The organism is Hydrogenophaga sp. T66, from assembly GCF_057219855.1.
The window spans coordinates 159,138-212,504 of sequence record NZ_JBXVVX010000001.1 but is presented as its reverse complement, the minus strand read 5'-3'; the positions used below and the strand labels follow the sequence as shown (position 1 = coordinate 212,504).

The following is a 53,367-nucleotide window of genomic DNA, read 5'->3' as shown; positions in this document are numbered from 1 at the left end:
TTGTGTTCCTCAAGGACGGCATCCACCGCATGCCCTCGCCCGCCGATTTCCGCGCCCAGCTCAACCTGGCGGAGTTGCCCAAGCCCAAGGCCGGCGCCGAGGTGCCGTCGCGCAAGCTCAGCGAGGCCGACCGCGACAGCGTGTTGAAGGACCTGGAAAGCCAGCTCTCCGGCTTTGACCACCTGTACAGCGGCAACACCGGTTTCCGCGACTCGGAGGTGATGGGCCTGTCCGGTCTGATGGACCTCGACCCGGACGCCGAGCGCCGCTCCACGCGCGGCGACTCGCGCCACGGCGTGCTGCGCTGAGTGGGGGCGCTCAGCCCTTCGGCGCCTTGGCCGGGCGCTGCCAGTTCGGGATCACCACCTGTTTGCCCCGAGCCACCGCCAGCGAGCCCGGCGGTGTGTCCTTGGTGATGGTGGAGCCACCACCCACCGTGCCACCCGCGCCGATCGTCACCGGCGCCACCAGCACGCAGTTGCTGCCCACATGGACGTCGGCCTCGATGACGGTGCGGTGCTTGTTGGCGCCGTCGTAGTTGGCCGTGATGCTGCCCGCGCCGTAATTGACCCGCTCCCCGACCGTGGCATCGCCAAGGTAGGCCAGGTGGTTGGCCTTGGCGCCGGCGGCCAGCGTGCTGTTCTTCACCTCGACGAAATTGCCGATGTGCACCTGCGCGCCCAGCTGCGCGCCGGGGCGCAGCCGCGCAAACGGCCCGACCAGCGCGCCCGGTCCCACCTGCACCCCGGCGCGCTCGCCGTCGATGTGGGTGAACGGGTGGATGACCGCGCCCGACTCGATGCGGGCGTTGGCGATCACGCAGTTCGCGCCGATGCGCACGCCGTCGCCCAGCGAGACGGCGCCTTCGAACACGCAGTTCACATCGATTTCCACATCCGCACCGCAGGTCAGCGTGCCGCGCACGTCGAGCCGCGCCGGGTCGGCCAGCCGCACGCCGTCGGCCATCAGATCCTCGGCCAGCCGGCGCTGGTGCGCCCGCTCCAGCTCGGCGAGCTGCGCCGGGCTGTTCACGCCGGCCACCTGCACCGCATCCGCGATGCGGTGGGCGACCACCGCGGCGCCATCGGCGACCGCGAACTTCACCACGTCGGTCAGGTAGTACTCGCCCTGGGCGTTGCGGTTGTCCAGCCGCGCCAGCCAGCCGCGCAGCAGGCGCGTGGGCACCGCCATGATGCCGCTGTAGATCTCGGTGATGGCGCGCTGGGCTTCGGTGGCGTCTTTGTGTTCCACGATGGCCTGCACCCCCCCGTCGGCGCCACGCACGATGCGGCCGTAGCCGGTGGGGTCGGGCAATTCCAGCGTGAGCAGCGCCAGGCGCTCACCGCCGCAGGCGTCGAGCAGGGCCTGCAGCGTGTCGGCGCGGGTCAGCGGCACATCGCCGGACAGCACGAGGGTCACGCCGTCGTCCGGCAACACCGGCACGGCCTGCTGCACGGCGTGGCCGGTGCCGAGTTGCGGTGACTGGCGCACAAAACGCAGCTCACCACCGGCTGGCGCGCTCAGGCCCGCCTCCACCGCCTCGGCGCCGTGGCCGGTGATCACCACCACCTGCCGGGCGGATAACCGCGCGGCGCAGTCGATCACGTGCTGGGCCAGTGCACGACCGGCCAGCCGGTGCAACACTTTGGGCAGGCTGCTCTTCATCCGCGTGCCTTTGCCGGCCGCCATGACCACCACGTCCAACGCCATGTCCCCTCCTCCGGTGAATGCCCGGCGCCGCGCCGGGTGGCGCCGGATTATCGCCCGCACCCTGCTGGCGATCGGCGTGTCCGCCGCGCTGGCGGCCTGCACCGTCGCGCGCCTGGCCTACCCCCAGGCGCCGCACCTGGCGGTGTGGTGGATCGACGGCTACGCCGACCTCGACGACGCGCAGGGTGCGGCCCTGCACACCGAACTGGATGCGCTGTGGCGCTGGCACCGCCAGCAGGAATTGCCGCGCTGGGCCGCGCTGCTGCGCGAGTGGCAGGCGCTGGCGCCCGGGGCCTTGAGTGGCGAGCAGGTCTGCCGCCAGTTCGACGGCGTGCGGGAGCGGCTGGACGCGCTGGGTGAACGCGCCGTGCCGTCGCTGGCCCGCCTGGCCACGCAACTCACGGCCGAGCAGCAGCAGCACCTCGCGCGCCGCCAGTCGCGCAGCAACCGCGACTTTGCCCGCGACTTCCTGCGGGGCGACGAGACCGCGCGGCTGGAGCGGCGCACCGAACAGGCGGTGGAGCGCTACGAGCGCCTCTACGGGCGCCTGAGCGCCGCGCAGCGCGCGCTGGTGCGCGAGCAACTCCGGGCCAGCCCGTTCGATCCCGCCCGCACCCAGGCCGAACGCGAACGGCGCCAGGCCGACCTGCGCGACACCGTCGCCCGCGCGCAGGCCGACCCCGCGCAGGCCGAGGCACTCGTGCGGGCGCACCTCGCCCGCTTCACCGATTCACCCACGCCGGGCTACAACGAGCACCTGCAGGCCCTGTTGCGCCACGGCTGCGCAATGGCCGCGGCCGTGCACAACAGCGCCTCGCCGGCGCAGCGGGCACACGCGCTCGGCGTGCTCAAGGGCTACGAGGACGACGCGCGGCAACTGGCCCAGGGGCGGTGACCGCGGTCAGCCTCAGGCCACCCACCACGCCACCCCCGCCAGCGACAGCAGCGTGACCGGCACGCCGGTGCGGGCGTGGGTCCGCCAGTCGATCACGACACCCTGCGCGCGCGCCAGGTCGGCCACGATCAGGTTGGCGATGGAGCCGACCAGCAGCAGGTTGCCCGCAAAGGTGGTCACCAGCGCCAGCGTCACCCCGGCCTGCTCCCCCGCCAGGTGCGGCAACAGCAGCATCACCGCCGGCACGTTCGACACCAGGTTGGAGAGCACCGTGCCCACCACCAGCAGCGTGGACGGTTCGCCCAGCACGACGCCGCGCGCGCCCAGCCAGGCCACCGCCTCGTGGGCCACGCCGGTGGCCGCGAACGCGTGGTTGACGACGAACAGGCCCATGAACAACACGAGCAGTGGCCAGTCCACCAGCCGCATGAACGCCGGGCTCGCCAGCCGCCGGCTCAACAGCAGCACCGCCGCCCCCACCAGCGCAGCCACCTCGTGCGGGCCGTCGGTGAACAGGAACACCCCCATCAGCGCGCCCGCCACCCCCAGGCCCTTGGCGGTCTGCCAGGCGTCAAAGGGCGGCTCATCGGGCAAGTTTCCCGGCGTGTGTTCCGGCGATCCCCCCGGAAAGCCCACGGCCGGATCGCCGGTCCCACCCGCAGTCGCTGGCCGGTCCGCCACCACCGGCTGGCCCGGCGCAAAGGCCACCCAGGCCCACAAGACGATCAGCCCCACCAGCACCGGCACCGCCGCCGCGCGGGCGTAGGCCGCGAACGGCAGCTGCATCACCGAGCCGATCAGCATGTTCTGCGGGTTGCCGATCAGCGTGGCGGCCGAGCCGATGTTGGCGCTGCAAGCGAGTGCCAGGAGAAACGGCACCGGGTGCCAGCCCCGGCGCAGGCACAGGCGCACCACCACCGGCGTCATCGCCAGACACACCACGTCGTTGGAAAACACCGCCGACAAGCCCGCCGACACCGCGATCAGCGCGGCCAGCAAGGCAGCCCGCCCGACCGGCAAGACGCCCACGCGGCGCGTGACCGCGGCGTAGAAGCCGCCCAGGCGCATCTGGGCCGAGATCACCATGAAGGCAAACAGCAGCAGGATGGTCGGCAGGTCGATCGCGCGCGCCGCCTCGGCCACCGGCATGCCGGTGATGGCAATCACCGCGATCGCGCCCAGCAAGGCCACGCCCGAGCGGTCCAGCTTCAGCCGCGGCAGCCCGCCGAGGAACATGCCGAGGTAGACAACGCCAAAGACGGCGATCACCGCCCAGTCGGTCAGGGCGTGCTGCAAGGGGTTGGGGGACATGGGACGCGCATGGTAGAGGCTGCGGCCCCAGACGCCAAAAAACCGCCCGAAGGCGGCTGGCGGCGGGCAAGGCGACCGGCGCTCAGGCCTGCAGCGCGTCCCACATGGCCTTGTCGCGCTCGGCGGTCCAGATGCGCGGGTGCTTGATGCCGCTGGCCTCGTCGTAGGCGCGGCTCACGTCGAAGGGCAGGCAATGCTCGTAGATGAACACATGGCCGAACAGCGGGTCCATGCGCTGGCGGGTGTGGGCCATGGCCGCCTTGAGGTCCATGCCGGCGGCCGCCGCCTCGCGGGCGGACTCGAACAGCGTGGTGACCCAGCGCTGCGTGTAGTCGAGGGCCTTGTTGACGTTGTCGTGCCCAACCATGGCCTCGCCCCGACCGGGCACGATGGCGCGGGCGTTGAGCGCGCGCAGGGCTTCCAGCGTGGCCGGCCATTCGGCGAGCTGGGCGTCGCCGGTGTAGACGCCGGCCTCGTACTCCACGAGGTCGCCGCTGAACAACACGCCCTCTTCCTCCACCCAGGCAATGGTGTCGCCCTTGGTGTGGCCCTGGCCGGGGTGCCAGATCTGCACCTTCACGCCGCCCAGGTCGAGCTCGATCGATCCCTGGCGGCCCGGGGTGCCGTCGCCCACGACCAGCGTCGGCCAGGTCAGGCCCGGCACGGTGTCGGCGCCGCGGAACAGGCGCGGAAAACGCTCCATTTCGCTTTTCATGTCCTGCGCGCCGCGCTCCACGATCAGCTCGTGGGTGCCGCGGCTGGCGATGATTTCGGTGGCGCCTTCCGGGATGAAGGCGCTGGCGCCCAGCACCCGCACGGCGTGGTAGTGGGTGAGCAGCACGTACTTGATCGGCTTGTCGCTGATGGCGCGGATGCGCCGGATCAGGTCCTGCGCCATGGCCGGCGTGGCGGTGGTGTCGCTGACCAGGATGTAGCGCTCACCGATGATGACGCCGGAGTTCGGATCGCCTTCGGCCGTGTAGGCCCAGCAGTGGGCGCTGAGTTGCTCGAAGCTGATCTTTTTGTCCTGCAGGTCGGCCTGCGAGGCGAAGGCTTTGCTCATGGCGGTCTCCGGTGATGGGTCGGCGATTTTACCTAACCGAAATGAATTTCACATGGGTAAATCACGTCAACCGCCGGCCAGCCCACCCTCCAGCACCCGGATCACCTCGTCGGCGAAGCCGGCGTAGCTCATCGGCCCGCCGGGGCGCAGCCAGGTGAAGGTCCAGTTGATCATGCCGAACAGCATCATCGTGATCGCGGTCTGGTTGACCGGCGTGATGCGGTCCGGGTAGGCGCGGCGCAGAAAGCGGGTGAAGGCGGAGACCACGTCGCGCTGGCGGTTGAGGATCAGCTCGCGCTGTGCCTCGCCGAGGAACTTGGTGTCGGAGACCAGCGCCACGTGGCGGGTGGCCGAGGTTTCGTATTCGGCCAGGAAACTGCGCACCAGCCCGTGCAGCGCGGCGCGCTCGCTGAGGTTGTGGCGCTGGGCGTGCGCCTCGGACTCGCCGATCAGGGCCAGCAGCCGCTGCGTGTAGCGATCCAGCAGGTCGAACAGGATCGCTTCCTTGCTCTCGTAGTAGTGATAGAGCCGGGCTTTGCTGGTGCCGCAGGCGGCGGCGATGTCGTTCATGCTGGCGGCCGGAAAACTCTGGCGCGCGAAGCATTGCGCCGCCACGTCGAGGATCTGGTCGCGCTTGAGATCGTGAGAGGCGGACTTGGGGCGGGCCATTCGGCGATTCTGCCAGCGGGCCCGCCCGCAGGGGCCCCGCGCGGCGGGCGTGGGCTGGGTTCAGCCGGCGCAGGGCGTGGGCTGGGTTTAGCCGGCGCAGGGCGCCGGGGCCGCCGTACCCAGCCAGGCCGGGCGCCGCCGCCACAGGCGGGTCCAGGCGTCGGCGCAGGGCGTGGCGGCGGTCCAGACGAAGCGCACGGCCCGCGGCGCGGCGCGCGAGGCCGGCTCGATCACAAGGTGGGCCCCCGCCGGCACCGCCAGCCATTCGCCGGGGCCCACGAACACGTCGCCGGCGGCGGTGCCGGTGATCCAGGCCTGGCCACCCAGCACGGTGAGTCGACCCGCGCAGGCCGGGCGCAGGCTGCGCGCCGTGCCGGGCGCGACCACGGCGCCCTGGCGGGCGCTGGTTGATGCGGATGCGGAATCGATGAACATGTTGATCTCCGGTGCGGGAGACGGCGTCTCCGGGGGGCCATATTCCGCCTGCAGGGGCTGGTCCGTCCAATGAAAGCGGGTTAGCCTACTGATTCGTTGCCCGCATCAATGCTTCCGTGCACCCGCCGCCATGAACCTGCCCGCCCGCCACCCCCGCACCCGGCCCATCGGCATGGGCCACCTGCGCGCCTTCGAGGCCGTGGCCCGCCACCTGAACTTCCGCGCCGCGGCCGAGGAGCTGTCGCTCACGCAAAGCGCGGTGAGCCGGCAGATCCAGTCGCTGGAAGACGAAGTCGGCACCGCGCTGTTCCTGCGCCACACCCGGGCGGTCGAACTCACCACCGCCGGCACGCAGCTGCTGAGGGCCACCGGCGTGGCGCTGGACCGGGTGGATGGCGCGGTGCGACACATCCGCCAGTCGATCGGCCGCCGCGGCGTGGCCATCACCACCTGGGCGTCGTTCGCCTCGATGTGGCTGATCCCCCGGATGGAGGATTTCCAGCGCGAACACCCCGACATCGACATCCGGATCGACGCCAGCGACGCGGCGGTGGACCTGGCCACCGCCGACGTGGACCTCGCGCTGCGCTATGCCGTGCCGGGTGCGGTGGGCGCGGGCGCGCAACGCCTGTTCGGCGAGCAGCTCACGCCGGTGGCCAGCCCCTGGCTGCTGCAGGGCACGCCGATCACCCGCGTGGAAGACCTGGCGCGCTGCGCGCTCATCGAGGCCGGCGACGCCCACCGCACGCGGCACCTGGAATGGCTCACCTGGCAACGCTGGTTCGACACCTTCGCGCCCGGCGACGCGCCGGCCCCGGGGGCGCGCAGCGCACGGCCCGCGCGCGCGCGCACGCGCCTGGCGCCGCAGCGCTGGCTGTACTTCAACTACGCGCACCAGATCGTGCAGGCAGCGCTCACCGGGCAGGGCGTGGCGCTGGCGCGGCTGCCGCTGGTGGCCGAGAGCCTGGCCAGCGGCGCCCTGGTGGAGCCGCTGCCGCGCCACCGGCTGGACTCACCGCTGGCGTACTGGCTGATGGTCGCCCCCCGCAGCGCCGCGCGACCGGAGGTGCGCGCCTTCTGCGACTGGCTGCTGCGCCAGGCGGCCATCACGCGCGACGCCATCGGCGACGTGCCCGACCCCGACACGGTGGACCAGCTGGACTGATCGCCGGTGGTCCCGCCCGCGGCCCGCCGCGCTGGCAGACTGGCGCCCTTTTTTCCCGGCTCCCCATGAACACCGCGTCCTCCCACGGCAACCTGCGCAGCATCGTCGCGATGCTGATCGCGGTGGGTTTCTTCGCCCTGATGGACGCGATCCTGAAAACGCTGTCGGCCCATTACCCGGCGCTGCAGATCGCCGCCCTGCGCGGCCTCACCGCCATGCCGCTCGTGCTGATCTACCTCGCGTGGCGCGGCGCGTGGGGACGCGTGTGGCGGGTGCGCTGGCCGCTGCACCTGCTGCGCGGGGCGCTGAGCGTGGCCATGCTGGCGCTGTTCACCCGCGGGGTGAGCGAGCTGCCGCTGTCGGCCGCCTACACGCTGTTCTTCATCGCGCCGCTGCTGATCACGGCGCTGTCGGTGCCCGTGCTGGGCGAGCGCGTGCCGCGCGCGCACTGGGTGGCCATCGGCGTGGGCTTCGTCGGCGTGTTGATCGCGCTGCGCCCCGACCCAAGCGCGCTGGGCAGCGGGCTGGTGAGCGTGGGTGGACTGGCGGTGCTGGGGGCGGCCCTGTGCTACGCGGTGTCGGCCGTGACCGGCCGGCTGGCCAGCCGCACCGACAGCCCGGAGAGCCTGATCCTGTGGGTGATGGTCTTGCTCACCGTGGGCGCGGGCGCGCTGGCCGCGCCGGGCTGGGTGGCGGTGCGGCCGGACCACGCGGCGCTGCTGCTGGGGCTGGCCCTGACCGGCTTCGGCGGGCAGGTCGCGATCACGGAGGCCTTCCGCCATGGACAGGCCTCGGCCGTGGCACCGTTTGAGTACAGCGCGCTGGCCTGGGGCGTGGGGCTGGACTGGCTCATCTGGCAGACGCTGCCGGCGGCCCACACCTGGGCGGGCGCCGCGCTGCTGATCGGCGTGGGCCTTTACCTGATCCGCCGCGAGCAGCGCATCACCGAAGCCCACGCCACCGCCGAACACCCCTGAGCCGGTGGCACCGCGCCGCAGGAGCGCAAGGCGCGCATCAGCCGCGCAGGCGCAGCGCTTCGTCGAGGAAGCGGTACACCTCGTCGGGCACCACCGGGCGCGCGTCCTGCGGCCGGGGCTTGCGGTACTGGCCCAGCCGCACCACGATCAGCCGCTCGGTCGGCGCGACGATCACGTACTGCCCGAGGTGACCCTGCAGGAAATAGAAGGGTGTGCGGTGCTTCGGGTCCATCCACAGGCCCATGCCGTAGTGGTCGACGAAGCCGTTGGGCCGCGTCATGCGGGCCACCGCGTCGGCCGGCAGCAGGGCCTGGCCGTTCCAGCGCCCGCCGTCGAGCAGCAGCTGGCCGAGCCGCGCGAAGTTGCGCGCCGAGCTGTGCAGGCAGCAATAACCCATCTCGATCCCGCCCTGCTCGCGCGAGCGGTCCAGACTCCAGCTGGCGTCGGCCTCCATGCCCAGCGGCTGCCAGAGCCGGCGGGACAGGTACTGCGACACCGTCAGCCCCGGCTCGCGGGCCTGCAGCGCGCGCGCCAGCGCCAGCGTGAGCACCTGCGTGGACGCGCTGCTGTATTCAAACGCGCTGCCCGGCTCGGCCTCAAAACCCTGCCCCAGCACGGTGGCCGCGGTGTCGCCGCCGAAGTACAGCTCGGTGGTCTTGTTCAGGGGCAGGTAGTAGTTTTCGGTCCAGTCGTGGCCAGAGGTCATGGCGGCGAACTGCGCCAGCGTGGCCTTCTGCCCGCGCGGGTCGGCGGCGTACTCGGGCAGCCAGCGCGCCAGCGGCTCGTCCAGGCCGCCGACGATCCCGTCGGCCGCGGCGGCGGCCAGCAGCATCGTCACCACCGTCTTGGCCATCGAGAAGGAATTGGTCCGGCTGTCGGCACCGTAGGGCGCCCAGTAGGTTTCATGCAGCAGGCGCCCGTCGTGGATCACCAGGAAAGCCGCGGAGCGGTATTCCTCCAGGAACGCGCGGGTGTCGGGCGACAGGGCGGTCTGCCCCAGGCGCGGATGGGCCGGCCAGGGCTGCGGCGCGCCGGCCGCGACCGGGGCCTGGGCGAAGTTGCGCGCGTCGTCGATGTGGGCGGTGTTGTGGCCCTGCAGGTAGGTGTAGCGCAGGGCGGTCCAGATGTAGCCGTGCCCACCGAGCTGAATCGCCAGCGCCGCCAGGGCCAGCACGACCACCAGCCCCAGGACCCAGCGGCGCAGCGCCTTCACCGCCCGCTCCAGGCCACGCCGGTGTCGCACAGGATGGCGTCCAGCGGCACGTCGTGCGGCTCCGGCTGCATGTCCGGCAGAAAGCCGAACTCGTAGCCCAGCCCGACGGTGAACGGCCGTGGCTGCAGGCTGGCGAGCGTGCGGTCGTAGAAACCGCCACCGTAGCCCAGGCGGTAACCGCCCGGCCCGTAACCCACGCAGGGCACAAAGATCAGCGTGGGCTGCACGATCTCGGTGTCCTTGGGCTTGGGGATGCCGTAGGCGTCTTCCTCCATCGGGCAGCCGGGGTACCAGGTGTAGAAGGTCAGCGTCTTGTCGACCTTGTTCACCACCGGCAGGCCGATGCGGCGCTGGCGGGCCGCGCTCTGCGCGTCCTCTTCCCGGCCGGCTTCCTGCCAGCGGAACAGCGCCGGCAGCGGATCGAACTCGCCTTTGATGGGCCAGTAGGCGCCGATCACCGTGTCGGGCCGGTCGATCAGCCACACGCGCATCACGCGCTGCAGCAAATCGTTGCGCCACGCCCGGTCGGCCAGCGCCTGGCGCTTGGCGATCAGGGCCTGCCGCCACGCCTTTTTCGGGTTCATATCCAGGGAACTTGGGTCGTTCTTGTTGTCCATAATCGAACCATGACACCGTTGCATCGACGACCAGCGCGCCGCTGGGGCCTGCGGGCCATTATGGCGGCGCTCGTGCTGCCCGCCGCGGCGCTGGCGCAGACCACCGCGGGCGACCGCGCGTTGCTGGACATGCGCGAGGCCGCCCGCCGCGGTGACCTGCCGCGCCTGCAGGCCTTGCTGCCCGCGACCCGCGGCCACGTGCTGGAGCCGCTGGCGGTGTACTGGGACGCCCGGGCCCGGCTCGCCAGCGCGCCGGCCACCGACACACGCGCCGCGCTCGACCGCCTGGCCGGCACCTACTGGGAAGACCGCCTGCGGGCCGACTGGCTGGCGCAACTCGGCCTGGCCCGCGACTGGACCACGTTCGCCGACCAATGGCCGCGCTACCGCATGGGCGATGAACGCGCGCTGCGGTGCTACGCCGCCCTGGCCGACACCGCGGCCGGGCGTCTGGCGCCCGAGGCCGCCGCCGAACGCGTGGCGGCCGACTGGCTCGCGCAGCGCGAGGCCGACGACGGTTGCAGCACCGCGGCGCGCAGCCTGCTGGAGCAGGGCGCGCTCAAGCCCGCCACGGCCTGGCTGCGCGCCCGCCTCGCCATCGAATCGGGCCGCACCCCGGTGGCCGCCCAGGCGGTGGGCCTGCTCAACCCCGACTGGGCCCCGATGGTCGAGACCATCGCCGCCAACCCCGCGCGCTACCTCGACGAGAAAGTCACTGCCATCCGCCCGCGCACCAAGGAACTGGTCACGCTGGCCATCATCCGCCTGGCCGCCAGCGACCCGGCCGCCGCCGCTGCCGAGCTCGATCACCTGCGCTGGCGCACCCAGCTCACCGCCGAGGAGCGCTCATGGGCCTGGGGCGCCATCGGCAAACGCGCGGCCCAGCGCCTGATGCCCGAGGCGGGCGAGTGGTTCGCCCGCGCCGACCCGCGCCACCTGGGCGATGACCACCTCGCGTGGAAGGTGCGCGCGGCGCTGCGCGCGCAGGACTGGGCCACCGTGCGCGACACCATCGCGGCCATGCGCCCGGCCCAGGCCGCCGACCCGACCTGGGTGTACTGGCGCGCCCGCGCCGTGGCCAGCCTGCAGCAGCCCGACGCCGCGACCGCGGTCGCCCAAGCCCGCGCGCTGTACGAATCCATCGCCTCGCCGCACGGCTTCTACGAACAACTCGCGCTGGAAGCCCTGGGCCAGCCGGTGACCACGCCGCCCGCCCCGGCACCGCTCACGCGTGAGGAAATCGCCGCCGCCGAGCGCGACCCTGGCCTGCAACGTGCGCTGGCCGCGATCCGGCTGGGCCTGCGCTCCGAAGGGGTTCGCGAGTGGAACTACACCGTCGCGCTGCACACCCCCGGCGGGCTCGGCGAACGCGAACTGCTGGCCGCCGCCGACCTGGCCTGCCGGCAGCAGCTGTGGGACCGCTGCATCAACACCAGCCTGCGCACGCGGCAGCAGATCGACGTGGCGCAGCGTTTCCCGCTGCCCTACCGCGACGCGGTGCTCGAGCGCACCCGCGCCATCGGGCTCGATCCGGCCTACGTGTACGGCCTGATCCGGCAGGAAAGCCGCTTCATCGCCGACGCGCGCTCCGGCGTCGGCGCGGCCGGGCTGATGCAGGTGATGCCCGCCACCGCGCGCTGGACGGCGCGCAAGATCGGGCTGAGCGACTTCCGCCCGCAGCAGATCACCGAGCGCGACACCAACATCCAGATCGGCACCGCCTACCTCAAGTTTGCACTCGACGACTTCGAAGGCTCCCTGCCGCTGGCCGCCGCCGCCTACAACGCTGGGCCCAGCCGCGCCCGCCAGTGGCGCCAGGGCGCCACCCTGCCCGGCGAGATCTGGGCCGAAACCATCCCCTTTGAAGAAACCCGCGATTACGTCAAGCGCGTGCTCGCCAACACCACGCAGTACGCCGCGCTCATCACCGGCCGCCCGCAATCGCTGCGCGAGCGGCTGGGCACCGTCGGCCCACGCGCCGACAGCGCGCCCTCGATCGATCGCGACCTGCCCTGACCTCCGACCCCTCCCCACGCCTCCATGACTTCCCGCAACATCCTCGTGCTGGGCGGCACCGGCTTCGTCGGCCGCCACGTCTGCGAAAAACTCCACCGCGAAGGCTGGCGCGTCACCGTGCCCACCCGCCGCGCCAGCAACGCCGCGTCCGTGCAACACCTGCCGCGGGTCACCGTGCTGGAAGCCAACGTTCACGACCCGGCGGCCCTGGCGCGCCTGCTGCCCGGGCACGACGCGGTGATCAACCTCGTGGCGATCCTGCAAGGCGATGAGGCCGCGTTCGATCGGGTGCACGTCGCGCTGCCCCAGACCCTCGCCGCCGCCTGCGCGGCGACCGGCGTGCGCCGCGTGGTCCACATCAGCGCGCTCGGCGCGGCCGAGGACGGCCCGTCGCGCTACCAGCGCAGCAAGGCGCGCGGCGAGGCGGTGCTGCGCGGCGCGGGGCTGGACCTCACCATCCTGCGGCCCAGCGTCATCTTTGGCGCCGGCGACCGCTTCCTCAACCTGTTCGCCGACCTGCAGGCGATCGCCCCGCTCGTGCCCCTGGCCGGCGCGGGCGCGCGGCTGCAGCCTGTGTGGGTCGAAGACGTGGCCGCGGCGGTGGTGGCGGCGCTGGTCGACCGCGATCAGCCCATGAGCGCCATCGGCCAGACCTTCGAATGCGCTGGCCCCGAGGTGTTCACGCTCGCCGAGCTGGTGCGGCTCGCGGGTCACCACGGCAGCCGGGCCCGCCCCGTGCTGCCGCTGCCGGGACCGCTGGCCTATGCCCAGGCCGTGCTGATGGAGCTGGCGCCGGGCGAGCCGCTGATGAGCCGCGACAACCTGGCCTCCCTGTCGGTGGACAACGTGGCCAGCGGCCAATGGCCGGGCCTGGCGGCCCTGGGCGTCGAGCCGGCCAGCCTGCACGCCGTCGCTCCCACCTACCTTGGCCGGCGCAACGGCCGCAGCGGTCTGCTCGATTTCCGGCGCCAGGCCCGACGCTGATCCGGCCGCCAGCCACCGCTGGTCCGCCCGCGTGCCCAACCCTCCCCGGTTGGGCATTTTTTTGGCACACTCGCGGCTCCCGGGAAATGAATACCTTTCGTTTACAGGTTTAACCATGGAAATGAATACCGCGAAAACCGCCGCCCCCCGCCGCACCGCTGTCGTGCACCTCACCGAAAACCAGCGCGACGTCATCAACCGCCTCAAGCGCATCGAAGGCCAGGTGCGCGGCCTGATTGACATGGTCGAAACCGATCGCCCCTGTGAAGACGTGGCCCAGCAGATGTCGGCCGCCCGCAAGGCCATGGACAAAGCCTTCTACCGCATGATGGCCTGCTTCGTGGTCGACGCCGTGGCCTGCACCGCGGTGGACAGCTCGGCGATGCGCGACGTCGAGCGCTCGGCCCGCATTCTCGAAAAGTACGCTTAAGTACTCATTCCGTCGTTTCATCGGTGGCGCGTCGAACGCGCATCAACCGCCACCGCGCTGCCGCCTACGATGGGAACCCCAACGGAGATTCCCATGGCACTGCAGCTCTACATCGGCAACAAGAACTACTCCTCCTGGTCCATGCGGCCGTGGGTGATGCTCACGCAAGCGGGCATCCCTTTTGAGGAGATCCTCGTCCGCTTCGACTCGTTCGACGCCGGCTCCGCCTTCAAGCGGCGGCTGCAGGCGGTGTCCCCGGTCGGCAAGGTGCCGGTGCTGGTGGACGACGGCTTTGCGGTGTGGGACACGCTGGCGATCGCGGAATACGTCGCCGAGCGCTTCCCCGACCGGGCCCTGTGGCCGCGCGACGCGCGCCAGCGCGCCCGGGCCCGCAGCGTCTGCGCCGAGATGCACAGCGGCTTCGGCGCGCTGCGCAGCGCCTGCCCGATGAACATCGAAGCCTCGCTGCCGGACATCGGCCGCCTTGTCTGGCGCGATCAGCCCGCGGTGCGGGCCGATGTGGCGCGGCTGTGCGGCATGTGGGGTGAACTCCTGGCTGCGCAGCCGCCAGGCAGCCTGCTGTTTGGCGCGTTCAGCATCGCCGACGCCTACTACGCGCCGGTGTGCATGCGGCTGCGAACCTACGGCCTGCCCCTGCCGGCCGACATCGCGGCCTATGTCGAGCGGGTGGCGGCGCTGCCGGGTGTGCGGGCGTGGATCGATGCCGCGCTCGCCGAACACGATTTTCTGGACTTCGAAGAGCCCTACCGGCTCGGTCCGGGCTGAGGCGCACACCGCGCGGCAGCCGCGCGCGCCCTACACTGCCGCCCATGGAGATGTACCTCGTGGGCGGAGCGGTGCGCGACGCGTGGCTGGCGCGCGAACGCGGCGTGGCGGCGCCGGCGCGGGCGGACCGCGACTGGGTGGTGGTCGGGGCCACGCCGGACGCCCTCGTGGCCCGGGGCTTTCAGCCGGTGGGCCGCGACTTCCCGGTGTTCCTGCACCCCGACACCCGCGAGGAATACGCGCTGGCGCGCACCGAACGCAAGACCGCGCCGGGCTACCACGGCTTCCACTTCCACGCCGATCCGGGCGTGACGCTGCAGGACGACCTCGCGCGGCGCGACCTGACGATCAACGCGCTGGCCGTGCCGGCGGCGGCGGCCGACGACCCGACGTCGGTCGAGCCCATCGACCCGCACGGCGGGCTGGCCGACCTGCGCGCGCGGGTGCTGCGTCACGTGACCCCGGCGTTCGCCGAAGACCCGGTGCGCATTCTGCGGCTGGCGCGCTTCGCGGCCCGCTGGCCGGACTTTCGCGTGGCGCCGGAGACCGAGGCGCTGATGGCGGCGATGGTGGCCGACGGTGAGGTGGACCACCTGGTGCCCGAGCGGGTGTGGCAGGAGCTCTCTCGCGGCCTCATGGAACGCCAGCCCAGCCGGCTGTTTGCGGTGCTGCGCGGCTGCGGCGCGCTGGCGCGCCTGCTGCCGGAGGTGGACCGCCTGTGGGGCGTGCCGCAGCGCCCGGAACACCACCCCGAGGTGGACACCGGCGTGCATCTGATGATGGTGCTGGACATGGCCGCGCGGCTGCAGGCGCCGCTGAGCGTGCGTTACGCCTGCCTCGGCCACGACCTGGGCAAGGGCACCACCCCGCGCGAGGTGCTGCCGCGCCACATCGGCCACGAGGCGCGCAGCGTGGCGCTGCTGCGCGCGGTCGGGGAGCGGCTGCGGGTGCCGGTGGCGTGCCGCGAGCTGGCGGAGGTGGTGGCGCGGGAACACGGCCACGTGCACGGCAGCGCCGCGCTGTCGCCGGCGGCCACGCTGCGCCTGCTGGAACGCTGCGACGCCCTGCGCCAACCGGCGCGGTTTGCCGAGCTGCTGCTGGCCTGCGAGTGCGATGCGCGCGGGCGCCTGGGATTCGAGGAACGGCCGTACCCGGTGGCGGCGCGGCTGGCCCGGGCGCTGGACGCGGCGCTGGGCGTGGCCACGGCGCCGGTCGCCGCGCAGGCCGCGGCCGACGGCTTGCGCGGCCCGGCCGTGGGCGAGCGCGTGCGCGCCGCGCGCGAGCGGGCGGTGGCCGCGGCCTTGTCCGAGAACAACGCCGGCGTTTGACCGTCCCACTGGCGCACCGGCCGCGGCCATGCCACGATGTGTGGCCGCTTTGGAGGTCGCCATGCCCAACCGCAACCCGCTCAACCGTTCCCTGCCCGACGGCATCCGGCGTCTGGGATTTCGCAAGTGGTACGAGCGCGAGTTGCTGTCCAGCCATGCCCACATGGCGCTGGCGCTGGTGGCGGCGGTGGCCATGATCGCCAGCTTCGAGGCGTTCCAGGGCGGGACGATGGAAGAGAAGCTGCTCGACGCCTTGTTCGTGCTGGTCTGCGGCGCGATCACGCTGTGGGCGATGCGGCGCTACCTCTACCTGCTGATGCACGCGGAAGAGATGGCCAACCAGGCCAACTGCGCCCGCTGCAAGTCCTATGGGTTGCTTGCGCTGGATGAAGCGGCTCCGCCAGCGCGGCACGAGGCGATGGTGCCGGTGTGCTGCAAGCGCTGTGGCTTCCGCTGGAACCTCGAAGACGAGTGAGCCGGGCGCCGGGCCCTGGCGCCTCAGACCAGGTAGCCGATCAGGCTGGCGACAAAGCTCAGCAGCACGGTGCTGCTGACCGGCAGGAACCACTCGCGGCCGAAGGCGCGGAAGCGGAAATCGCCCGGCAGGCGGCCCAAGCCCAGGCGCTGCAGCAGCGGGGTGGCCCAGCTGATCAGCAGCAGGGCCAGGAAGATCACCAGCATCCAGCGCAGCACGGTGGTTCTCCGTCAGAGTCGGTGCGTGCGGTCGCCGGCGCGGAAGCCCAGCGGCGTCCAGGCGGGCCCGCCACCCGGGGCCAGCGCGATCACCTTGAACAGCTCACCCATTTCGTGCTCATTGACCAGCCGCAGCAGCTGGGCGTTGTCGCGTATGCCCGCGTCGCGCGCCAGCTCGGTGATGCCGGCGTTGAGGAGGAAGCGCCCCTGGCTGGTGTAGCCGAGCACGTCCATGCCCGCGTCCTGCGCGGCCAGCGCGATGCCGGTGAAGTTGACGTGGGCCGTCAGGTCCTTCTGGCCCAGGTCGGCCAGCACGTCGCTGTCCACCCGGTGGGCGCGGTGGGCCACCAGCGTGCCCATGTGGCGCTGCGGGTGGTAGTACTCGGCCTCCGGAAAGCCGTAGTCGATGAACAAGGCGGCGCCGCGGCGCAGCGTGGCGCCCAGCGTGCGCACGAAGGCCTCGGCCTGCGGGTGGACCTCGGTGAGGTAATCGTGGTCGCCGGGCACCGCCACCGGCGGCCGGCGGTCGGTGGGGCGGTCGGCCCAGGCCAGCCGGCCGGCGTCGTCCAGGGCCACGCCGCGCTCGTGCCAGCCGCCGGCCGAACGCACCAGCAGACCGACCGGCATCGCATCCAGCACCTCGTTGCCCACGATCACGCCGTCGATGGCGTCGGGCAGCCGGTCGGCCCAGACCACGCGGTCGGCGCGCGCGCCCAGCGCGGCGCGCTGTCGTTCGCGCAAGGTGCCGGACACCTCGACGATGGTGTAGCGGCGCAGCGGCGCACCGGCCTCGGTCAACGCGTCGATCAGGGTGGCCGCGAGTGCGCCGCTGCCGGCGCCAAACTCCCAGACCTCGTCGGTGCCGGTGGCCTGCAGCGCCTGCGCCAGCTGGCGGGCCAGCGTGCGGCCAAACAGCGGGGTCAGCTCGGGCGCGGTGACGAAATCGCTGCCGTCGGCCGGGCTGTGGCCAAAGGTGCGGGCGCCGTGGGCGTAGTAGCCCAGGCCGGGCTCGTAGAGCGCCATGGCCATCACGCGGTCAAACGGCAGCCAGCCGCCGGCCTCGCCGATGGCCCGGCGCAGGCGCGCCAGCAGGGCCGTCGTTACACTGGCGGGTTGTTTTGAGGCGGCGGTGTCCACCCGCCGATTGTCGTCCATGACCCCCACCCCGTCCCCTTCGTCACCCGCGCCGGGCAGCGTGCTCGTCACCGGCGGTGCCCATCGCCTGGGCGCCGCGATTGCGCGCGCCTTCGCGGCGGCGGGCTGGCGCGTGTGGATCCATTTTTCGCGCTCCGGCGAGGCCGCCGCGGCGCTGGCCGGTGAACTGCGTGCGGGCGGCGCCAACGCCCGCACGGCGCAGGCCGACCTCGCCGAGCCGGCGCAGATCGAGGCCATGATGGCCCAGATCGAGGCCGAGGACGGCCCGCTGCGTTGCGTGGTGAACAACGCGTCCACCTTCGAGCCGGACACCGGGCGCGACTTCACGCCGGCGCTCGCGCAGGCGCAACTCGCGGTCAACCTGATCGCGCCGCTGCTGCTGGGCCGCGAACTGGCGGCGCAGCGCGAGCGCGCGGGGGGTGCGGCCGGATCGGGCGACGCGAGCGTGGTGCACATCCTGGACCAGAAAGTGCACAACCTCAACCCGGACTATTTTTCCTACACGGTGAGCAAACTCGGGCTGGCCGGCAGCGTGCGCCTGCAGGCGCAGGCGCTGGCCCCGGCGGTGCGGGTCAACGCGGTGTCGCCCGGCCTGATGTTTCTGAGCGGGCCGCAAGCCCCCGACAACTTCGCGCGGGCCAGCCGGGTCAACCTGCTGCAGCGGCCGATCGACCCGGCCGAGGTGGCGCGCGCCTGTGTGATGCTGGCGTCATCGACCGGCATCACCGGCACCACGCTCAACGTCGACAACGGGCAACACCTCGTGCCGCTCGGGCGAGACGTGATGTTTGCCGTGGATCAGGCGCCGGGTGGCGCGGGAGAGCCGTCATGACCTGGGACCCGACCGCGCTGATGCGCCACTGCCGCAAGCTGTTCCTGCGCCGCCACGAGGCGCTGGTGCCGATCGGCATCCACGACTTCGAAAAGACCGCGCCGCAGCGGCTGTGGATCGACGTGGAGCTGTGGGTGCCGTTGGCGCAGACCACGCCGGCGAACGACGACATTGCCGAGGTGGTCGATTACGACTACGTGCGCCACGCGGTGGCCGAGCGGATCGCGCAGGGCCACATCGGCTTGCAGGAAACCCTGGTTGACGACCTCGTGGCGCGGCTGCTCGCTCACCCGGGCGTGGTCGCGGTGCGGCTGTCGACCTGCAAACCCGACGTCTATCCCGACACCGAGGCGGTGGGCGTGGAGGTGTTCCGCATGAAGGAAGGGGTGTTGCCATGAACATCCCCACCGTGGCCGGCACGCAGATCCTCACGCTCACCGGCTTGCGCTTCAACGCCAACCTCGGCATCCTCGACCACGAGAAGGCCGCGCCGCAGCCGATCCAGGTGGACGCCGAGCTCAACCAGGGCACCCAGCCGCTGCTGCCGCACGACGACGACATCACCCACGTGCTCGACTACCGCAAGGTGCGGCAGATCATCATCGACGAGTGCACAGCCGAACACGTGAACCTGCTGGAGAGCCTCATCGGCAAGCTCACGCGCCGGCTGATGCAGCTGCCCGGCGTGATCGGCGTGCGCGTGCGCATCGCCAAACTGGAAATCTTTGACGACTGCGAGGTCGCGATCCGCATGGAAAGCGGCCAGTGGTGAACGGGCGAGGTCACCCAGAATCAAGTGAAGTTTTATAAGTTATCAAAAACATATAACTTTATTAACTTCACTATAATTCACCCATGAACCCTGTCGCGAACCCCTTTGCACCGGGCGCTGGATCACCCCCGCCTGAGTTGGCTGGTCGCGACCCGTTGCGCGAATCCCTGCGCATCGCTCTGGAGAGAGCTCGGCTGGGCCGGCCAGCGAAGAGCGCCATCCTGATTGGACTGCGGGGTGTCGGGAAAACCGTGCTGTTGGACCGGGTGAGAAACGACGCCGAAGCACAAGGCATCCAAACGATCCGACTCGAATCGCCTGAAGACCGATCCCTGCCCGCCATGCTGGCGCCGCAGTTGCGTCAAGCCTTGCTGCGCCTGAGCCAAATTGAAGCCGCCAAGGCGTTGGCCGTCCGCGGACTTCGGGCACTCGCCGGGTTTGCCGGGAAGCTCAAGCTCACCTACAAAGACATTGAAGTCGGGATTGACTACGAGCCAGAAGCCGGCCTGGCCGACAACGGCGACCTTGAACATGACTTGCAGGCGTTGATGGAGCAAGCCGGCCTCGCTGCAAAAGCGGGCGATACGGCTTTGGCCCTGTTCATCGATGAACTGCAGTACGTCAGGGAGCCGGAACTGGCGGCACTCATCACAGCGTTGCACCGGGTTTCCCAGCGGCAACTGCCCGTCGTTCTCGTGGGGGCGGGTTTGCCGCAACTGCGTGGCCAAATGGGCAACGCGAAGTCGTACGCGGAGCGGCTTTTTGAGTTTCCCGAGGTCGGCCCACTGCCGCCTGAGGCCGCGCGACAAGCGATCGAAAAGCCGCTGCACCACGAAAAGGCATCCATCACCGAAGACGCCCTGGCGGAGATCCTTCGCCTGAGCGAGGGATACCCTTACTTCCTCCAGACGTGGGGCAGCGAATCATGGCTGGCGGCCGCGGCCAGCCCGATTTCCCTCAAGGACGTCGAGACCGCCAGCGCCAGCGCCATCGCTTTGTTGGATCACAGTTTCTTCCGGGTTCGGTTCGAGCGCTGCACACCTAAGGAGCGCCGCTACTTGCGGGCGATGGCTGAGCTCGGTGCGGGCCCCCACCGATCGGGCGACATCGCCGCCTGCATCGGCGAAAAGGTGTCGTCCCTGGCCCCGACCCGGGCCACCTTGATCGCCAAGGGCATGGTCTGGAGCCCGACACACGGCGACACCGCCTTCACGGTGCCCATGTTCGATGGCTTCATGAAGCGCATCATTCCCGGTGACGACTGGCGTCGCCCTTGAGTCGTCCTTGCCAACCCGGAGTCCCGGCCATGAACGAAGCCCTGGAAAACCACAAACTGGAAAAGCGCCTGTGCCGCGAGGTGGGCCGCGCCATCACCGACTACGCCATGATCGAAGAGGGCGATCGGGTGATGGTGTGCCTGTCCGGCGGCAAGGACAGCTACGGCATGCTGGACATCCTGCTCAAGCTGCAGGCACGCGCGCCGGTGAACTTCGAGCTGATCGCGGTCAACCTCGACCAGAAGCAGCCGGGTTTCCCGGAAGAGGTGCTGCCGGCCTACCTGAGCGCCCTGGGGGTGAAGTTCCATATCGAGAACCAGGACACCTACTCGATCGTCAAGCGCGTGATTCCGGAAGGCAAGACGATGTGCAGCCTGTGCTCGCGGCTGCGCCGCGGCATTCTGTACCGCGTGGCGGACGAGCTGGGCGCGACCAAGATCGCGCTGGGCCACCACCGCGACGACATCCTGCAGACGCTGCTGCTCAATATGTTCTTTGGTGCCAAGCTCAAGGGCATGCCGCCCAAGCTGGTGAGTGACGATGGTCGACACGTGGTGATCCGGCCGATGGCTTATGTGGCCGAAAAGGACCTGGCGCGCTGGGCCGAGGTGAAGCAATTTCCCATCATCCCCTGCACGCTGTGCGGCAGCCAGGAAAACCTGCAGCGCAAACAGGTGGGCAACCTGCTGCGCGAGTGGGAGCAGAAATTCCCCGGCCGCATCGAGAACATGTTCAACGCGCTGCAGAACGTCGTGCCCAGCCACCTGATGGACCGCGGCCTGCACCCGTTCGCCACGCTCAAGCCCACCGGCGTGCCCGATGCCGACGGGGACAAGGCGTTTGACCCCGAGCCGCTGCCGCCCGCCGCGCCGTCGTCCGCCCTGTCGTCCGCGACAGACGCCGGCGGGAACCCGGCGCCCGCGCGGGCCGTCATACCGCTGGCGCCTGTGGACTGAGCCACGGCGGCCCATCCGCCCGGAGGAAAACCCATGAAACGCTGTCGCCCTGCCTGGTGGTTGATGATGGCCATCGCGCTGCTGCTTGGTGGCTGCGCCAGCGTGATGCGGGTGGACAACCAGGTCCAGAGCTTCGCGCGCTGGACCGAACGCGGCGCGGGCGCGGCCGTGCCGCAGGCGCCACAGGTGTTCCGGTTCGAGCGGCTGCCCTCCCAGGACGGCGCGGGGCAAGCGGAGCTGGAAAACGTGGCGGCGCAGGCGCTGGCCGGCGTCGGCTGGACGCCGGCAGCCCCGGGGGTGGCAGCGCCGTGGACGGTGCAGGTGAGCGCGGCGACGCAACGGCTGCCCCGCGCGCCGTGGGAAAGCCCGTACGACGGGTTTGGCCCCTACGCGCCCGGGGGCTTCGGCGGGCAGTTTGTGCTGGCCAACAACGGCGCACTGATCTACGTGCCCCTGTTTCCGCGGCTGGAATCGCCGTATTTCCTGCGCCGCGTGTCGCTGGTGATCCGCCACGCCGGCAGCGCCCAGGTGGTGTACGAGACCCGCGCGGCCCACGACGGCCGCTGGAATGCGTCGCCCGCCCTGTGGCGCGCCATGTTCGACGCCGCACTGCAGGGCTTCCCGGCCCCGCCGGCGGGGGAGCGTCAGGTCAACATCGACCTGCCCCGCTGACGCCGCATCCGCCGGCGTTCACCGGGGCGTTCCCGGAAGCGTTCAGGCAGACGCCGTGCCATTGAGCAGGCCGCGGATCTGCTCGCCCAGCGCGTCCATGCTGTCCTGCTTGCCGAGCACCTCGCTCACGCCCGCGGCCCGCGCCTCGGCGATCAGGGTGTCGTTGACGTGGCCCGACACCACCGCCACCCGCAGCCCGGGGCGCAGCGCGCGCAGCGCCGATGCCACCTCCACGCCCGACAACCCGGGCATGTTGTGGTCGGTGACCACCAGGTCCACCACCTCGGCCGGATGCGCACCGAACCAGGCCAGCGCCGCCTCACCCGACTCGAAGGTCGTGACACGCAGCCCCTGCTTGCGCAGCAGCCGCCCGACGAGAAAGACCAGTGCCTCGTAGTCGTCGATGTAGACGATGTGGCGCCCGGCCAAGGCGGCGGCGGTGGCCGAAGGCGACTCGGCGGACACGGTCGCGGCGGCGCCGGCCTCGCCGGGCGCCAGCGGCCAGCACACCTCGAAACGCGTGCCCTCGCCCGGGGCGCTGTGCACCGCGATGCCCGCGTGGTGGGCCTTGACGATGCCGTGCACGACCGACAGCCCCAGCCCCGTGCCGGTGCCGGGCGCCTTGGTGGTGAAGAATGGCTCGAAGATGCGGCGGCGGGTTTCCGCGTCCATGCCGCGGCCGTTGTCGCTCACGCTCAGACGCAGGTACGCACCCGGCGACAGCCCTTCAAACCCCACCGCGGCAGCGGCGTCCAGCGCGACACGCTCCAGCGCCACGCGAATCTCGCCCCCGGCGCCATCGAACGCCTGCCAGGCGTTGGTGCACAGGTTGATCACCACCTGCTGCACCTGGGTGGCGTCGGCCAGCACCGGCAGGTCGGGCGCCCGCAGGTCGGCGTGCAACTTCACGCCGGCCGGCAGCAGCGAGCGCAGCAGTCGCAGCGCCTCCTCCACGGCCGGCTGCAGGGGCTGACACTCCATGGCCTGTGACTGGCGGCGGCTGAAGGTGAGGATCTGTTGCACCAGCTGCCGCGCCCGCAGGGCCGCGCGGTGGATTTCCTGCAGGCTTTCCTGCGCGGGATGGTCGGTGCCCACGTCTTCGCGCGCGATCGTGAGGTTGCCCAGGATGGCCGCCAGCAGGTTGTTGAAGTCGTGCGCCACGCCCCCGGCCAGCGTGCCGATGGCCTCCATCTTCTGCGACTCGCGCAGCTGAGCTTCCAGCGTCCGCCGGTCGGCCTCGGCCTGTTTGAAGGCCGTGATGTCGGTGTGGGTGCCCACCATGCGCTGCGGCTGCCCTGCGGCGTCGCGCGCGATCACCACCCCGCGCGAGAGCACCCACTTCCATTGCCCATCGCGGCAGCGCACACGGTGCTCGTTGCGGTACTGCGGCACGCGGCCGCAGAAATGCGCCTGGCGGTCGGCCTCCATCTGGGGGATGTCGTCGGGGTGGGTGCGGGCATCCATCTCGCGCGCCAGATCGGGCAGTTCGTCCTGCGCGTAACCCAGCATGGCCCGCAGCCCCGCCGAGAAGAACTCCTCGCCGGTCTGCAGGTTCCAGTCCCACACGCCATCGCCTGCACCCTCCAGCGCCAGCTTCCACAGCGCCTCGCTGGCCTTCAGCGCCGCCTCGGCCGCCTTGCGCTCGGTCACGTCGATCAGCACACCCGCCCGCAACACCCCCTGCGCGTCCGCCATCACGCGCGTCGAGCGGCGCAGCACCCACCGGGTGCGTCCGTCGGGCAGCACGATGCGGAACTCGCCGGCGAGATCGGTGCGGTCGCCCAGCACGGCGACGTGGTCGCGCTCCAGCCGGTCGCGGTCGTCGGGGTGACGAAACCGCGCGATCAACCACGGATCGGCCAACAACTCGTCGGGGCCGAACCCGTAGATGTCCCGGATGCCTTCGCTCACAAAGCGGTAGCGCCGCTGCCCGTCGCGGCCGATATGCAGCAGGTACACCGCCCCGGGCACCTGCTCGGTCACCAGACGCAGCAGCTCGGCGTGATCGGCCACGGCGCGTTCGGCCGCCATGCGCGCGGTCACGTCCTCGACCGTGCCCTCGTAGTACAACACCTCGCCAGCCGCGTCCCGCACCACATGGGCGTTCTCGCTGACCCACAGCCGGCCGGCCCCGCGGTGGGGTCGCACCTCGGACACGAAGCCGGTGACCTTGCCGTCGCGCAGCAGCCGGTCCAGAAACTCAGCCCGCCGCGCGGGCTGCAGATACCAGCCCTGGGGCGAGGCGTTCAGGTCGGCCAGCAGCTCGGCCTCGCTGGACAGCCCGGTGAGCGCCACCAGCGCGGGGTTGGCCCGCACCATGCCGCGTCCCACCACCGAGCGGTAGGCGCCGATGGGCAGGAACTGGAACAGGGTGGAAAAATCGTCGCCGGGCGCGCTGGGTTCGCTGACCATGTGGTCGATTGTGGCGGCAAAGCCCGCGCCACGGGGGGTCATTGGGGGGTATTCGCCGCTACAGTTGCCGCTGGCCCCGCGCCCCGCTCCGGAGAACCGATTGCACGCCACCCGCCTTCTCGTTGTACGCCACGGCGAAACCGCCTGGAACCGCGCCACGCGCATCCAGGGCCACACCGACATCGACCTCAACGACCACGGTCGCTGGCAGGCCGGGCGCCTCGCCGCGGCCCTGCGGGATGAACCGATCGCCGCCGTTTACGCCAGCGACCTCAAGCGCGCGCGGGAGACGGCCGAGGCGGTGGCCCACCCGGCCGGCCTGCCGGTGCACACGCACACCGGCCTGCGCGAGCGCGGCTTTGGCCGCTTCGAGGGCCACACCTGGGACGAGCTGGAGCTGAAATGGCCCACCGAAACCCTGGCCTGGCGCAAGCGCATGCCCGACTTCGCGCCGCCCGGCGGCGAGACGCTGCTGACCCTGCGCGAGCGGGTCGTCGCCGCGGTGCATGACATCGCCGCGCGCCACGCCGGCGAGCAGATCCTGCTCGTGGCCCACGGCGGTGTGCTCGACATCCTCTACCGCGCCGCCACGCGCCTGGAACTGCAGGCGCCGCGCACCTGGGAACTGGCCAACACCGCCGTCAACCGCCTGCTGTGGTCGCCGGAAGGCCTGAGCCTGGTGGGATGGGCCGACGTGCGGCACCTGCAGGCCGACCCCGACGGCGCCGCCCTCGACGAACGCAGCGCCTGAACCCGCCATGGCCACCGTCCCGGAACGATTCACCGGCCTCATCGGCCAGTCGGTGCGCGCCATCGACACGCCCGCGCTCGTGGTCGATCTCGACGCCATGGAGCAAAACCTGCAGCGCATGGCGCGCTTCGTGCGCGAGCGCGGCCTGCGCCTGCGGCCGCACGCCAAGATGCACAAGAGCGCGGAACTGGCGCGGCTGCAGATCGCGCATGGCGCGGTCGGCGTGTGCGTGCAGAAGGTCGGCGAGGCCCTGGCGCTGGCGCGCGCCGGCATCGGCGACATCCTGATCACGAACGAAGTGATCGCGCCGGCCAAGCTGCGCCGTCTCGTCGAGGCAGCGCGGGAGCTGCCCACGCACTTCGGCCTGGCGGTGGACAGCGCCGAGGGCCTGGACGCGGTGATCGCGGCGGTCGAGCGCGCCGGGCTGCCAGGCCACGGCACGCTGGACGTGCTGGTGGAAATCGACGTGGGTCAAGGGCGCTGCGGCGTGGCGCCCGGGTCGGCCGCGGTGCCGCTGGCGCAGCGCATCGCCGCCACACCGGGCCTGCGCTGGGCCGGCCTGCAGGCCTACCACGGCGGCGCGCAGCACCGGCGAAGCCCGGATGAACGCCGCGAGGCCATCGCCGCGGCAGCCGCCGCGGTGCGCCAGACCCGCGACACCCTGACGGCGGCGGGCCTGCCACCGCCGTCGATCACCGGCGCGGGCACCGGCAGCTACCTGCACGAAGCCGTCAGCGGCCTGTGGACCGAGCTGCAGGCCGGCTCCTACCTGTTCATGGACGCGGACTACGCCCGCAACGCGCCGGACGACCCCAGCGCCCTGGGTCTGACCCACGGCTTCGACCTGACGTTCGACCACGCGCTGTACCTGCAGGCCCAGGTCATCAGCCGCAGCCCGGACCGCGCGGTGATCGACGCCGGCCACAAGAGCCACGCCCTGGACAGCGGCCCGCCGCTGGTGGCCCACCCCGCCGGCCTGCGCTGGAGCAACGGCGGTGACGAACACGGCGTGCTGCACCGTGACGCCGACCCGGGATCGCTGCCCGCGCTGGGCGAGCCGGTCTGGCTGATCCCCGGCCACTGCGACCCCACGGTCAACCTGCACGATTGGCTGATCGGCGTGCGCGGTGGCGTGCCCGACGGGCACGTGGAGCGGCTGATCCACGTCGATGCGCGCGGCGCGGTGGACTGAGCCTCCGCGGCCGCCCGGACAGCGGCCCGAGGCTGGGTTGAGGGAGCGGGTCAGGGACTGTAGGGCCGCGCGTCGAGACCCAGCGCGCGGATGCGCCGCGCGGCGTCGTCGGCCTGCTCGCGCGACTCGAAAGGCCCCACGCGCACGCGGGTGAGCGTGCCGCGCGCGGACTCCACCGGGTCCATCAGCACCGGCAGGCCCGCCGCGGCCAGCCGCTGCCGCGCGCGCTCCGCGTTCGCCGGATCGCCGAACAAGCCCACCGCCACGCCGTGCCCCTTGATGCGCGGGCGCACAGCGGCCTCCGGCGCGGGCACAGCCGGCACGGGAGACGCCGCCTTCACCGCCGGTGGCTCAGCATCGGCGGTGGGCGGCGCGGGTGCCGCGGGTGCCGCCGGCGGGGCGGCCGCAGCGACGGACGCCGGCGCGGCGGCGGGTGCCGAAGAACCCGGCGAGCCGGACGCCGCGGGCGTGGCGCCCTCGGTGGCCCCGGAGGACGGGTTGGACGCCGTCGGCGGCGTAGCCTCGGGCGCGGGCGCGGGCGCGGGCGCGGGCGCGGGTGTGGCGACCGGTGCAGGGGGGCTGTCCGTGGCGGTGGGCGCGGCGACGACCGCCGGCACGGTGGTGAAGCGGTCGGACAGCGACACAGCCACCACCGCGACCAGGCCCAGCGCCACCGCGGCTTGCACCAGACCGGCCACCACGAGCCATCCCCGGCCTGGCGCCGCGTCGGCCAGCCGTTCACACGCCTGCTGCACCGTCTGCGAGGCCCGCACCGCCGCCGTCATGCGCTGACGCACCCGGTCGTGCAACAGCGCGACGGCAAACCAGCCGGGCAGGACAAACGCCGCCAGCGCCAGACCCCCGAGCAACACGCCCTGCGCCACCGGCGGCCACGCGCGCCAGGTATCGATCGACGCCAGCAGCCCGGCGGTCCCCAGCGCCAGCAGAGCCGCCCACGCCAGGGCCGCGGTCCACAGCCGGTGGAACACCAGCCACCCGGTCGTGCCCAGCGCGGCCCAGCAGTTGAAGGCGGGTCCGGGCAGACCGGCTTCATCAAAGCGCACAAACACCGGCAGGTGGGTGCCGGCCGACAGTGGCCCCAGCGCGGCGCGGTACATGGCGGCGGTGGCGTTCTCGGGAGGGCGGGTCGTGGCCATGGCGGCGGAGATCTGGCTAAGGTGCGTCGCGGAACAGGCCGCCCTCGGTGGCCGGCGGCGCCACGCCCAGGTGGCGGTACGCCGCCAGCGTGGCGGTGCGCCCGCGCGGTGTGCGCTGCAGGTAGCCCTGCTGGATCAGGTAGGGCTCGATCACGTCCTCGATGGTGTCGCGCTCTTCCCCGATGCTGGCGGCGATGTTGTCCAGCCCCACCGGGCCGCCATCGAAGCGGTGGATCACCGCCTCCAGCAGCTTGCGGTCCATCAGGTCAAAACCCTGCGGATCGACATCCAGCATGGCCAGCGCGCGGGCGGCGATGTCCTGGGTGATGTGGCCGCCGCCCTTGACATCGGCGTAGTCGCGCACGCGGCGCAGCAGCCGGTTGGCGATGCGCGGCGTGCCGCGCGAGCGGCGCGCGATCTCGAAGGCGCCGTCGGCGTCGATCGGCGCGTTGAGCAGGCCGGCGCTGCGCGTGACGATGCGCGCCAGCTCCTCGGCGGTGTAGAACTCCAGCCGCGCGACGATGCCAAAGCGGTCGCGCAGCGGGTTGGTGAGCATGCCCGCGCGCGTGGTGGCGCCCACCAGGGTGAAGGGCTGCAGGTCGAGCTTGATGCTGCGCGCCGCCGGCCCCTCGCCGATCATGATGTCGATCTGGTAGTCCTCCAGCGCGGGGTAAAGGATCTCCTCCACCACCGGGCTGAGGCGGTGGATCTCGTCGATGAACAGCACGTCGTTGGGCTCAAGGTTGGTCAGCAGCGCCGCCAGGTCCTTGGGCTTTTCGAGCACCGGCCCGCTGGTCTGGCGCAGGTTCACGCCGAGTTCCTGCGCAATGATGTGCGACAGCGTGGTCTTGCCCAGGCCGGGCGGGCCGAACAGCAACACGTGATCCAGCGCCTCGGCGCGCTTCTTCGCAGCGCCGATGAAGATCTCAAGCTGCTCGCGCACCTTCATCTGGCCCACGTACTCGTCAAGCAGCTTGGGCCGCAGCGCGCGCTCGATCGCCTCTTCCTTGGGCGACACGGCCGCGGCCGAGACCACGCGCGGCGCCGGGGCGAAATCGTCGGTCTGGATGGTCATGGGTGGGTCCGTGGGTGCAGGGCCGCGGGGGCAACGCTCGCTGCCTTCATTTCGCCAGCGCCTTCAACGCCAGCTTGATGCCTTCGGTCACGCCCACGCCCGCGGGCAGCGCTTTCAGGGCGGCCGCGGCGTCCTTGTCGCTGTAGCCCAGCGCGATCAGCGCCTGCTGGATGTCGCCGGCGGCATCGCCCACGGCCGCGGCCGCCGCGGGGGCCCCCAGGTCGGCACCGAGCTTGCCCTTGAGCTCCAGCAGCAATCGCTCGGCCGTCTTTTTGCCGATCCCCGGCACCTTGACCAGCCGGCCGGCTTCCTGCGCGGTGACCGCCTGCCCCAGCTCGGCCACGCTCAGGCCCGACAGCACCGACAGCGCCGTGCGCGGGCCGACGCCGCTGATCTTGATGAGCTGGCGGAAGGCCTCGCGCTCGGGGGCGGTGGCAAAGCCGTACAGGATCTGGGCGTCCTCGCGCACCACGAAGTGCGTGAGCAGCGACACCCGCTCGCCGCTGGCGGGCAGGTGGTAGAAGGTGCTCATCGGCACATCCACCTCGTATCCCACGCCCTGGCAGTCCACCAGGATCTGCGGCGGGTTCTTCTCCAGCAGCGTGCCGGTCAACTTGCCTATCATCGGGGCTCCTTCAGCGCTGCGGAATTATCGGCTTGATTCTTCGTCACACCTTCTCCCCGCCCGACAACGACCGCATGGCGCACCTGTGCGGCCCGCTGGACGCCCACCTGCGCACCATCGAGGCGGCCCTGGCGGTCAAGGTGGCGCACCGCTTCGAGCAATTCCGCGTGGAGGGCCCGAAAGCCGCGGCCACGCGGGCGATGGAAGTCCTGCAGGCGCTGTACGAGATGGCGCGCCGCCCCATCCCCGCCGAACAGGTGCAACTCATGCTCAGCGGCGACACCGCCCTGGAGGAGCCCGCCGCGGGGGATGCGGTGATGCAGACCCGCCGCGGCGAGGTGCGCGGGCGCACGCCCAACCAGGCCCGCTACCTGCAGCAGATGGCCACCCACGACATCACCTTCGGCATCGGTCCGGCCGGCACGGGCAAGACCTACCTCGCCGTGGCCTGCGCGGTCGATGCCCTGGAGCGCAGCGCGGTGCAGCGCATCGTGCTGACCCGCCCGGCGGTGGAGGCCGGCGAGAAGCTGGGTTTCCTGCCGGGCGATCTCGGTCAGAAGGTCGATCCCTACCTGCGCCCGCTGTACGACGCGCTGTACGACCTGATGGGCTTCGACAAGGTGCAAAAGGCCTTCGAGCGCCAGCAGATCGAGATCGCGCCGCTGGCCTTCATGCGCGGGCGCACGCTCAACCACGCCTTCGTCATCCTCGACGAAGCGCAAAACACCACGCCCGAGCAGATGAAGATGTTCCTCACCCGGATCGGCTTCGGCGCCAAGGCGGTGGTCACCGGCGACGTGAGCCAGATCGATCTGCCGCGCACCCAGCTCAGCGGCCTGATCGACGCCGAGCGAGTGCTGCGCCGGGTGGCTGGCGTGGCGTTCTCGCGGCTGACCAGCGCCGACGTCGTGCGCCACCCGCTGGTCGCCCGCATCGTCGACGCCTACGACGCCCGCACCCCCGGTGCCGACGAGGCCCCGCCGGTGCGCCGTCCCCGCCGTGCGACCAGCGCCGGTTGACAAGGCCACCATGACCCGCCCGGCACTCACGCTGTCCCTGCAGTTCGCCCGCTTCGACGGCGTGGCCGAGCACCGCGACGCCCTGCCCCGCCACCGCGTGTCGCGCGCCATCCGCGCCGCCCTCGACAGCGAAGCCGAAATCACGGTGCGCATCGTCGACGCGGCCGAAGGCCAGGCGCTCAACCGCGACTACCGCGGCAAGGACTACGCCACCAACGTCCTGACCTTTGACTACGCGAGCGAGCCGGTCGTGATGGCCGATCTCGTGCTGTGTGCGCCGGTGGTCGCGGCCGAGGCCAAGCGGCTGCGCAAGCCGCTGGCCGCGCACTACACCCATCTGCTGGTGCACGGCACCCTGCACGCGCAGGGCTGGGACCACGAAACCAGCGACGCCGACGCCGAGGCGATGGAGGCCCAGGAAACCGCCATCCTGCGCGGCCTCGGCGAGCCAGACCCTTACGCCTGAACCGCGCCCGGCGCCATCCGGGCCACGCCGTGCCGCCAACACCGCAGCCGGGTGTATCGGGCCTCGCTGGCCCCTAGCATGGCCGCTCCTTTCAACCCCCAGGAGCGACTCATGTCAGGCTGGTACGAACTCTCGAAAAACGCCCAAGGTCTTCACCACTTCGTGCTGAAAGCGGCCAACGGGCTGGTCATTCTGCGCAGCGAGACCTACGCCACCGCAGCCGGCGCGCGCGGCGGCATCGCGTCGGTGCAGGTGAACGCGCCGCACGACGAGCGTTACACGCTGCAGACCAGCCAGGACGGCAAGCCCTACTTCAACCTCAAGGCCGCCAACGGCGAAATCATCGGCACCAGCCAGATGTACGTCTCCACCGGCGCGCGGCAGACGGGCATCGACTCGGTGAAGACCAACGGCCCGAGCCGCGACGTGCGCGAGGTCTGAGTCAGGCCGCCCGGGGACCGCGGCGCTCAGGCGCCCAGGCGCATGGGGATGGTCACCGGGCCATCGTTGACCAGATGAACCGCCATGTCGGCCCCGAAGCGCCCGGTGGCCACCACCGGGTGCGCGGCATGGGCGGCCGCCACGAAGGCGTCATAGAGCGCCCGGCCCTGCTGTGGCGGCGCGGCGCCGGTGAAGCCCGGCCGGTTGCCGCCACGGGTGTCCGCCGCCAGGGTGAACTGGCTGACGATCAGCAGGCCGCCGCCCACCTCCTGCAGGCTGCGGTTCATCTTGCCGGCCTCGTCATTGAAGATGCGCAGCTTCAGGATCTTGGCCAGCAGGCGCTCGCCGACCGCGGGCGTGTCGTCCGGCTCGGCGCAGACCAGCACGAACAGCCCCGGACCGATGGCGCCCACCGTCTCGCCGGCGATGTCCACGCGGGCCTCGGTCACCCGTTGAAGAAGCGCGATCATGGTGGTGTGGTCCGGCCTATTTCAGGTCCCGCGGGTCGTCGAAGTGCGCCTCGACGTCGGTGGGCAACAGCTGGATCGTCGCCCGCAGCCCCGGCACCGCACTCATCAGCGCCTGCTCGACACTCAGCCGCAGCGCCGCCGCGCGGCCCAGCGACCAGCCCGCGGGCATGTGCATGTGCACATCGACAAAGCGACGCTGACCCGCCTTGCGCGTGTTGAGGTGATCGAAGCGGATGATGTCGGCGTCGCCCCGGCGGTGCGCGAAGCCGTTCAGCGTGGCCTCGATCGTGGCGCGCACCTCTGGCTCGACCGCCTCGTCCATCAGGCCCTGCGACGAGCGCCACATGAGGTGAAAGCCTTCGCGCAGGATGTTGAGCGCCACGCCGATCGCCACCACCGCGTCCAGCCACAGCCAGCCGGTCAGCGCCACCGCGCCGATGCCCACCACCACGCCGGCCGAGGTCCACACATCGGTGACCAGGTGGCGCGCGTCGGCCTCCAGCGCGATCGAACGGTGCTGGCGGGCCGCCCGGAACATCACCCAGGCCAGCAGGCCGTTGAGCGCCGAGCTGGCCACCGACAGCGCCAGGCCCCAGCCCACCTGCTCCAGCGGCTGCGGATCGAACAGGCGATGGCCGGCCGCCCACACGATGCCCAGCGCCGCCGCGATGATCAACACGCCCTCGAACCCCGACGAGAAGTACTCCGCCTTGTGGTGGCCGTAGGGGTGGTCGTCGTCCGGCGGACGGGCGGCCACGGTGACCATCACCAGGCCGAACACGGCGCTGGCCAGGTTGACCAGCGATTCCATGGCGTCCGACAGCAGACCAACGGACCCGGTCACGGCCCAGGCCGCTGTCTTCAGGCCGATGGTGACCAGCGCGACCGCGATAGAGACCTGCAGCAGCCGCTGCGGAGTCAGGCGGGCCAGAACGCCGGCGGGCACGGATCGCTGTCCTCAGGCCAGCGTGACGCGCGCGAACTTGCGCTTGCCGACCTGCACCACGAAGGTGCCGGCGGGCAGTTTCAGGCCCTTGTCGCTGATGACGGCGCCGTCCACCCGCACGCCCCCGCCTTCAATGAGGCGGTTCGCCTCGCTGCTGGACGGCGCCAGACCGGCCGCCTTCAGCAGGGCTGCGATGCCCAGCGGCGCACCCGCCAGGGACACCGCCGGGATCTCGTCCGGGATCCCGCCCTTGGCGCGGTTGATGAAGTCCTGCTCGGCGGCCTCGGCCGCGGCGGCGCTGTGGAACCGGGTGGTGATTTCCTTGGCCAGCATCACCTTCGCGTCCTTCGGGTTGCGCCCGTTGGCCACCTCGCGCTGCAGGGCCTCGATCTCGGCCATCGACCGGAACGACAGCAGCGTGTACCAGCGCCACATCAGCGTGTCGCTGATCGACAGCACCTTGGCAAACATCGCGTTGGCGTCTTCCGTGATGCCGATGTAGTTGCCCTTGGACTTGGACATCTTGTCCACGCCGTCCAGGCCTTCGAGCAGCGGCATCGTCAGGATGCATTGCGGCTCCTGGCCGTATTCGGCCTGGAGGTGGCGGCCCATCAGCAGGTTGAACTTCTGGTCGGTGCCGCCGAGCTCGAGGTCAGCCTTCAGGGCCACCGAGTCGTAGCCCTGCATCAGCGGGTACAGGAACTCGTGCACGCTGATCGGCGTGCCCGCGGTGAATCGCTGGTGGAAGTCGTTGCGCTCCATCATGCGGGCCACGGTGTACTTGGCGGCCAGCTGGATCAGGCCCATCGAGCCCAGCGGCAGGCTCCACTCGCTGTTGTAGCGAATCTCCGTTTTCGACGGGTCCAGCACCAGGCTGGCCTGCTGGTAGTAGGTCTCGGCGTTGGCCTTGATTTGCTCGGGGGTGAGCGGGGGCCGGGTGCTGTTGCGTCCCGAGGGGTCACCGATCAGGCTGGTGAAGTCGCCGATCAGAAAAATCACCGTGTGCCCCAGATTCTGCAGCTGGCGCATCTTGTTGAGCACCACCGTGTGGCCCAGGTGGATGTCGGGCGCCGTCGGGTCGAGCCCCAATTTGATGCGCAGCGGCACGCCGGTGCGCTCGGCACGCGCCAGTTTGCGCACCCAATCGGCCTGCGGGATCAGTTCTTCCACGCCACGCAGCGTCACCGCCAAGGCCTCGCGCACGCCGTCTGTCATCGGCTCGACCGCGTCGGGCGGGTTTTGCGTACTTTGGGGTTCGTTCGTCGGCAGACTCATGCGCGTTGTTCCGGATGTCAGACGGCGAGCGATGGCTATACTGCCCGGCGCCGATACAGGGATTCTAGTTGGCGTGGTTTTTGCACCCACGCTCCCCGACATCCCGAACGGCGACGCCTGAACTCTCAGGCTCCCCATGCATCCATTCCACGGGCCGCCCGCCGGGCGGCGCGTTTTTGTGTGAATCCCATGCCCAGCTTCTTCGCTTCGCTGGCGGTCACCGCCGCCGCCGCCCGGGACAGCCTGGCCCGCCACCCCCGCCGCGTGGTCGGCGGCATTGGCGCCCTGCTGCTGGGCACCGGCGTGACCGCCTTCGGCATCGCCCCGCTGGCGCCCGATGCCGCGCAGCTGCCGGTGCAGCAGGTCACGGAATCCCTGAGCACCGCCCCGGTGGTGGTGCCGGCCGACCTGCTCGGCGAGGGCGCCGTGCCCTTCACGCTGTACCGCAGCGACACGACCCGCGCCGACGACACCGTGCAAAGCCTGCTGCAGCGTCTCGGTGTCGCCGACCCCGCGGCCCAGGCCTTTCTGCGCCAGGACCCGAACGGCCGCGCCCTGCTGGGCCGCAACGGCCGGCTGGTTCACGTCCAGGCCGACGACGACCAGCGACTGCTGCGCCTGACCGCCCGCTGGCTCACCAGCGACGGCAAGGCGTTTCACCGCCTCGTTGTGGAGGCCAAGCCCGAGGGCGGCCTCACGTCGCGGGTGGAGCGCGGCGAACTGGTCGCGTCGGCCCGCCTGGCCAGCGGCACCATCCGCAGCTCCCTGTTCGCCGCCACCGACGCGGCCAACATTCCCGACGCCATCGCCGTGCAGCTGGCGGAAATGTTCTCCAGTGACATCGACTTCCGGCGCGACCTCCGCCAGGGCGACCGCTTCACGCTGGTGTACGAAACGCTCGAAGCCGACGGCGAGCCGCTGACCACGGGCCGCGTGCTGAGCGCCGAGTTCGTGAACGATGGCAAGGCCCACCAGGCGGTGTGGTTCGAGGCCCCGGGCCACAAAGGCGGCTATTTCAACTTCGCCGGCGAGAGCTCACGGCGCTACTTCCTCTCCTCGCCCCTGGCCTTCTCCCGCGTGAGCAGCGGCTACGGCATGCGCTTCCACCCGATCTCCGGCGAGCGCAAGGCCCACCTGGGCGTGGACTACGCCGCCCCGACCGGCACGCCGGTGCGCACCGTCGGCGACGGCGTCGTCGAGTTCGCCGGCGTCCAGCGCGGCTACGGCAACGTCATCATCATCCGCCACCGCAACAACCAGTCCACGCTCTACGCCCACCTCAGCCGCATCGGCGTGCGCCAGGGCCAGCGCGTGGCGCAGGGCGACTTCATCGGCAATGTCGGCTCGACCGGCGCCTCCACCGGGCCGCACCTGCATTTCGAGTTCCGCGACAACGGACAACACCGTGACCCGCTGGTGATTGCCCGCCAGAGCGAGGCCGTGAAGCTGCCCGACCAGCTGCGCGCCTCCTTTGAGGCGGTCGCCCGGGCCCAGCGCGTGGCCCTCGACGCCGCCGGCTCGATGCAGCAAGCCAGCGCGCAATGACCGGAGGCGGCGCGGTGCCGCCACACCGACCCAACAAAAAGGGAGCCCGATGGCTCCCTTTTTTTGTGGGTCTCGCCGCCCTCGGCGACGAGAACGACCGCCGCTGAAATCAGACGCTGAAGCTCGACCCGCAGCCGCAGGTGGTGGTGGCGTTGGGGTTCTTGATCACGAACTGCGCGCCTTCCAAGTCTTCCTTGTAGTCGATCTCAGCGCCGACGAGGTACTGGTAGCTCATCGCGTCGATCAGCAGCGTGACGCCGTTCTTGTTCATGGCGGTGTCGTCTTCGTTCACCACCTCGTCGAAGGTGAAGCCGTACTGGAAACCGCTGCAGCCGCCGCCTTGCACGAACACCCGCAGCTTCAGGTCCGGGTTGCCCTCTTCAGCCACCAGTTCGGCCACCTTGGCGGCGGCACTGTCGGTGAAGATCAGCGGGGCGGGCATCTCGGTGGTCTGGGCTTCGGCGGCAGCGGCGCTCATGGCAATTCCTTCGGGGGCAGGGTCGGACGACAGGTCCGGATGTCAAAAATGGTAAACCAAACCACTCGGAAAATGGGGTCAGGCGTTGATTGCCGCCAATTTCAGTGTGGGCTTTTCAGCGTCTTCACCCAACAGGGGTTGCAAGCGCCCGGCGATGGTGGCGCCCTGATGCATCTCCAGCGCCTTGTACGTCACGTCGCCCTCGATCCGGGCCTTGGGTTGCAATTCGAGCAGTTCACGGGCGAGCACCGGGCCGCGCACAGTGCCATTGATGATGACGTGATCGGCCTCGACGCGGCCGCAGACCTGCGCCTGTTCGCTGATCACCAGGATGCTGGGCTCGCCGGTGGGGGCCTTCAAGTCACCCGCGACCTCGCCATCCACCCGCAAGCCGTCGCGGAACTGCACATGGCCTTCGATGCGGGTGCCGGGTGCGATCAGGCTTTTGATGGGCGGGGGCTTGCGTTTGCCGAACATGGGGGCTCCTCGCGGTGGGTTTCAGGGTCGCAGGCGGTCGCCGGACTGTAGCGCGGTCGTCTGGGTGGCGCGCACCGCCGACCCCTGCAAGATACGTGCGGTGACGCTTTTCACCTGCGCTTGCGCGGGCAAGTCCACCGCACCCTCCCGACGCAGGTAGGTGCGCACACTCGCGGGCTGGGGCGATAACGCCTGGCTCCAGGGTTTCCCGGCCAGGGAACCCGCGAACACGATCTCCAGCGTGCCCTCGACCGGCGCGGCCTGACGCCCGGCCTGGACCGCGAGCACCTGCCAGCGCCACTGGCCGCCGCCGACCGGCTCGGCCTGCAGCGCGCGGATCGTCAGACCGTCTTGCCCGGTGGCCGGCAACAGACGCTCAAAGAAGCCGAGGTCGTTGCGAAGGGCCTGATTGTCGGCCTCCAGCTGCCGGACCTGCTGCACCAGTTGCGCCTGGGCGCTGCGCTCGGTCAGCAGCACACTTTCGGCGGTATCGGCCACGGCGCGCGCCTCCTGCAAGGCCGAGCGCAAGCCGGTCACCTCGGTGCGCAAGCGCTCGAGTTCCGCGGCGCTGTGGCGGTCCAGCCCGGCGATTTCCTTGCCGAATTCGAAGGCCCAGAGGGCCAGCGCGGCAGAGAACCCGAGCACCACCGCACCGGCCAGCCAGCGGACCGGCCAAGGCAGACTGCTGCGCACGGCCATGCGCGGAGCGCTGATCGTGAGGCGGCGGCGCCAGAGTCGGAATCGCATGGCGGGCGGGGCTGTGTCGGAAGCGGCTGGTCTGCCCAGAATGCAAAAACCGCCCCAAGTGCAACTTGCAGGCGGTTTTTGCGGGCCGGTGGGCGATCAGCGCTTGCTGAACTGCTTGCGGCGGCGGGCGGACCGGAGGCCGACCTTCTTGCGCTCGACCTCGCGGGCGTCGCGGGTCACGAAGCCGGCCTGCGACAGCGCGGGCTTGAGGGCGGCGTCGTAATCGATCAGCGCACGGGTGATGCCGTGGCGCACGGCGCCGGCCTGACCGGATTCGCCGCCGCCGTGGACGTTGACCTGGATGTCGAAGGTCTCGACGTTGTCGGTCAGCACCAGGGGCTGCTTGGCGATCATGATCGAGGTCTCACGGCCGAAGAACTGCTGGATGTCCTTGCCGTTGATCGTGATCTTGCCGCTGCCTTTTTTGAGGAACACGCGGGCGACGCTGGATTTGCGACGGCCGGTGCCGTTGTTCCATTCACCAATCATTCAAGGCTCCTTCAAAGGTCCAGCACTTGCGGCTGTTGGGCGGTGTGCGGGTGCTCGGCACCGCCATACACCTTGAGCTTCTTGATCATGGCGTAACCGAGCGGGCCCTTGGGCAGCATGCCCTTAACGGCCTTCTCGAGCGCGCGGCCGGGGTGCTTGGCCTGCATGTCGCGGAAGTTGGTGGCGTAGATGCCGCCCGGGAAACCGGAGTGGCGGTAGTACACCTTGTCGAGCGATTTGTTGCCGGTCACCCGCAGCTTGGCGGCGTTGATGACGACGATGTAATCGCCCGTGTCGACGTGAGGCGTGTAAATGGCCTTGTGCTTGCCGCGCAGTCGGAGAGCCACTTCACTGGCAACTCGTCCGAGGACCTTGTCGGTCGCGTCAATCACAAACCACTCGTGCTTCACGTCAGCGGGTTTGGCGCTGAACGTTTTGGTCATGTGGAAGCTGATATCGAGGGTTTGGCGGCCCTTTTCCACGGTCGGCGGTTCTCTGACGGAACCCTCTTAGGTGGGATGGATGCTTCGCCGCGGGGCCACGGGAAATCGCTGCGAAGCCCTCGATTGTACGAAATCGGCTCGTGGCGGGCAAGCCACAGGTACCATGGGCGTATGTTCAGTTACCGCCATGCCTTTCACGCCGGCAACCACGCGGACGTGCTCAAGCACACCGTGCTGCTGGCCACCCTGCGCCACCTGATGCTCAAACCGGCGGGACTGCAGCTGGTGGACACCCACGCCGGCGCCGGGCTGTACCGGCTCGACGGCGATTACGCCGCCACCGGAGGCGAGGCGGCCGACGGGGTGGTGAAGCTGATGGCCGCGCTGCGCCCGGCCCAGGGCGCGGGCGCTCCGTCGGCGCCCGCGGTGGACGATTACCTCGACCAGGTGGCGGCCTTCAACCCGTCCGGCCAACTGCGGGTGTACCCCGGCTCCCCCTTCCTGATGCACGCGCTGATGCGCGCCGAGGCGCGCGACCGGCTCAAGCTGTTTGAACTCCACCCCACCGACGGGCGCACGCTCAGCGGCAACATCGCGCAACTGGAGGCCGGCCGCGCGCTGCAGCTGCTGCGGGAGGACGGTTTTGAAGGTCTGCGCCCGCTGCTGCCGCCGCCCCCGGGCGCGGGCGGCTCACGCCGGGGCCTGGTGCTGATCGATCCGAGTTACGAGATCAAGAGCGACTACGCCAAAGTGAGCGCCTGCATACAAGACGCGCTCAAGCGGTTTCCCACCGGCTGCTACCTCGTCTGGTATCCGGTCATTCCGCGCGCCGAGGCCCACGACCTGCCGCGCCGTCTGCGCACGCTCAGCCAGCAGGCCCAGCGGCCCTGGCTGCACGCAACGCTCGCGATCGGCCAGGACCCCGCGCGCGAGGCGGCGGGCGCCCGACCCGGTCTGACCGCCAGTGGGGTGTTCGTGATCAACCCGCCGCACACGCTGGCGCCGCAGCTCCAGGCGGCGTTGCCGGTGCTGCTGAACGTGCTGGGCCGCGGTCGCGGTCAGTCGCAGGCACTCACGACCGGTTGACGGTCGACGGTGCGCCGGGCGCTCATCGGTGGCCGAGGACCATGGTCCAGTAACGGCCGTAGCGGTTGCCCGGCCGGTGGACGCAGCTCACCGCGACCTCGGCAAAGTCCGCTTTCATCAGGTTGGCGCAATGGCCCGGGCTGGCGAGCCAGCCGGCGACCACCTCAGCCACGCTGTCCGGACCCGCGGCCAGGTTTTCCCCGATCGCGGTCCAGCCGTAACCGGCGGCCTGCGCGCGCTGGGCGACGCTGCGGCCGTCGCGGCCGGTATGGGAAAGGTAGTCGTGTTGCGCCATGTCGGCCGCGTGGCGGGCGGCGGCGTCAAACAGGCGACCGTTCCAGCGCAGCGGGGTGGCGGCGTTCATCGCGATGGGGCCACACAACCGGGTCTGGGCGCGCGCGGCGTTGATCGCTTCCATCAGGGCGTCCTGAAACACCGGGAGCCCGCACCGCCGGTCGGCGGGCAGTCCGTCGGGTTCACCGGCCACGCCCGCGCCGGCCGCGACCAGCAGCCCGGCCAGCAGGAGCGCTCGTCGGCGGGACATGTTGTCATGGTGAACCGGGCTCCAAACCCCAGCGCCGGCGTCAGGCATTGACCCGTCCGCGACCGCCCGGCGGAGAAATCCGAGCGCGCCACCCAATTAACCGACCGATCGGTTGGTTAATTGTCTATACTGCGCCCACCTTTTGGTCCGACGAGGAGACAAGCCATGTACACGCAATCGTTCAGCGTGCCCGACGGAAGCCCCGCGCCGGCGCTGCAAGCTGTGCCGAGCGGCGCGGAAGCGGCGCTGCAGGCGCACTTCGACGCGGTGATCGACGCCGACGGCAAGATCGAGCCGCGCGACTGGATGCCCGAGGCCTACCGCCGCACGCTGGTGCGCCAGATCAGCCAGCACGCGCACAGCGAAATCGTGGGCATGCTGCCCGAAGGCAACTGGATCAGCCGCGCGCCCAGCCTCAAACGCAAGGCGATCCTGGTGGCCAAGGTGCAGGACGAAGGCGGCCACGGCCTGTACCTGTACAGCGCGGCCGAAACGCTGGGCACCAGCCGCGATCAGATGTTCGACGCGCTGCACAGTGGCAAGGCCAAGTACAGCTCCATCTTCAACTACCCCACCCTGACCTGGGCGGACGTGGGCGTCATTGGCTGGCTGGTGGACGGCGCGGCCATCATGAACCAGATCCCGCTGTGCCGCTGCAGCTACGGGCCCTACGCGCGGGCGATGATCCGCGTCTGCAAAGAAGAAAGCTTCCATCAGCGCCAGGGCTACGAATCGCTGCTCGCGATGATGCAAGGCACGCCCGAGCAGCGCGCGATGGTGCAGGACGCGGTGAACCGCTGGTGGTGGCCGGTGCTGGCCATGTTCGGGCCGCCGGACGAGAACAGCCCCAACAGCGCGCAAGGCATGCGCTGGGGCATCAAGCGCATCAGCAACGACGCGTTGCGCCAGAAGTTTGTAGACGCCACCGTGCCGCAGGCCGAGGTGCTCGGCGTGACCCTGCCGGACCCCGACCTGAAGTGGAACGCCGAGCGTGGCCACCACGACTTCGGCGCCATCGACTGGGATGAGTTCTGGCGCGTCGTCAACGGCGACGGGCCGTGCAACCAGGAGCGCCTGGCCACCCGCGTCAAGGCCTGGAACGACGGCGCCTGGGTGCGTGAGGCCGCGGTGGCCCACGCGGCCAAGCGCCGCCAGCGCACCGCCCAGGAGGCCGCATGAGCTCACCTGCCCTGAAGGAGTGGCCGCTCTGGGAAGTCTTTGTGCGCAGCAAGCAGGGACTGGAACACAAGCACTGCGGCAGCCTGCACGCCAGCGACGCCCAACACGCGCTGCAGATGGCGCGCGACGTCTACACCCGCCGCCAGGAAGGCGTGAGCATCTGGGTCGTGCCCTCGGCCAGCATCACCGCCAGCGAGCCGGACAGCAAGGATATGTTCTTCGACCCGGCGGCCGACAAGATCTACCGCCACCCGACCTTCTACGAGATCCCCGACCAGGTCGGGCACATGTGACCACGGCCGCCGCGCCCCGGGAATCCGCATGAACGCCACCCCCACGCCCGCGCCGGTCGCACCCGCCGCACCCGTTGATTACCTGCTGCACCTGGCCGACAACGCCCTGGTGCTGGGCCAGCGCAACGCCGAATGGTGCGGCCACGGCCCCATCCTCGAAGAGGACCTGGCGCTGGCCAACCACAGCCTCGACCACCTCGGGCTGGCCCGCCTGCTCTACCAGCACGCCGCCGCCCGCATCAACGCCGACCCGGCCGAGGCCGCGCGCTTCGCCCACCTGCGCGGCGCGCGTGTCGAGGGCGCGGTCACCGAAGACACGCTGGCCTACTTCCGCGACGCCGGTGCGTTCCGCAATTTCACGCTCATGGAGCTGCCGCACCACGGGCCGCTGGCCGGCCCCGCCCGCGCGGACCGCGACTTCGCCACCACCCTCGTGCGCAACTTCCTCGTGGCCGCGCTGGCCACGCTGGCGTGGGACGCGCTGCGCCACAGCGCCGACCCGCAGCTCGCCGGCATCGCCGCCAAGGCGGTGAAGGAAGCGCACTACCACCTGCGCCACGCGGGCGACTGGCTGGTCCGCCTGGGCGATGGCACCGACGAAAGCCGCGCGCGCGTGAGCGCCGCCTTGGCGCACCTGCTGCCGTACACGCAGGAGTTCTGGACCGGCGACGCCGCCGAAGACGCGGCCGTGGCCCAGGGCACCGGCATCCGGCTGGCCGACCTGCGCCCGCGCTGGGACGCGATCGTGGCCGAAACGCTGGCCGAGGCCACGCTGGAGCGTCCCAGCGACCGCGGGCATCTGCCGCAGGGCCGCGTGGGCCTGGCGTCCGAGCACCGCGGCTACCTGCTCGCCGAGATGCAAAGCCTCGCGCGCGCCCACCCCGATGCCCGCTGGTGATCACGGCCATGAGCCACCCCGTGACCGCCCCCACGACCGATGACACGCCCGAGGCCGGGGCGGGCGACGCGGTGCAGCGCGCCTGGGCTGCGCTTGAGCCGCTGACCGACCCCGAGATTCCGGTGGTGACGCTGCGCGAACTCGGCATCCTGCGCGACGTGCGCGCCGGCGCCGACGGCGCGGCCGAGGTGGTCATCACCCCCACCTACAGCGGCTGCCCGGCCATGGGGCAGATCGAAGACGATGTGCGCGCTGCGCTGGCCGCCGCCGGGGTGAGGGCGCGCGTGCTCACGCAGCTCACGCCCGCCTGGACCACCGACTGGATCACGCCGGAGGCGCGCGACAAGCTGCGCGCCTACGGCATCGCCCCCCCGAACGGCCGCGCGCACTCGACCCCGGGCGAGCGCGTGGTGGCTTTCGCGCGGCGGGCCGCGACCGAGCCGGTGCCCTGCCCGCGCTGCGGCTCCACGCACACCACCGAAACCTCGCCGTTCGGCTCGACCGCCTGCAAATCGCTGCACCGCTGCCTCGACTGCCTCGAACCCTTCGACCTCTTCAAACCGTACTGACACGGACCACCGCGGCGTCCGCGCCGGCCGCCAGCGCCTGGGAGAACCCTCATGACCACCATCCCCCGCGGTTTCATTGAACTGCCCGTCGCGCGCATCAGCCCCGAGGCCGCGGGTTCGGTCGCGGTCACGCTGGCGATCCCGCCGGCGCAGCGCGCCGCCTTCGATTTCCAGCCCGGCCAGTTCCTCACCCTGCGCGCGCTGATCGACGGCCAGGACGTTCGCCGCAGCTACTCGATCAGCAGCCCCCACAGCCTGTTCACCCAGCGCGGCGAGCTCACGCTGGGTATCCGCCCGGTCGAAGGCGGCGTGTTCAGCGGCTGGGCCACCACCCAGCTCAAGGCCGGTGACACGCTGCAGGTGCTGCCACCCGACGGCCGATTCACCGTTCACCGCCCGCGGGCGATCCACCGCGTGGGCTTCGCGGCGGGCTCGGGCATCACGCCCATCCTGTCCATCATGGCGTCCACGCTCGAGGCGTCGCCGACCGCGAAGTTCACGCTGGTCTATGGCAACCGCAACATGGCCAGCGTGATGTTCAACGAGGCGCTGCAGGACCTCAAAGACCGCTACCGCGACCGCCTCACGCTGATCCACATCCTGTCGCGCCAGGCGCAAGAGGTGCCGCTGCTGGAGGGCCGCATCGACGGGCCGAAGGTGCGCGCACTGATCGACGCGCTGCTGCCGGTGGCCAGCATGGACGAGGTGTTCGTCTGCGGCCCGGCCGGCATGATCGACGCCACCGAGGCCGCGTTGCTCGACGCCGGCGTGAAGCCCGAACGCATCCACACCGAGCGCTTCCTGTCGCCGGGCGCGGCCACCCCGGCCCCGCGCCGCGACGCCGCCGGCCGCCCCAACGCGACGAACGCCACCAGCGCTGGCGAGGGCCCCGTGTCGCTGACCATCGTGCTGGACGGCAAGCCCCACGCCTTGCGCATGACGCCGGCGCAGCGCGTGCTCGACGTGGCGCTGGAGGCTGGCCTGGACCTGCCGTGGTCGTGCCGCGGTGGCGTGTGCTGCACCTGCCGGGCGCGGGTGATGGAGGGCGCCGTCGAGATGGAGAAGAACTTCACCCTCGAAGACTGGGAGACCCGGCAGGGCTTCGTGCTGACCTGCCAGGCCCGGCCCACCACCGAGCGCGTGGTGGTGAGCTTCGACGAGCGCTGAGCCCGCGCGCGGCGGACCCGGCGCCTCGCCGGGACGTCAGAAGCGCCAGCCCAGGCCGACGCCGACCAGCAGCGGATCGACCTTGAAGTCGCCCAGCGCGGCGCCACCGGCGCTGACCGTGGTCTTGATGAACACCTTCTTCACGTCCACGTTGAGGTAGAGGTCCTTGGCCAGCGGAATGTCCACGCCGATCTGCAGGGCCGCGCCGGTGCTGGTGCGGTCCAGCGTGGCAGCGCCGCCGAGCACGTTGACCGAGCTGAAGCGGGTGAAGTTGATGCCGGCGCCGACGTAGGGCTTGAAACCGCCGGCGTTGAAGTGGTACTGCAGCAGCAGCGTGGGCGGCAGGTGGCGCAGGCTGCCGATGGCCGTGCCGTTGGACGAGACGGTGTGCTTCTGCGGCACGGTGAGCACGAGTTCGGCGGCGATGTTGGGCGTGAAGAAGTAGCTCACGTCCACCTCCGGGATCCATTTGTCGTTGACCGTCAGGCCGAGGCCGGTGCCGTCCTTGTTGGCGCTGTCCAGGTGCACGGCGCGGGCGCGCAGCAGGATGCTGCCGGCCGGAATGTCCTGGGCGAAGGCGGTGGTCGTGGTGAACAGGGCGGCCGCGGCGGCGGTCAGCGCGATGGCTTGCTTTTTCATGGTGCGTCTTCGGCGAAGTTGGCGGAGAGGGTTTCTGCGACGGTGTCGGGGCGCGATGCCCGAGAACCATTACAGAAGCCGGGCCGCACGCGCCCTTTGCGTCACATCAAGGCCCGCCGGCCGGCGTGCTGCCACGCAGCACGTTCTTGACGCGCATCAAACCCGGGCGTCTCGCGGGCGCAACGGCGCGCCGGGCGAGCGCTTCACTCGCTGAGCAGCACCACCGGCCCCACCCCCGCGCGCAGCAGGCCAATGCGCGCCGCCGCCGCCCGGCTGAGGTCGATCACGCGCCCGCCGATGTGCGGGCCGCGGTCGTTGATGCGAACGACCACCTCCTGACCAGTGGCCTCGTGGCGCACGCGCACGCGCGTGCCGAAGGGCAAGGAGCGGTGGGCCGCGGTCAGGGCGTTGGGATCGAAGGCTTCGCCGCTGGCGGTGCGTCGGCCGGCAAAACCCTCGCCGTACCAGGAGCCGATGCCGCGATCGAGCACGCGCGGACCGGCCGGCGCTGCGTCGGCGGGCGCGTCGGGCCCGGCCGGGGGCGGCAGCGCCGCGGGACCGCTGGCGCAGCCGGCCAAACCCAGCGCCATCACCAGCACCATCGCCACCGCAGGCCAGACGGACGACACCCCGCCGCGCCGCGGCGACCGGTGCCCCGCGCTCACAGCGGCTGCAGGCGCTGCACGATCTCCCGCGTGGCCGCGCTCTGGTTCATGGTGTAGAAGTGCAGCCCGGGCACACCGCCGTTGCGCAGCTGGTCGCACAGGTCGGTCACCACGTCCAGGCCGAAAGCCTTGATCGACGCGGTGTCATCGCCGTAGGCCTGCAGGCGCAGGCGGATCCAGCGCGGGATCTCGGCGCCGCAGGCGTCGGAGAAGCGCAGCAGCTGCGTCGAACTGGTGATCGGCATGATCCCCGGCACCACCGGGACGTCGGCTCCAAGCTGGTGCGCGTCGTCCACGAAGCGGAAATACGCGTCGCTGTTGAAGAAGTACTGCGTGATCGCGCTGTCCGCACCGGCACGCACCTTGGCCACATAGGCCTGCAGGTCGGCCTCCGGCGATCGGGCCTGGGGATGCGTCTCGGGGTAGGCCGCAACCTCGATGTGGAAGTCGTCGCCGGTCTCGGCGCGGATGAAGGCCACCAGGTCGCTGGCGTAGCGGAATTCGCCGCCCAGCCCATAGCCACTGGGCAGATCGCCCCGCAAGGCCACGATGCGCTTGACCCCGGCGGCCGCGTAGGCCGCCAGGCGCGCGCGGATGCTGTCGCGCGTCTGGCCAATGCAGCTCAGGTGAGGCGCCGCCGGACAACCCTCCGCCATGATTTCGGTTATGGTCTGCAAGGTGCCATCCTGCGTGGACCCACCGGCGCCAAACGTGACCGAGCAGAACTCAGGCGCCAACCCGTACAGCTGCTGGCGCACCGCGCGCAGCTTCTCGGCGCCTTCGGACGTTTTCGGCGGGAAAAACTCCAGACTGATCGGCAGGCTCATGCGCGGCCCTCTTCAAGGTTTGATTGCATGGATGAAAAACTCGCGGTTCCCGTCACCGCCGGTGATCGGGCTGTCGAAATAGTCGCGCACCGACAGGCCCAGGCCCGACAGCGCCTCGGTCACGCGGGCCTGCACCCGCGGATAGGCCGCCTCGTCCCGCACCAGCCCGCCCTTGCCGATGTCGGCCGGCTGCAGCTCGAACTGCGGCTTCACCAGCATCAGACCGTGACCGCCCGGCACCATCAACGGCGCCAGCGCCGGCCACACCAGCGTCTGGGAGATGAAGGACAGGTCGCCCACGATGAGGTCAAACAGCGGCGGCGCACCCACCGCGGCCGGCGTCAGGTCGCGGGCGTTGAGGTGTTCGTGGCACACCACGCGCCCATCGCTGCGCAGCGACGGATGCAGCTGCCCCGAACCCACGTCCACGCCCACCACCTGGGCAGCACCGCGCTGCAACAGGCAGTCGGTGAAACCACCACTGCTCTGCCCCACGTCGAGGCAGCGCAGACCGGCCACCGGCAGGCCCACGCGGTCGAGCGCGCCCGCCAGCTTGAGACCGCCGCGCGAGACGAAGCGCGTCTCGGCGGTGTCCACCAGCGCCAGCTCCGCCGCCGCAGGCACGTCGTCACCGTTCTTGGTGGCGGTGCGCCACGCGCCGCCGGGCAAGCGCCAGCGCACGCCCGCCGCCACCAGACGCTGCGCCTGCGACCGTGAGGCCGCCAGCGCGCGCTCGACGAGGAGTTGATCAACACGCATGCCGGAGTGCTGTGGCCCTGTCGAGAGATGCCGCGGAACCGGCTTGGCCGGACCGCAGGCATCGCCCCCGGACGGGGGTCGCGCAAAGCGCGGCGGGGGTGATGGCTTCAGTAGCGGTAGGTGTTGGCCTTGTACGGGCCTTCCTTCTTCACCCCGATGTACGCAGCCTGCTCGTCGCTCAGCTCGGTCAGCATCGCGCCGACCTTTTTCAGGTGCAGGCGGGCGACCTTCTCGTCGAGGTGCTTGGGCAGGGTGTACACCTTGCCCACTTCATAGTTCGCGCTCTTGGTGAAGAGTTCGACCTGCGCAATTGTCTGGTTGGCGAAGCTGGAGCTCATGACGAAGCTCGGGTGGCCGGTGGCGCAACCGAGGTTCACCAGGCGGCCTTTGGCCAGCAGGGTGATCTTCTTGCCATCGGGGAACACGACATGGTCGACCTGCGGCTTGATCTCGTCCCACTGCAGCTTCTCGAGCGAAGCGACGTCGATCTCGTTGTCGAAGTGGCCGATGTTGCAGACGATGGCCTCGTCCTTCATCGCCGCCATGTGCTCGTAGCGGATGACGTTCTTGTTGCCGGTGGCGGTGACGAAGATGTCGGCCTTGTCGGCGGCGTATTCCATGGTCACGACCTTGTAGCCTTCCATCGCGGCCTGCAGGGCGTTGATGGGGTCGATCTCGGTCACCCACACCTGGGCGGACAGCGCGCGCAGGGCCTGGGCGCTGCCCTTGCCCACATCGCCGTAGCCGGCGACCACGGCCACCTTGCCGGCGATCATCACGTCGGTGGCGCGCTTGATGGCGTCGACCAGGCTCTCGCGGCAGCCGTACAGGTTGTCGAACTTGCTCTTGGTGACGCTGTCATTGACGTTGATGGCGCGGAACTGCAGCGTGCCCTTGGCGGACATCTCGTTGAGGCGCAGCACGCCGGTGGTGGTCTCTTCGGTCACGCCGATGATCTCGGCGGCCTTGCGGGTGTACCAGGTCGGGTCCTGCGCGAGCTTGGCCTTGATCGAGTTGAACAGGCAGGTCTCTTCTTCGCTTTGCGGGTTGGCCAGGAGGGAGGCGTCCTTCTCGGCGCGCTGGCCCAGGTGCATCAGCAGCGTGGCGTCGCCGCCGTCGTCCAGGATCATGTTCGGGCCTTCGCCCGGGGTGCCCGCGGGGCCAAAGTCGAAGATGCGGTGGGTGTAGTCCCAGTAATCGGCCAGGGTTTCGCCCTTGATGGCGAAGACCGGCGTGCCCTTGGCGGCGATCGCGGCGGCGGCGTGGTCCTGGGTGGAGAAGATGTTGCACGAGGCCCAGCGGACCTGTGCGCCGAGCGCCTGCAGCGTCTCGATCAGCACCGCGGTCTGGATGGTCATGTGCAGCGAGCCGGTGATGCGCGCGCCCTTGAGCGGCTGGCTGGCGGCGTATTCCTCGCGGATCGCCATCAGGCCGGGCATCTCGGTCTCGGCGATCTTGATTTCCTTGCGGCCCCAGTCGGCCAGGCCGATGTCGGCAATCACGCAGTCGGCGTTGACGGCGGTGTTGAGTCGTGCATTCATGGTTTTTCGCTCCGGAGGTGGGTGATGGCCACGCGGCGGGCGAAAAAAAAGCCCATCGCACGGCACGTCGTGGATGAGCGTCGTTGCATGGATGTCCGAGCCTCACGCCGGTGCCGCTGGGGGGCGGTGGGCGCTGCAACGCTCCTCGGATGGACGCAGAGTTTACCGCAGCGCGTGCGACACTGCTGCGCTTTTCCTCACACCATGCGCCCTCTTGCCGACTGGCCGGTGGCGGACCGCGCGCCGATCCTGGGCGTGCTGACCGACATCGACGACACCCTCACCACCGACGCCCGCCCCGACGCCGAGGCCCTGGCGGCCATCGCGCGCCTGCGCGCGGCGGGGCTGCCGGTCATTGCCCTCACGGGGCGGGCGGTCGGCTGGAGCGAGGCCGCCGCGCGCGACTGGGGGCTCACCGCGCTGGCCGCCGAAAACGGCGCGGTGGCGCTGTGGCGGGACGGCCGGCGCCTGCGCCGCGCCCACGCGCAGCCCGCGGCCCACCGCCGGGCCCACGCCACACGGCGCGCCACCGCCTGGCGCGCGGTGCAGGCCGCCCTGCCCCACGCCCGGCTGGCGCGCGACAGCGCCGGGCGCGACACCGACCTGGCCATCGACCACGCCGAGCACGCCCGGCTGAGCGGCGCGGACGTGGACCGGGCCGCGAGCCTGCTGCGCGCCGCCGGGCTGCGCGTGACCGTCAGCAGCATCCACCTCAACGCCTGGCTCGGCGCCCACGACAAGCTCAGCGGCGCGCGCTGGCTGGTGCGCCACCGGCTCGGGCGCGACCTCGACGCCGAGGCCGACCGGTGGGTGTTCGTGGGCGACTCGGCCAACGACGCGGTGATGTTTGCCCACCTGCGGCACACCGTGGCCGTGGCCAATGGCGCCGGCGCGCTGGTCGGTCTGCCGCGCCCGCCGGCCTACCGCACCGGCGCGCCGCGCGGCGCCGGGTTTGCCGAAGTGGTCGAGGCGGTGCTGGCCGCGCGGGGACGGGCGTGAGCGGGGCGCCGCCGCTGGCCCGCCGCGGGCTGTGGGTGATCTTCGGTTCGACCTTCTTCGAACTGGTCGGCTATTTCATGCTGACACCGCTGTTGCTGTTGCGCCTCAAGGACGCGGGCGAGTCGACCGCACTGGCCGGCCTGTTTGCCGCCACCGGCTGGCTCGGGGTGTTCCTGATGACGCCCTTCGCCTCGGCGGTGACGGCGCGGCTGGGACGCCGGCCCACGCTCTGGCTGGCCGCCGCCATCCCGGTGCTGGCGACCGCCGGCTTCGCGCTGACGGACAGCTTGCCGCTGTGGTTTGGCCTCGAACTGGCGGCCGGGATGGCGGCCGGGCTGCGCTGGGTGCTGGCCGAGGCGGTGGTGGCGGAGTTTTCGCCGCCCACCCAGCGCGGACGGATGGTCGGCTTGTTTGAAACCATGGTCGGCGCCACCTTCGTGCTCGGCCCCCTGCTGCTGGCCTGGGTCGGACCGCAGGCGCCGGCAGCGATCTGGATCGCGCTGGGCTTCATGGCCGCCGGTCTGCTGTGGAGCCTGGCGATACCGCCGCTGCCGGCCGCGGCCGACGCGCACGAGGCCCGGGTGGGGCTGGCCGGTGTGTGGCACGCCCTGCGCGCCCACCCGCTGATCATGTCGGTCGGCTTCGTCGGCGGCTTCTTCGAAAGCGGCCTCACCGCGATCCTCCCGCTGTACGGCCTGGCGCTGGGCCTCGGCGCCACGGCGGCGGCGCTGCTGGTGTCGGCCAGCGGGTTGGGCAGCGCGCTGATGATGCTGCCCGCGGGCGTGCTGGCCGACCGCATGGCCCACCACCCGGCCGCGCGCTGGGGCGACGCCCCGGCGGCGCGGCTGACGCTGATGCGCGCGTGCGCGGTGATCACGCTGCTGGCGACGCTGGCCATCCCGTGGGTGGCGGGGATGCCCTGGCTGGCCGCGCCGGTCGCCTTTGTGTGGGGTGGCGCGGGAGGCTGTCTCTACACACTGGCCATGATCGACATCGGCTCGCGCGAGGGCGGCATCACGCTGGTCAACAGCACGGCGGTGCTGGTGCTGAGCTACACGCTGGGCGGCGTGCTCGCGCCGGCGCTGGGCGCGGCCGCGCTGCAGTGGGCGCCGGTGCTGGGCTTTCCGGCCCTGTTGCTGGGCGTGGCGGCGCTGGGCGTGGTGTTGCTGCGGCGCGCGGCGTGAACCTCGCCGCGCGATCGGCATCAGAGCTTTCAACCCCACCGCGAGGACCTTCATGGCCATATCCTGGATCACCGCGCTGCGCGTCATCCCCTGGGGCGACGTGATCGAACACGCGCCCAAGGTGCTGGCGGCCGCGCGCAAGCTGCTCGACAAGCAGGAAGCGCCGCCAGCGCCGGTGCCCACCAGCCCGCCGCTGGACCCCGCGGCCGAGCCACCCAGCCTGGGTGAATTGCGCAACCGGCTCATCGAGGCGCGGCAGTGGCTCGATCAGCAGGCCGCGGCGCAACAACAGCTGACGCAGACCGTCAGCGAACTGGCCGAACAGAACGCGCGCCTGGTGGCCGCGGTGGAGCTGCTGCGCGTGCGCACGCGCGTGTTGATCGTGGCGGTGGTGGTGCTGGCGGTGGGCGTGGGCGTGCTGCTCGCGCGCTGAGCCCGCGGCGACGGTCAAGCCCGCTTGGCGTCGACGTCCGCGTCGCAACCCGCGCCGGCCGCGATCCAGCGGCGCGCGACGCGGCGCAGCGCGGGCGCGGCCCAGGCCCAGCGCGGACCGAGCACCCCCGGCGCATCGGTGATCGCGCCGCAGCGGTACACGCGCTGGGCGCTGTCCCAGCGCAGCGCGTCGCAGGCGCCGCGCCGGCGGCGCGAGATCACCATCCCCAGCGGGCAGGGCTCCAGCAGGCAACACACGCCGCAGCCGTTGCACGGCGCACCCAGCGCCGGCTTGGCCGGCGCCGAGGGTTCGATGTGGATCACCCGCCGCTTCAACGCCGCACCCCGGAAACGCCCGCGCCGCGGACACATCGCCAGCACACACCGCGGAACGGGCCCCGCCCGTCCGCTGGTGTGGTCCCCCCGGGGGGAAGCCGCGACGCGGCGCCGGCGGGGCTCATGTCCGGGCCAACACCGGCGCCAACACACGCCCGGTGTGCGTGCCCGCGGCCACGACGGCCTCGGGCGCCGCGGCCGCGACCACCCGGCCGCCCCCGGCGCCGCCTTCGGGTCCCAGGTCGATGATCCAGTCGGCCTCGGCCATCACGTCAAGGTCGTGCTCGATCACCACCACGCTGTGGCCGCCATCCACCAGCCGGTGCAGCACGCGGATGAGCTTCTCCACGTCGGCCATGTGCAGGCCCACGGTCGGCTCATCAAGCACGTACAGCGTGTGCGGCGCCTTCTGGCCGCGGCGGCCAACCTCGTCGCGCACCTTGCTGAGTTCGGTGACGAGCTTGATGCGTTGCGCCTCGCCGCCGCTGAGCGTGGGCGAGGGCTGGCCCAGCGTCAGGTAGCCCAGGCCCACGTCCTTGAGCAGCTGCAGCGGGTGGCTGATGGCCGGCATGGACGCGAAGAACTCGACCGCTTCGTCGACCGCCATCTGCAGCACGTCACCGACGCTCTTGCCCTTCCAGGTCACGGCCAGCGTTTCGGGGTTGAACCGCGCGCCGTGACAGGTTTCGCAGGGCACCTTCACGTCCGGCAGGAAACTCATCTCGATGGTGCGCATGCCCTGGCCTTCGCAACTGGGGCAGCGGCCTTCGCCGGTGTTGAAGCTGAAGCGGCCCGGGCCGTAGCCGCGGGCCTTGGCCTCCAGCGTGTCGGCAAACAGCTTGCGCACCGTGTCCCAGAAGCCGATGTAGGTGGCCGGGCAGGAACGCGGCGTTTTGCCGATGGGCGTCTGGTCGACCTCCAGCACCCGATCGACCGGCTCGCTGCCGAGCAGCTTGTCACAACCGACCCACGCCGGCCGCTCGCCCGCCTCGTCCCAGGCGCGGCGGCCGGCGGCCGTGCTGCGCTGGGCCACGGCCGCCGCGGTGTTGGTCAGCAGCACATCGCGCGCCAGCGTGGATTTGCCCGAGCCGGAAACACCCGTCACCACCACCAGCCGGCGCAGCGGCACGTCCACGTCCACGCGCTGCAGGTTGTGCAGCGCGGCCCCGCGCAGGCTGAGGCACTCGCCGTCGGCCGCGACCGGGCGGCGCGGCTGCAGCGGGTGCTTCATCGCGTGGCGCAGGTAGCGGCCGGTCAGCGATTCGTCGCTGGCCGCGAGGTCGTCGACCGAGCCCTGGGCCACGACACGGCCGCCGCGGCGTCCCGCGCTGGGACCGATGTCGATGATGTGATCGGCGCGGCGGATGGTGTCCTCATCGTGCTCCACGACCACCAGCGTGTTGCCCTGCCGGCCCAGCTGGTGCAGGGCATCGAGCAGGATCTGGTTGTCGCGCGGGTGCAGGCCGATCGTGGGCTCATCCAGCACGTAGCACACGCCTTGCAGGTTGCTGCCAAGCTGGGCGGCCAGCCGGATGCGCTGGGCCTCGCCGCCGCTGAGGGACGGCGCGCCGCGGTCGAGCGTGAGGTAGTTCAGCCCCACCTGCTCCAGAAAGGCCAGCCGGCCTTCAATCTCCGGCAGCAGGTCGCGGGCGATGTCGGCCTCGCGCTGCGTCATCACCGGCAACTCGTCAGCCAGCCGTTTCGCCGCCGGGCCGCCCCAAGGCGAAACAGCCCCCTCGGGGGGCAGCGACCCGCGCAGCGGCGGAGCGTGGGGGCCCATCAGCTCGCGCACCCAGCGCCGCACCTCGCTGACCGACAGCCGCGCGACGTCGGTGATGCCCACGCCGTTGAAGCGCACGGCGCGCGCCTGGGCGTTGAGCCGCGTGCCTTCGCAGGTCGGGCAGGCCTCGTCGGTCAGGTCGTCCACCTCCGGTTCGGCGAAGCTCTGTTCGCGGCCCTTGTCCTGGTCGTCGCGGACCGAGTCGTCCAGCGCGCGGCGCTGCTCGCGCGAGAGTTTCACGCCCGTGCCCACACAGTCGGGGCACCAGCCGTGTTTGCTGTTGTAGGAGAACAGGCGCGGGTCCAGCTCGGGGTAGCTGGTGCTGCAGACCGGGCAGGCGCGCGCGGTGCTGAACACCTGCACCGCACCCAGGCCGCGCGTGGAACGCCCCTCGGCCAGCGCGGCCTGCAAGCCATCCAGCGGGTGCAGGAGGTGCAGCGTGCCCTTGCCCAGCTCCAGCGTGCGCGCCAGCTGGGCGCGCAGTCCCGCCTCATCGGCCGGGTCG

Annotated in this window: 60 protein-coding genes and 1 riboswitch (2 of these 61 running past the window's edge); of the genes, 31 read left to right on the top strand and 29 right to left on the bottom strand. The window is 71.1% G+C overall.

Annotated features, from left to right (window positions below):
• On the top strand, window positions 1-308 hold the final stretch of the coding sequence (locus tag AC2D80_RS00965) for a DUF2726 domain-containing protein (RefSeq protein WP_484631104.1). 415 nt of this gene lie to the left of the window's left edge; 308 of the gene's 723 nt are visible here — the last part of the coding sequence; its start codon lies beyond the left edge, outside the window; it ends in the stop codon at window positions 306-308.
• 10 nt (window positions 309-318) lie between these two features.
• Here AC2D80_RS00965 and glmU read toward each other — a convergent pair whose 3' ends face one another.
• Window positions 319-1,710, bottom strand: a complete 1,392-nt coding sequence (gene glmU / locus AC2D80_RS00960) for a bifunctional UDP-N-acetylglucosamine diphosphorylase/glucosamine-1-phosphate N-acetyltransferase GlmU (RefSeq protein WP_484631103.1) — start codon at window positions 1,708-1,710, stop codon at window positions 319-321.
• Here glmU and AC2D80_RS00955 point away from each other — a divergent pair.
• Complete coding sequence (locus AC2D80_RS00955; protein ID WP_484631102.1) at window positions 1,709-2,605, top strand: DUF6279 family lipoprotein; 897 nt, start codon at window positions 1,709-1,711, stop codon at window positions 2,603-2,605. The two genes, glmU and AC2D80_RS00955, sit on opposite strands and share 2 nt — an antisense overlap.
• A 12-nt stretch (window positions 2,606-2,617) precedes the next feature.
• Here the strand turns inward: AC2D80_RS00955 and AC2D80_RS00950 are convergent, their stop codons facing one another.
• The 4 genes from AC2D80_RS00950 to AC2D80_RS00935 form a co-directional block, all read right to left on the bottom strand.
• Complete coding sequence (locus AC2D80_RS00950) at window positions 2,618-3,916, bottom strand: SLC13 family permease (protein WP_484631101.1); 1,299 nt, start codon at window positions 3,914-3,916, stop codon at window positions 2,618-2,620.
• Window positions 3,917-3,998: 82 nt separating this feature from the next.
• Entirely contained in the window at window positions 3,999-4,979 is a 981-nt protein-coding gene (locus AC2D80_RS00945) for an MBL fold metallo-hydrolase (RefSeq protein WP_484631100.1), read from the bottom strand.
• A gap of 66 nt (window positions 4,980-5,045) precedes the next feature.
• Window positions 5,046-5,648 (bottom strand): TetR/AcrR family transcriptional regulator, encoded by a 603-nt coding sequence (locus tag AC2D80_RS00940; protein ID WP_484631099.1) that lies wholly within the window; start codon window positions 5,646-5,648, stop codon window positions 5,046-5,048.
• Window positions 5,649-5,735: 87 nt separating this feature from the next.
• Complete coding sequence (locus AC2D80_RS00935) at window positions 5,736-6,083, bottom strand: DUF2917 domain-containing protein (protein WP_484631098.1); 348 nt, start codon at window positions 6,081-6,083, stop codon at window positions 5,736-5,738.
• 130 nt (window positions 6,084-6,213) lie between these two features.
• Here AC2D80_RS00935 and AC2D80_RS00930 point away from each other — a divergent pair, with 130 nt between their 5' ends.
• Window positions 6,214-7,248 carry a LysR substrate-binding domain-containing protein gene (locus AC2D80_RS00930; RefSeq protein WP_484631097.1) on the top strand — a complete coding sequence of 345 codons (1,035 nt, stop codon included), beginning with the start codon at window positions 6,214-6,216 and terminating at the stop codon, window positions 7,246-7,248.
• Between the two features lie 65 nt (window positions 7,249-7,313).
• A complete protein-coding gene (locus tag AC2D80_RS00925; RefSeq protein WP_484631096.1) occupies window positions 7,314-8,225 on the top strand; it encodes a DMT family transporter in 912 nt (303 codons plus the stop codon).
• 37 nt (window positions 8,226-8,262) lie between these two features.
• Here the strand turns inward: AC2D80_RS00925 and AC2D80_RS00920 are convergent, their stop codons facing one another.
• Window positions 8,263-9,468 carry a serine hydrolase domain-containing protein gene (locus tag AC2D80_RS00920; protein ID WP_484631095.1) on the bottom strand — a complete coding sequence of 402 codons (1,206 nt, stop codon included), beginning with the start codon at window positions 9,466-9,468 and terminating at the stop codon, window positions 8,263-8,265.
• A complete protein-coding gene (locus tag AC2D80_RS00915) occupies window positions 9,435-10,022 on the bottom strand; it encodes a 5-formyltetrahydrofolate cyclo-ligase (protein WP_484631094.1) in 588 nt (195 codons plus the stop codon). Before AC2D80_RS00915 ends, AC2D80_RS00920 begins: the two co-directional genes overlap by 34 nt.
• Window positions 10,023-10,064: 42 nt before the next feature.
• Here AC2D80_RS00915 and AC2D80_RS00910 point away from each other — a divergent pair, with 42 nt between their 5' ends.
• From AC2D80_RS00910 to AC2D80_RS00885, 6 genes are all read left to right on the top strand, one after another.
• A complete protein-coding gene (locus AC2D80_RS00910) occupies window positions 10,065-12,071 on the top strand; it encodes a lytic transglycosylase domain-containing protein (protein ID WP_484631093.1) in 2,007 nt (668 codons plus the stop codon).
• A gap of 24 nt (window positions 12,072-12,095) precedes the next feature.
• Window positions 12,096-13,055 carry a complex I NDUFA9 subunit family protein gene (locus AC2D80_RS00905; protein ID WP_484631092.1) on the top strand — a complete coding sequence of 320 codons (960 nt, stop codon included), beginning with the start codon at window positions 12,096-12,098 and terminating at the stop codon, window positions 13,053-13,055.
• Between the two features lie 115 nt (window positions 13,056-13,170).
• On the top strand, window positions 13,171-13,485 hold the full coding sequence (locus AC2D80_RS00900) for a metal-sensitive transcriptional regulator (RefSeq protein WP_484631091.1): 315 nt from the start codon (window positions 13,171-13,173) through the stop codon (window positions 13,483-13,485).
• A gap of 93 nt (window positions 13,486-13,578) precedes the next feature.
• Window positions 13,579-14,271 carry a glutathione S-transferase family protein gene (locus AC2D80_RS00895; RefSeq protein WP_484631090.1) on the top strand — a complete coding sequence of 231 codons (693 nt, stop codon included), beginning with the start codon at window positions 13,579-13,581 and terminating at the stop codon, window positions 14,269-14,271.
• 44 nt (window positions 14,272-14,315) lie between these two features.
• The gene (locus tag AC2D80_RS00890) at window positions 14,316-15,599 is read left to right on the top strand and encodes a multifunctional CCA addition/repair protein (protein ID WP_484631089.1); all 1,284 of its coding nucleotides are present in this window, start codon (window positions 14,316-14,318) and stop codon (window positions 15,597-15,599) included.
• Between the two features lie 61 nt (window positions 15,600-15,660).
• The gene (locus tag AC2D80_RS00885) at window positions 15,661-16,074 is read left to right on the top strand and encodes a hypothetical protein (RefSeq protein ID WP_484631088.1); all 414 of its coding nucleotides are present in this window, start codon (window positions 15,661-15,663) and stop codon (window positions 16,072-16,074) included.
• A gap of 23 nt (window positions 16,075-16,097) precedes the next feature.
• On the opposite strand, the gene AC2D80_RS00880 is transcribed toward AC2D80_RS00885, so the two are convergent.
• Window positions 16,098-16,292, bottom strand: coding sequence for a DUF2905 domain-containing protein (locus tag AC2D80_RS00880; protein WP_484631087.1), 195 nt, complete (start codon window positions 16,290-16,292; stop codon window positions 16,098-16,100).
• A 12-nt stretch (window positions 16,293-16,304) separates the two neighbouring features.
• Window positions 16,305-17,447: a class I SAM-dependent methyltransferase gene (locus AC2D80_RS00875; RefSeq protein ID WP_484631086.1), complete on the bottom strand. Its 1,143-nt coding sequence runs from the start codon at window positions 17,445-17,447 to the stop codon at window positions 16,305-16,307.
• On the opposite strand from AC2D80_RS00875, the gene AC2D80_RS00870 reads away from it, so the two are divergent.
• The 6 genes from AC2D80_RS00870 (at window position 17,446) to AC2D80_RS00845 (ending at window position 21,956) form a co-directional block, all read left to right on the top strand.
• Entirely contained in the window at window positions 17,446-18,279 is an 834-nt protein-coding gene (locus AC2D80_RS00870; RefSeq protein WP_484631085.1) for an SDR family oxidoreductase, read from the top strand. The genes AC2D80_RS00875 and AC2D80_RS00870 overlap by 2 nt on opposite strands.
• Entirely contained in the window at window positions 18,276-18,677 is a 402-nt protein-coding gene (locus tag AC2D80_RS00865; protein WP_484631084.1) for a dihydroneopterin aldolase, read from the top strand. Before AC2D80_RS00870 ends, AC2D80_RS00865 begins: the two co-directional genes overlap by 4 nt.
• Window positions 18,674-19,051 carry a dihydroneopterin aldolase gene (locus AC2D80_RS00860; RefSeq protein ID WP_484631083.1) on the top strand — a complete coding sequence of 126 codons (378 nt, stop codon included), beginning with the start codon at window positions 18,674-18,676 and terminating at the stop codon, window positions 19,049-19,051. The genes AC2D80_RS00865 and AC2D80_RS00860 overlap by 4 nt, the downstream gene beginning before the upstream one ends.
• A gap of 83 nt (window positions 19,052-19,134) precedes the next feature.
• Window positions 19,135-20,328 (top strand): AAA family ATPase, encoded by a 1,194-nt coding sequence (locus AC2D80_RS00855; RefSeq protein ID WP_484631082.1) that lies wholly within the window; start codon window positions 19,135-19,137, stop codon window positions 20,326-20,328.
• Window positions 20,329-20,357: 29 nt separating this feature from the next.
• Window positions 20,358-21,284: a tRNA 2-thiocytidine(32) synthetase TtcA gene (gene ttcA / locus AC2D80_RS00850; protein WP_484631081.1), complete on the top strand. Its 927-nt coding sequence runs from the start codon at window positions 20,358-20,360 to the stop codon at window positions 21,282-21,284.
• Window positions 21,285-21,317: 33 nt separating this feature from the next.
• Entirely contained in the window at window positions 21,318-21,956 is a 639-nt protein-coding gene (locus tag AC2D80_RS00845; protein WP_484631080.1) for a DUF4136 domain-containing protein, read from the top strand.
• A gap of 42 nt (window positions 21,957-21,998) precedes the next feature.
• On the opposite strand, the gene AC2D80_RS00840 is transcribed toward AC2D80_RS00845, so the two are convergent.
• Complete coding sequence (locus AC2D80_RS00840; protein WP_484631079.1) at window positions 21,999-24,410, bottom strand: hybrid sensor histidine kinase/response regulator; 2,412 nt, start codon at window positions 24,408-24,410, stop codon at window positions 21,999-22,001.
• A 58-nt stretch (window positions 24,411-24,468) separates the two neighbouring features.
• On the opposite strand from AC2D80_RS00840, the gene AC2D80_RS00835 reads away from it, so the two are divergent.
• Window positions 24,469-25,119: a histidine phosphatase family protein gene (locus AC2D80_RS00835; RefSeq protein WP_484631078.1), complete on the top strand. Its 651-nt coding sequence runs from the start codon at window positions 24,469-24,471 to the stop codon at window positions 25,117-25,119.
• Between the two features lie 7 nt (window positions 25,120-25,126).
• Complete coding sequence (locus AC2D80_RS00830; protein ID WP_484631077.1) at window positions 25,127-26,311, top strand: DSD1 family PLP-dependent enzyme; 1,185 nt, start codon at window positions 25,127-25,129, stop codon at window positions 26,309-26,311.
• A gap of 50 nt (window positions 26,312-26,361) precedes the next feature.
• On the opposite strand, the gene AC2D80_RS00825 is transcribed toward AC2D80_RS00830, so the two are convergent.
• The 3 genes from AC2D80_RS00825 to ruvA are packed head-to-tail and all read right to left on the bottom strand — an operon-like array spanning window position 26,362 to window position 29,168.
• Window positions 26,362-27,468, bottom strand: a complete 1,107-nt coding sequence (locus AC2D80_RS00825) for an SPOR domain-containing protein (RefSeq protein WP_484631076.1) — start codon at window positions 27,466-27,468, stop codon at window positions 26,362-26,364.
• Between the two features lie 16 nt (window positions 27,469-27,484).
• On the bottom strand, window positions 27,485-28,543 hold the full coding sequence (gene ruvB / locus AC2D80_RS00820) for a Holliday junction branch migration DNA helicase RuvB (RefSeq protein ID WP_484631075.1): 1,059 nt from the start codon (window positions 28,541-28,543) through the stop codon (window positions 27,485-27,487).
• A gap of 46 nt (window positions 28,544-28,589) precedes the next feature.
• Complete coding sequence (gene ruvA / locus AC2D80_RS00815) at window positions 28,590-29,168, bottom strand: Holliday junction branch migration protein RuvA (protein ID WP_484631074.1); 579 nt, start codon at window positions 29,166-29,168, stop codon at window positions 28,590-28,592.
• A gap of 32 nt (window positions 29,169-29,200) precedes the next feature.
• On the opposite strand from ruvA, the gene AC2D80_RS00810 reads away from it, so the two are divergent.
• The 3 genes from AC2D80_RS00810 to AC2D80_RS00800 all read left to right on the top strand — a co-directional run bounded on the left by AC2D80_RS00810 (window position 29,201) and on the right by AC2D80_RS00800 (window position 31,094).
• Complete coding sequence (locus tag AC2D80_RS00810) at window positions 29,201-30,187, top strand: PhoH family protein (RefSeq protein WP_484631073.1); 987 nt, start codon at window positions 29,201-29,203, stop codon at window positions 30,185-30,187.
• 10 nt (window positions 30,188-30,197) lie between these two features.
• Entirely contained in the window at window positions 30,198-30,653 is a 456-nt protein-coding gene (ybeY, locus tag AC2D80_RS00805; RefSeq protein ID WP_484631072.1) for an rRNA maturation RNase YbeY, read from the top strand.
• A 111-nt stretch (window positions 30,654-30,764) separates the two neighbouring features.
• Complete coding sequence (locus tag AC2D80_RS00800; RefSeq protein WP_484631071.1) at window positions 30,765-31,094, top strand: YegP family protein; 330 nt, start codon at window positions 30,765-30,767, stop codon at window positions 31,092-31,094.
• A gap of 26 nt (window positions 31,095-31,120) precedes the next feature.
• Here AC2D80_RS00800 and dtd read toward each other — a convergent pair whose 3' ends face one another.
• The 3 genes from dtd to tyrS are packed head-to-tail and all read right to left on the bottom strand — an operon-like array spanning window position 31,121 to window position 33,785.
• The gene (gene dtd / locus AC2D80_RS00795; protein ID WP_484631070.1) at window positions 31,121-31,564 is read right to left on the bottom strand and encodes a D-aminoacyl-tRNA deacylase; all 444 of its coding nucleotides are present in this window, start codon (window positions 31,562-31,564) and stop codon (window positions 31,121-31,123) included.
• A gap of 16 nt (window positions 31,565-31,580) precedes the next feature.
• The gene (locus tag AC2D80_RS00790) at window positions 31,581-32,510 is read right to left on the bottom strand and encodes a cation diffusion facilitator family transporter (RefSeq protein WP_484631069.1); all 930 of its coding nucleotides are present in this window, start codon (window positions 32,508-32,510) and stop codon (window positions 31,581-31,583) included.
• 12 nt (window positions 32,511-32,522) lie between these two features.
• Window positions 32,523-33,785, bottom strand: coding sequence for a tyrosine--tRNA ligase (tyrS, locus tag AC2D80_RS00785; protein WP_484631068.1), 1,263 nt, complete (start codon window positions 33,783-33,785; stop codon window positions 32,523-32,525).
• 189 nt (window positions 33,786-33,974) lie between these two features.
• Between tyrS and AC2D80_RS00780 the strand changes: the two genes are divergently transcribed.
• The gene (locus tag AC2D80_RS00780) at window positions 33,975-35,330 is read left to right on the top strand and encodes a peptidoglycan DD-metalloendopeptidase family protein (protein ID WP_484631067.1); all 1,356 of its coding nucleotides are present in this window, start codon (window positions 33,975-33,977) and stop codon (window positions 35,328-35,330) included.
• 109 nt (window positions 35,331-35,439) lie between these two features.
• On the opposite strand, the gene erpA is transcribed toward AC2D80_RS00780, so the two are convergent.
• The 5 genes from erpA to rplM all read right to left on the bottom strand — a co-directional run bounded on the left by erpA (window position 35,440) and on the right by rplM (window position 37,964).
• Window positions 35,440-35,808, bottom strand: coding sequence for an iron-sulfur cluster insertion protein ErpA (erpA, locus tag AC2D80_RS00775; RefSeq protein WP_484631066.1), 369 nt, complete (start codon window positions 35,806-35,808; stop codon window positions 35,440-35,442).
• A 78-nt stretch (window positions 35,809-35,886) separates the two neighbouring features.
• On the bottom strand, window positions 35,887-36,285 hold the full coding sequence (locus AC2D80_RS00770) for a bactofilin family protein (protein WP_484631065.1): 399 nt from the start codon (window positions 36,283-36,285) through the stop codon (window positions 35,887-35,889).
• 21 nt (window positions 36,286-36,306) lie between these two features.
• Window positions 36,307-37,032 carry a DUF6776 family protein gene (locus AC2D80_RS00765; protein WP_484631064.1) on the bottom strand — a complete coding sequence of 242 codons (726 nt, stop codon included), beginning with the start codon at window positions 37,030-37,032 and terminating at the stop codon, window positions 36,307-36,309.
• A 96-nt stretch (window positions 37,033-37,128) separates the two neighbouring features.
• Window positions 37,129-37,521: a 30S ribosomal protein S9 gene (rpsI, locus tag AC2D80_RS00760; RefSeq protein WP_484631063.1), complete on the bottom strand. Its 393-nt coding sequence runs from the start codon at window positions 37,519-37,521 to the stop codon at window positions 37,129-37,131.
• Between the two features lie 11 nt (window positions 37,522-37,532).
• Window positions 37,533-37,964: a 50S ribosomal protein L13 gene (rplM, locus tag AC2D80_RS00755; protein WP_484631062.1), complete on the bottom strand. Its 432-nt coding sequence runs from the start codon at window positions 37,962-37,964 to the stop codon at window positions 37,533-37,535.
• 171 nt (window positions 37,965-38,135) lie between these two features.
• Between rplM and AC2D80_RS00750 the strand changes: the two genes are divergently transcribed.
• On the top strand, window positions 38,136-39,050 hold the full coding sequence (locus AC2D80_RS00750; protein ID WP_484631061.1) for a 23S rRNA (adenine(2030)-N(6))-methyltransferase RlmJ: 915 nt from the start codon (window positions 38,136-38,138) through the stop codon (window positions 39,048-39,050).
• Window positions 39,051-39,072: 22 nt separating this feature from the next.
• Here the strand turns inward: AC2D80_RS00750 and AC2D80_RS00745 are convergent, their stop codons facing one another.
• Complete coding sequence (locus AC2D80_RS00745; RefSeq protein WP_484631060.1) at window positions 39,073-39,594, bottom strand: CAP domain-containing protein; 522 nt, start codon at window positions 39,592-39,594, stop codon at window positions 39,073-39,075.
• A gap of 165 nt (window positions 39,595-39,759) precedes the next feature.
• Between AC2D80_RS00745 and paaA the strand changes: the two genes are divergently transcribed.
• From paaA to AC2D80_RS00720, 5 genes are read left to right on the top strand one after another with little or no spacing between them, the layout of a single operon-like run.
• The gene (paaA, locus tag AC2D80_RS00740; RefSeq protein ID WP_484631059.1) at window positions 39,760-40,773 is read left to right on the top strand and encodes a 1,2-phenylacetyl-CoA epoxidase subunit PaaA; all 1,014 of its coding nucleotides are present in this window, start codon (window positions 39,760-39,762) and stop codon (window positions 40,771-40,773) included.
• Window positions 40,770-41,066, top strand: coding sequence for a 1,2-phenylacetyl-CoA epoxidase subunit PaaB (gene paaB, locus AC2D80_RS00735; protein WP_484631058.1), 297 nt, complete (start codon window positions 40,770-40,772; stop codon window positions 41,064-41,066). Before paaA ends, paaB begins: the two co-directional genes overlap by 4 nt.
• 28 nt (window positions 41,067-41,094) lie before the next feature.
• Window positions 41,095-41,964 carry a 1,2-phenylacetyl-CoA epoxidase subunit PaaC gene (gene paaC, locus AC2D80_RS00730; protein WP_484631057.1) on the top strand — a complete coding sequence of 290 codons (870 nt, stop codon included), beginning with the start codon at window positions 41,095-41,097 and terminating at the stop codon, window positions 41,962-41,964.
• An 8-nt stretch (window positions 41,965-41,972) separates the two neighbouring features.
• Window positions 41,973-42,533: a 1,2-phenylacetyl-CoA epoxidase subunit PaaD gene (paaD, locus tag AC2D80_RS00725; protein WP_484631056.1), complete on the top strand. Its 561-nt coding sequence runs from the start codon at window positions 41,973-41,975 to the stop codon at window positions 42,531-42,533.
• 51 nt (window positions 42,534-42,584) lie between these two features.
• Complete coding sequence (locus tag AC2D80_RS00720) at window positions 42,585-43,700, top strand: 2Fe-2S iron-sulfur cluster-binding protein (protein WP_484631055.1); 1,116 nt, start codon at window positions 42,585-42,587, stop codon at window positions 43,698-43,700.
• 36 nt (window positions 43,701-43,736) lie between these two features.
• Here the strand turns inward: AC2D80_RS00720 and AC2D80_RS00715 are convergent, their stop codons facing one another.
• The 5 genes from AC2D80_RS00715 to ahcY form a co-directional block, all read right to left on the bottom strand.
• Window positions 43,737-44,339, bottom strand: a complete 603-nt coding sequence (locus tag AC2D80_RS00715; protein ID WP_484631054.1) for an OmpW/AlkL family protein — start codon at window positions 44,337-44,339, stop codon at window positions 43,737-43,739.
• 203 nt (window positions 44,340-44,542) lie between these two features.
• Entirely contained in the window at window positions 44,543-44,968 is a 426-nt protein-coding gene (locus AC2D80_RS00710) for a septal ring lytic transglycosylase RlpA family protein (protein ID WP_484631053.1), read from the bottom strand.
• Between the two features lie 32 nt (window positions 44,969-45,000).
• Window positions 45,001-45,831 carry a methylenetetrahydrofolate reductase [NAD(P)H] gene (gene metF, locus AC2D80_RS00705; RefSeq protein ID WP_484631052.1) on the bottom strand — a complete coding sequence of 277 codons (831 nt, stop codon included), beginning with the start codon at window positions 45,829-45,831 and terminating at the stop codon, window positions 45,001-45,003.
• A 12-nt stretch (window positions 45,832-45,843) separates the two neighbouring features.
• Window positions 45,844-46,590, bottom strand: coding sequence for a TlyA family RNA methyltransferase (locus tag AC2D80_RS00700; RefSeq protein WP_484631051.1), 747 nt, complete (start codon window positions 46,588-46,590; stop codon window positions 45,844-45,846).
• A gap of 107 nt (window positions 46,591-46,697) precedes the next feature.
• Entirely contained in the window at window positions 46,698-48,131 is a 1,434-nt protein-coding gene (ahcY, locus tag AC2D80_RS00695) for an adenosylhomocysteinase (RefSeq protein ID WP_484631050.1), read from the bottom strand.
• A 68-nt stretch (window positions 48,132-48,199) separates the two neighbouring features.
• Window positions 48,200-48,284: riboswitch (S-adenosyl-L-homocysteine riboswitch) on the bottom strand.
• A 51-nt stretch (window positions 48,285-48,335) separates the two neighbouring features.
• Between ahcY and AC2D80_RS00690 the strand changes: the two genes are divergently transcribed.
• From AC2D80_RS00690 to AC2D80_RS00680, 3 genes are read left to right on the top strand one after another with little or no spacing between them, the layout of a single operon-like run.
• Entirely contained in the window at window positions 48,336-49,130 is a 795-nt protein-coding gene (locus tag AC2D80_RS00690; protein ID WP_484631049.1) for an HAD-IIB family hydrolase, read from the top strand.
• On the top strand, window positions 49,127-50,314 hold the full coding sequence (locus AC2D80_RS00685; protein ID WP_484631048.1) for an MFS transporter: 1,188 nt from the start codon (window positions 49,127-49,129) through the stop codon (window positions 50,312-50,314). The genes AC2D80_RS00690 and AC2D80_RS00685 overlap by 4 nt, the downstream gene beginning before the upstream one ends.
• Window positions 50,315-50,366: 52 nt before the next feature.
• Window positions 50,367-50,747: a hypothetical protein gene (locus AC2D80_RS00680; RefSeq protein ID WP_484631047.1), complete on the top strand. Its 381-nt coding sequence runs from the start codon at window positions 50,367-50,369 to the stop codon at window positions 50,745-50,747.
• Window positions 50,748-50,761: 14 nt separating this feature from the next.
• On the opposite strand, the gene AC2D80_RS00675 is transcribed toward AC2D80_RS00680, so the two are convergent.
• Both AC2D80_RS00675 and uvrA read right to left on the bottom strand, forming a co-directional pair.
• Entirely contained in the window at window positions 50,762-51,118 is a 357-nt protein-coding gene (locus tag AC2D80_RS00675; protein WP_484631046.1) for a hypothetical protein, read from the bottom strand.
• 85 nt (window positions 51,119-51,203) lie between these two features.
• Window positions 51,204-53,367, bottom strand: the end of a protein-coding gene (gene uvrA, locus AC2D80_RS00670) for an excinuclease ABC subunit UvrA (RefSeq protein WP_484631045.1). It continues 3,836 nt past the right edge of the window; 2,164 of the gene's 6,000 nt are visible here — the last part of the coding sequence; its start codon lies off the right edge, out of view; it ends in the stop codon at window positions 51,204-51,206.

Coding starts and splice junctions, on each gene's coding strand:
- rpsI (WP_484631063.1), bottom strand. CDS start 37,521: ATGATTGGTGAATGGAACAACGGCACCGGCCGTCGCAAATCCAGCGTC.
- paaB (WP_484631058.1), top strand. CDS start 40,770: ATGAGCTCACCTGCCCTGAAGGAGTGGCCGCTCTGGGAAGTCTTTGTG.
- AC2D80_RS00915 (WP_484631094.1), bottom strand. CDS start 10,022: ATGAACCCGAAAAAGGCGTGGCGGCAGGCCCTGATCGCCAAGCGCCAG.
- ahcY (WP_484631050.1), bottom strand. CDS start 48,131: ATGAATGCACGACTCAACACCGCCGTCAACGCCGACTGCGTGATTGCC.
- AC2D80_RS00770 (WP_484631065.1), bottom strand. CDS start 36,285: ATGTTCGGCAAACGCAAGCCCCCGCCCATCAAAAGCCTGATCGCACCC.
- AC2D80_RS00675 (WP_484631046.1), bottom strand. CDS start 51,118: ATGTGTCCGCGGCGCGGGCGTTTCCGGGGTGCGGCGTTGAAGCGGCGG.
- AC2D80_RS00720 (WP_484631055.1), top strand. CDS start 42,585: ATGACCACCATCCCCCGCGGTTTCATTGAACTGCCCGTCGCGCGCATC.
- ttcA (WP_484631081.1), top strand. CDS start 20,358: ATGAACGAAGCCCTGGAAAACCACAAACTGGAAAAGCGCCTGTGCCGC.
- AC2D80_RS00860 (WP_484631083.1), top strand. CDS start 18,674: ATGAACATCCCCACCGTGGCCGGCACGCAGATCCTCACGCTCACCGGC.
- AC2D80_RS00905 (WP_484631092.1), top strand. CDS start 12,096: ATGACTTCCCGCAACATCCTCGTGCTGGGCGGCACCGGCTTCGTCGGC.
- AC2D80_RS00890 (WP_484631089.1), top strand. CDS start 14,316: ATGGAGATGTACCTCGTGGGCGGAGCGGTGCGCGACGCGTGGCTGGCG.
- AC2D80_RS00950 (WP_484631101.1), bottom strand. CDS start 3,916: ATGTCCCCCAACCCCTTGCAGCACGCCCTGACCGACTGGGCGGTGATC.
- erpA (WP_484631066.1), bottom strand. CDS start 35,808: ATGAGCGCCGCTGCCGCCGAAGCCCAGACCACCGAGATGCCCGCCCCG.
- AC2D80_RS00750 (WP_484631061.1), top strand. CDS start 38,136: ATGTTCAGTTACCGCCATGCCTTTCACGCCGGCAACCACGCGGACGTG.
- AC2D80_RS00715 (WP_484631054.1), bottom strand. CDS start 44,339: ATGAAAAAGCAAGCCATCGCGCTGACCGCCGCCGCGGCCGCCCTGTTC.
- AC2D80_RS00690 (WP_484631049.1), top strand. CDS start 48,336: ATGCGCCCTCTTGCCGACTGGCCGGTGGCGGACCGCGCGCCGATCCTG.
- rplM (WP_484631062.1), bottom strand. CDS start 37,964: ATGACCAAAACGTTCAGCGCCAAACCCGCTGACGTGAAGCACGAGTGG.
- AC2D80_RS00825 (WP_484631076.1), bottom strand. CDS start 27,468: ATGGCCACGACCCGCCCTCCCGAGAACGCCACCGCCGCCATGTACCGC.
- AC2D80_RS00900 (WP_484631091.1), top strand. CDS start 13,171: ATGGAAATGAATACCGCGAAAACCGCCGCCCCCCGCCGCACCGCTGTC.
- AC2D80_RS00680 (WP_484631047.1), top strand. CDS start 50,367: ATGGCCATATCCTGGATCACCGCGCTGCGCGTCATCCCCTGGGGCGAC.
- AC2D80_RS00700 (WP_484631051.1), bottom strand. CDS start 46,590: ATGCGTGTTGATCAACTCCTCGTCGAGCGCGCGCTGGCGGCCTCACGG.
- AC2D80_RS00845 (WP_484631080.1), top strand. CDS start 21,318: ATGAAACGCTGTCGCCCTGCCTGGTGGTTGATGATGGCCATCGCGCTG.
- AC2D80_RS00855 (WP_484631082.1), top strand. CDS start 19,135: ATGAACCCTGTCGCGAACCCCTTTGCACCGGGCGCTGGATCACCCCCG.
- AC2D80_RS00765 (WP_484631064.1), bottom strand. CDS start 37,032: ATGCGATTCCGACTCTGGCGCCGCCGCCTCACGATCAGCGCTCCGCGC.
- AC2D80_RS00930 (WP_484631097.1), top strand. CDS start 6,214: ATGAACCTGCCCGCCCGCCACCCCCGCACCCGGCCCATCGGCATGGGC.
- AC2D80_RS00870 (WP_484631085.1), top strand. CDS start 17,446: ATGACCCCCACCCCGTCCCCTTCGTCACCCGCGCCGGGCAGCGTGCTC.
- AC2D80_RS00830 (WP_484631077.1), top strand. CDS start 25,127: ATGGCCACCGTCCCGGAACGATTCACCGGCCTCATCGGCCAGTCGGTG.
- dtd (WP_484631070.1), bottom strand. CDS start 31,564: ATGATCGCGCTTCTTCAACGGGTGACCGAGGCCCGCGTGGACATCGCC.
- AC2D80_RS00885 (WP_484631088.1), top strand. CDS start 15,661: ATGCCCAACCGCAACCCGCTCAACCGTTCCCTGCCCGACGGCATCCGG.
- AC2D80_RS00935 (WP_484631098.1), bottom strand. CDS start 6,083: ATGTTCATCGATTCCGCATCCGCATCAACCAGCGCCCGCCAGGGCGCC.
- AC2D80_RS00840 (WP_484631079.1), bottom strand. CDS start 24,410: ATGACCCCCCGTGGCGCGGGCTTTGCCGCCACAATCGACCACATGGTC.
- glmU (WP_484631103.1), bottom strand. CDS start 1,710: ATGGCGTTGGACGTGGTGGTCATGGCGGCCGGCAAAGGCACGCGGATG.
- AC2D80_RS00895 (WP_484631090.1), top strand. CDS start 13,579: ATGGCACTGCAGCTCTACATCGGCAACAAGAACTACTCCTCCTGGTCC.
- paaD (WP_484631056.1), top strand. CDS start 41,973: ATGAGCCACCCCGTGACCGCCCCCACGACCGATGACACGCCCGAGGCC.
- AC2D80_RS00780 (WP_484631067.1), top strand. CDS start 33,975: ATGCCCAGCTTCTTCGCTTCGCTGGCGGTCACCGCCGCCGCCGCCCGG.
- ruvA (WP_484631074.1), bottom strand. CDS start 29,168: ATGATAGGCAAGTTGACCGGCACGCTGCTGGAGAAGAACCCGCCGCAG.
- paaC (WP_484631057.1), top strand. CDS start 41,095: ATGAACGCCACCCCCACGCCCGCGCCGGTCGCACCCGCCGCACCCGTT.
- ybeY (WP_484631072.1), top strand. CDS start 30,198: ATGACCCGCCCGGCACTCACGCTGTCCCTGCAGTTCGCCCGCTTCGAC.
- tyrS (WP_484631068.1), bottom strand. CDS start 33,785: ATGAGTCTGCCGACGAACGAACCCCAAAGTACGCAAAACCCGCCCGAC.
- metF (WP_484631052.1), bottom strand. CDS start 45,831: ATGAGCCTGCCGATCAGTCTGGAGTTTTTCCCGCCGAAAACGTCCGAA.
- AC2D80_RS00945 (WP_484631100.1), bottom strand. CDS start 4,979: ATGAGCAAAGCCTTCGCCTCGCAGGCCGACCTGCAGGACAAAAAGATC.
- AC2D80_RS00875 (WP_484631086.1), bottom strand. CDS start 17,447: ATGGACGACAATCGGCGGGTGGACACCGCCGCCTCAAAACAACCCGCC.
- AC2D80_RS00955 (WP_484631102.1), top strand. CDS start 1,709: ATGTCCCCTCCTCCGGTGAATGCCCGGCGCCGCGCCGGGTGGCGCCGG.
- paaA (WP_484631059.1), top strand. CDS start 39,760: ATGTACACGCAATCGTTCAGCGTGCCCGACGGAAGCCCCGCGCCGGCG.
- ruvB (WP_484631075.1), bottom strand. CDS start 28,543: ATGACCATCCAGACCGACGATTTCGCCCCGGCGCCGCGCGTGGTCTCG.
- AC2D80_RS00910 (WP_484631093.1), top strand. CDS start 10,065: ATGACACCGTTGCATCGACGACCAGCGCGCCGCTGGGGCCTGCGGGCC.
- AC2D80_RS00800 (WP_484631071.1), top strand. CDS start 30,765: ATGTCAGGCTGGTACGAACTCTCGAAAAACGCCCAAGGTCTTCACCAC.
- AC2D80_RS00925 (WP_484631096.1), top strand. CDS start 7,314: ATGAACACCGCGTCCTCCCACGGCAACCTGCGCAGCATCGTCGCGATG.
- AC2D80_RS00745 (WP_484631060.1), bottom strand. CDS start 39,594: ATGTCCCGCCGACGAGCGCTCCTGCTGGCCGGGCTGCTGGTCGCGGCC.
- AC2D80_RS00940 (WP_484631099.1), bottom strand. CDS start 5,648: ATGGCCCGCCCCAAGTCCGCCTCTCACGATCTCAAGCGCGACCAGATC.
- AC2D80_RS00865 (WP_484631084.1), top strand. CDS start 18,276: ATGACCTGGGACCCGACCGCGCTGATGCGCCACTGCCGCAAGCTGTTC.